This window comes from Psychrobacter cibarius, from assembly GCF_016107535.1.
In the GTDB taxonomy this organism is placed as follows: Bacteria; Pseudomonadota; Gammaproteobacteria; order Pseudomonadales; family Moraxellaceae; genus Psychrobacter; species Psychrobacter cibarius.
Map to the genome: position 1 here is coordinate 1 of NZ_JABASQ010000010.1, position 57,671 is coordinate 57,671.

Here is a 57,671-nt window from a genome sequence, read left to right on the forward strand (position 1 = left end):
AGGCATTGCTGCCTGACTAAAGTAAACCAGCCTCCGATAAAGTCGGGGCGGTTCAATAAAAGCAACGACAATATTATCTTATTTCTCAGCCGATTAGTGCTTCAAGGTGGAATGGCTAAATGTGTCGATGCATTGATACCTATAATTATCGATAATAATAAAGATAAGTATACGAGAACCATGTCAGCCAAAGCGGTTATGTCTTGCGGAAGTCGAGAACAGAAGAATGCTGTATGGCAAGGTGTCAATAATTCTGATAAAGAGATTCCAAGATGGTTGCTATCAGAGTTAGTTGTTGATGCTGAACCAAATACCGCAACTATTGATTTTATTATTGATGGAATTGCTAAGTTAGCCGAACCGAATGATTTTATGCCAACAGGTTTGACTAGATCTATGTCTAGATTTATTGATCATGCAGATGGTGAAGTTGTTTATTATCTATTAAATAAGTTATATCACTACTTGAATGTAAATGATTTTTTTCAAAAAGAAGAGTGTGAGGTGTCAAAAAAAGATGCTTGGCTGATGAGCGTGTCATTGAAGTGTATAGAAAGATTGGTTTTGACAAGGAATAGATACGCTTTATCAGAGGTATCGTTTTCAATGTTGATTAAGGCAGTCTTATTAGAGTTTCATCAGGGAATATATGTCGATACGTGTAAGAATAATCTGCACAGTATATTACCTCAATGGGTTGAAATGAATGATGCTTTGTACTGGCATAGCGTAGAAGACGCAAGAAAAAAATTTGGTAGGAACGATAAGTCATTTAATCATGACTTACATCTATTCTATAGGCAAAATTACTGGAGGTTTGAAACGTCTGACTTTTCAAGAATGTTAGCGTATATCGGGTCACGAACTCTAGATAATGATAAGCTAGTCGCACTTGGTAATGCTTATCGAATATATCATCAGAGCGACTGTCCCATTAATATGTTGGAAGATTTGCGTAAAGCTGTATCAGGAAATAGTGTACTTGAGGATAAATTAGAAAGATTACTGAATCCTGAAAGTAGTGAAACAATGAAAAAGTATGAAGAAGAATTAAAGATAAGTCGTGAAAAGTTTAAGAAAATACAAGAAGATCGAGAAAAAAATGACAAAGAATGGATAACACATTTAAGCAATAATCCATCGGAGATTAGTAGCCCTCCAGAAGGGAAAAACAATATTACAGATCATCATTTATGGCTATTAAGAGAGCTAGAAAAAGATAGCCCGAATATTACTCGTCAGCATTATAGTGACTGGAGAAGTCTTACTCCCAAGTTTGGTAAAGAGGTTGCTCTAGCATACAAAGACTTTTGTATGAATTATTGGCGAAGTCATAGACCCCCATTAAAATCAGAACAGAATTTTGATAATTCAATTCCTGCCGCTTTATTAATTGCTTTATCTGGTCTAGAAATTGAAGCCAATGAAATCAGTGGTTTCCCCAACTATTTAGACACTAACGACCTTAATACAGCATTGCGTTACATTACTTGGGATATTAACGGTTTTCCCAGTTGGTTTGAAAGAGTGCATAGAGCGTTTCCAAAAGCCACAGAAGATGCTATATGGAAAGAGCTACTTTGGGAGTTAAAAACCTGTAGTTCTGAGGGTTCTTTGAGTCATATTTTGCAGGACTTGATTCGTCATGCTCCTTGGCTTCATGAATTGATGGCTGGCAGAGTATTAAAATATTTGATGAGTCGTACCAGTCCACTTATTATTCGTAAAGAATACTGTGTAAAGATATTGATTGAGGGCGGTGTTGAATCTGGAAAGCTAGCCATACTAGCTGATAAATATATAGCACTTAATGCGGATAACTATAAAGAAGTGGCTTGGTGGTTTGCACTATTGGTTGATAATGATGCAAATAGTGGTATCTCAAGGCTGAAGAGCTGGCTACTACTGCTGAACGAAGAAGATGCTCAGCAAGTTGCTGCGATATTTATCACAGCATTATTAGGTGGAACTTATACTCAGAAAACAGTGTATTACGCAGGAAAATTTAAGACAGCCCCTCATTTGAAAACTCTTTATATGCTGATGCATAAATATATTAAGCCAAGCGATGATATACAGAGAGCTGGCAAAGGCGTATATTCGCCGACCATTCGTGATGATGCTCAAGATGCTAGAGATAAATTATTACACTATTTGGTAGAGATACCAAGCAAAGCGAATTATTATGCTTTAAAGCAAATTTCTGAAGAATATAAAGATGGATCTCAAAAGCTGTTAGTTCAAAGACGAGCTTACGAAATGGCGGAGAGATATGGAAACTTAATACCGTGGTCTGCCGAGCAGTTTAAAGAATTTCATAAATCCAAAGTATTACCTCCTCGAACACATAGACAGCTTTTCGAGTTGGCTGTACAACAGTTAAATGCGCTTAAAGGTTGGATAGAGAATGGTAATGACAGTCCGTGGCGAACTTGGCAAAAAGCGGCAGAAGAGAATGAAGTCAGAACCCTCATAGCGGGCTACCTAAATCAGAACAGTAAGAATCACTATACCATTGCTGAAGAGCCTGAATTGGCTAATGACCAGCGAATGGATATCAGGCTTGCTAATCCAAATGTCCAATCCCCAGTGCCTATTGAGTTAAAGTTACTTGATAAAAACTGGAGCGGTAGAAAGTTATGTGAGCGACTAAGAAACCAGCTGGCTGGCGACTATTTAAGAGAAGAATCAGCAGGATGCGGTATATTTCTTTTGATTTCCTTAAATACTGAAAAAAACTGGATGGTTGAAGGTAAAAAAGTCAGTATTGAAGGTCTAGCACCAGCCCTAAAGGAATATTGGAAAGATATTTCCCATGGATATACCGGTGTCGAAGAAATAGAGGTGATAGTTATTAATATGAATAAACGAGCACTGGTTTCTAATACGTAAGCGGTCAGATATCAAACCGTGATTTTTGCATTCTTCAATATGCTAAATAATTAACTAGAGCTTTTAAAGTATAAAAAAAGCCGAGATAAACTCGGCTTTTTTATTGGTGCTTAGTTTGCTTTATGATTAATCATTCTCTAAGAACGAACGCAGATGCTCAGAGCGTGACGGATGACGCAATTTACGCAGTGCTTTTGCCTCAATCTGACGAATACGCTCACGTGTTACGTCAAACTGCTTACCCACTTCTTCCAAGGTATGGTCGGTTGGCATGTCGATACCGAAGCGCATTTTTAGCACGCGTGCTTCACGCTCAGTCAGATTGCCCAATACATCACGAGTCGCTTCACGCAGACCAGCTGCGGTCGCATCATCAACAGGGCTTGAGATCGTACCATCTTCGATGAAATCACCTAGATGCGAGTCTTCATCATCACCGATTGGTGTCTCCATAGAGATAGGTTCTTTGGCGATTTTCAGTACTTTACGGACTTTAACTTCGTCCATCTCTAAGCGTTCACCTAACTCCTCAGGCGTTGGCTCGCGTCCCATTTCTTGTAGCAATTGACGTGAGACACGGTTTATTTTATTAATCGTCTCAATCATATGCACAGGGATACGGATGGTACGTGCTTGGTCAGCGATAGAGCGGGTAATTGCCTGACGAATCCACCATGTCGCATAGGTCGAGAACTTATAACCACGGCGGTATTCAAATTTATCGACGGCTTTCATCAGACCGATGTTACCTTCTTGGATTAAATCCAAGAATTGTAGACCGCGGTTGGTATATTTCTTCGCGATAGAAATAACCAGACGCAGGTTAGCTTCGACCATTTCTTTTTTGGCGCGGCGAGCTTTTGCTTCACCGACTGCCATACGGCGCGCGACATCTTTCATATCGTGGATTTTCATGTCGAGCTGTTGCTCGTAGTCACGAATGCGACGTTGCAATAAAATAACATCATCAGTGACTTTTTCTAGCGTACCAGCAAACGCAGGCTTACCTTTGATGCGCTCAATCAACCAATCAACGTTGGTTTCGTTGCTAGGGAAAGTCTTACGGAACTCTTCACGTGGCATACGTCCACGGCGAATGACCAAACGCATGATTTGACGTTCTTGCTTACGCACATCATCATAGACATCATGCATGATAGCCATGACTTGGTCTGACAAGCGATTGTTCAACTTTAGCATCATAAAGCGTTCGGCAAGTAAGGCATAAGCAGTATCTGCTTCTGTGCTACCACGGCCATAATCTAGCAAGGCTTGCTTGGCTTTAATAAATAAGTGTTCGATTTCTTCTAGACGCAGACGTACTTCTTCAGGATCGATACCGCTGGTTTCTTCTTCAGCTTCCTCTTCAACGTCGTCTTCATCCTCGTCCTCATCATCAAGCGCCGCTGCTTTGGCTTTTGCTTTGATCACAGGCGGATTTTCTTTCTCTTCTTTTATGCGTTCACGTTCTTCTTTTGCTGCCTCTTTTGCTTCTTGGGCAGCGATTTTGTCTGCTTCGGTCTCAGGATCTAAAAAGCCAGTAATGACGTCAGAAAGCTTTTTTTCGCCATCTTGTACTTTTTGATACTCATCAAGGACGAACTGTACGGTGCCCGGCCAGTAAGACATCGCATGCTGTACGTCACGAATGCCTTCTTCGATACGCTTGGCAATGGCGATCTCACCTTCACGGGTCAATAGATCAACCGTACCCATTTCACGCATATACATACGCACAGGGTCAGTGGTGCGACCCGGCTCAGTCTCAACAGAGGCCAATACCGCCGCTGCCTCATCCGCTGCCATGTCATCATCGCTTGAATCGTCGTTCATCAAGATGTCATCGGCATCAGGCGCAGATTCAAAGATTTTGATACCAACGTCGGTCAGCATTTGCACAATATCTTCGATCTGATCGCTTTCGGTAATAGAGTCGGGCAGTTGGTCATTCACCTCAGCATAGGTGAGATACCCTTGCTCTTTACCCATTTGGATTAAGGTGGCCAGTTGAGATGTGGACTTAGAAACTGACTTATCGTTCATAAATACTCGCTTACTTGCATCGGACATTTTTATATTGTGACGCGCTATCGGTCGCTCAGTGCGTTGATATAATCAATCGATTCATCAAAATATGGCGTAGAGGTTGTCAATAATATCAAAAATGAGTTGATATGAATAAAGGCTCAAAATACTACAATTACAATGCTAAAAAACTGCTAGAAATTAGTAACGCTAAAAACTCTTCAAGATAACATTATCTAAATAATATATAAAAATAACGGTACCTAAAAACGGATACTTCAAAATAATATCTAAAATTTGTGCTTAATGAGGCGGATTTATCGTCATCTATTAAATCGGGCTATAAATAGTTAGCGACACAGTTTAACACACACCAGCGTAATCAAGCACGAGGTAGTGATATCTACCGACCATTTTTTACCGATTATTTTATATCAGCCAAATGATTAAATGGCAATACATGCTATTGGGCATAATCATTAGTAGTGGGGGCAGCCGCTATACTTTTAAAGGGTTAGAGATTTTTTAGCAAAAATAATGGCAAACGTTAAGATTTCACCGTCGCCATCTGCGCTGACTGCTCAGCTTGCTGCGCGCGTAGCCAATCATTTAATAATTGCGACTGCTTACGGACAATCGCCAGCTTGATATGATCAGGATTTTTGATAAGCTCTTGCGTCTTTTTTTGCAGATGTAACTTGAGCAACTGCATCACCAAGTTTTCGATCAACTCATCCAAGCTCAAAATATTTCTGCCAATTAATGTCTTATAAAATCCGCCCCAGCTACGGCTAAGTGTGTCTTGGGTGATTGGTTTGACATTAGACAATATAAAGTGTGCGGCGGCGTTGGCATCTTTGGGTAAATGATTCAGGCAGCGTTTGATGGTGCTAACGATATCCAGCAGGTCGGTATCTTGCAGATCTTCCCAAGCAAGCGGACGCAAGATGTCAGGCGCGGCTTTTTGCTTGATGTGTGCTGGCAGCTGTAAATCATTAATACCTGCCTGCTGCCAAATGGCTTCGATAGGGTCTTCAATTAAGGCACGTGGCTGAAACAAAAAACAAAGTTGCAATTGCTGACTGATGGTCATGTCACCATCAAAATCTAGCAGCGCATCTTTGGCTTCGATATTTTGGCTACGTTTACCACCCAGCTTCTGATAGACGTCATTGTTCAGCAAATAGCGAAAGCTACTGCCTTTAGGTAATGCAGTGGTCAAGGCACGTACTTGCGACATGAGCTTGGCTTTGCCTTCTGCCAAGGTTAAATCGTAACGCTCGCTTAAATAGGCAAAAATATACTGTGACAATGGCATGGCATTCGCGATTTGCTCACGCATGGCATCGCCGCCCTGACTCTTAATAAACGTATCAGGATCATGATTATTTGGTAGGGTCAAAAACCGCAGTTCTTTATCATCGGCCAGTACTGGCAAAGCCACTTCAAGGGTACGCCAAGCCGCTTTTTGTCCTGCGCTATCGCCATCAAAGCTTAAAATTAGCGTTGGATTGAGTGTCAATAGCCGCGAGATTTGGCTTTCATTGATCGCCGTACCCATCGAAGCGATAGCACCATAAATACCCGCTTGATAGAGGGCAATCACATCCATATAGCCTTCGACCACTAGCCAGCTGTCGGCACGTTGTTGGCGTGATTCGTAATAGCCATACAGCACATGCTGTTTATGAAAAACGGGCGAGTCAGATGAGTTGATATATTTAGGTTTGACTTCATCATCGAGCGCCCGCCCACCAAAACCAATGGTGCGTCCTTGATTGTCTCGAATCGGGAAAATGACCCGATCACGGAGTAGATCATAATCGCGCCCTGACTCTGATTGGCGCACCAAACCAAGCGCCTTTAAGCCTTCAATATCTTGTGGAAACTGATGCTCAAGATGCTGCCACCCAAAGGGCGCATAGCCTAAGCCAAAGGTCTCAAAGATGTCTTCTGTAATACCACGCGATAAAAAATAGTGCTTAGCATGCGGATGAATGGTGAGATTATGCTGATAAAACTGCTGGATTTGCTCTAACAGCTCATACAGATTACCGTCTTTATCGGAAACGCTATGATCATCGTACAATGCCGCAGCGTCAGTATCGCCACCTGTCAACCATGCTGGTGGATAGCTATTATCATCTTGGTAGTCTGTGCCATAAGAATCTTCTGGATAAGACGCTGAGTCGTAAGCATCTAGCGGTGGATACTCATCGTAGCCGTTGCTACTATCGTGATAAACGGGTTGATCGGTATCGCCGTACTGGTTTTGTTGCTGAATAGCCGAAGTAGCGTTAATAGAAGGTACATCAATTGTTTGAGCAGGACTTTTAGCGTCGATAGTCGGACTAGGTATTGACGGTGGTGCAATCGGTTTTGGTGCACGGCGCTGGTAGCTGACGTTTTGTTGCTCTTCTTTTGGGACTTCGATGCCCGTCTGCTTTGATAGCTCATTGACCGCTTCAATGAACGTTAAATTTTCATAATCGCGTAAAAAACTGATGGCATTACCGCCGACGCTACAGCCAAAGCAGTGATAGATGTTTTTTTGTGGATTGACATAAAAAGAGGGCGACTTTTCACCATGAAATGGACAGCAGCCTTTAAACTCACTACCAGCACGTTTAAGCGTCGTATGACGCCCAATGATACTGATTAAGTCAGCTTGGCTATTTAATTGGTCGAGAATGTGATTTGGAATACTCATGCAAAAAACAGTTTACCATAGGTGTATTATCTTAAGCATAGGCAATATTGGGCGCAAACAATATTGGGCATAGATAATGAAACAGAAACAGAAAAAATAAGGCCAACTCTGTCGTTGACCTTATTTTTTTCATGATGTGCGTTGATGTACTAAAAAGAAGAGACGTTCTCTTAATTAAAAGAGAGAGGTTGCCTCAAATCTAGCGTATTTATTCATCATTCATATCGACATCTGCTGGCAGGATATCAATCCCTTGAACAGGCAATGTCGTACGGCGTACAGGATTGGTGTTTTGCGGATCGACATTGGCTTCTCTTGCCGTAGAGCCAGTGCTCGATTGGCTAGTAATGCGCTCAGCGGAGGCTTCAGGCAGACCCAAGCCGACATTGATGCCAGTATTGGCGCGCACAGGTGAAGTACCTTGCGCTGCACTGGCTGCTGCTGCATTATCGCTTGGCAGTCTCAATTGACTGGCGTTACGAATAACCTGAGTTTTGGTCGCGCCGTTATAGTCGCCTGTCGCAACTGATGAAGTATCTTTGTTAAAACGACTTAACTGTCCAAAAGTCAATTTGTTGATGAAAGAACGCTCACGTTTGGTGTCGAGTTTAACGCGTCCATCAGCACTTAACATGTTGGGATAATTAATCTGCAATAGAGTTTTGTATTCTGCTGCCAAATCAGACATACCCAATTTGTCATAGCTATAAGCTAAGACCGCGATTGCGTCAGGGATGGATTCACTAAGTGGATAGTATTGAAACACCCATTTGGCACGGTTAACAGCAGCGACATAAGCTTCGCGCTCGATATACCAGTTGGCTGCACTCATCTCACTTTCAGCAAACTGATTATAAATGAAAGTCATGCGCTGAGCGGCATCTGGCGCGTAAGGGCTGTTAGGGTACTTGTTAATAAGCTCTTGAAAGTTAGCGAAGGCAATACGTAAATAGGCGGTATCACGCTCAGCTTGATTGAGCTTAAACAGTTTCAGACCTTCTGATGAGCCTTGCATATTGGCGACGCCGCGCACATAGTAAGCGTAGCTGACTTGCGGATTAGAAGGATATAGGTTAATAAATTGCTCAGCGCTGGCGGCTGCCATTTCATACTTACCACTGGAATATTGTGCGTACATCATGTCGAGTAATGCTTGCTCAGCGTATTGTCCAGTAGGATAAAAAGTGCGCAGATTGGTCAAATCTTCGATGGCTTGTGTATAGCGGCCTTTATCAATCTGGGTAATGGCGTCGTTATAATAATTCTGCTCTGATTTTTCGGCAGTTTCTACTGCATCGACGTCTTTACCGCCAGTCAGGTTTTTGAAAGTCTGACAGCCCACTAAGTTTACGCTTAGCGCAAGTAGGGTTATTGAGGACAGTTTGATAAACGTATTGCCAACAGCTTGCATACTTCTTCTCCGACACAAGACGTATAATAGCAGCGACGCTATCATACTAGATATTAGGTTAATGATAAAAAACGATGCGTAGGCATCAATAGTGGTCTGTCATCTACTATGTCAATCATCGGACATACCAGTTATCGTTATTAAAAAACGCTTGATGGCATAGGGTTTATATCAAACCAAATGCTTTTAATAAAAATTCGATAAGCATACAGTGGCATAGCATACAGCAAAATATGGCTATACTTTATAGAATAACGTTTGCTTCGTCTATTTTTTCGCCATCTATATTGTACTTAATCCAATCGTGCTCATCGAATTTGAGTCAGTATCGTACAGTTATTAGTCTACTGCAACGCATATACGATATGCTGCTGCTCGCAATGAGCTGTACACCAGCGCATGTCAGTTTGGCATTTTAACATGAGCTGCTGTCACGAGCGATATCGAATGTCGCTGACACTGACAAATATACAGTAAATTACAGCAATGTCATATTTTAGAGAGTTAAGTACGGCGCTGACGCTCGCTGCGGTATAATCAAAAAATGACAGATAACACACAGCTTCTATAGGGCTTAGGCGCTTGGCGTGATACACTAGCACGGTATTGCCTCCGCTTTTTTCGACGACGATCGCTTTTATGATAAGTGATTGATAGCGAATGGCCTTTTGTTTTTTATAGCGTTACGCTTAACACTTTATTAGAAATTTTCTCAAAAGCTACCTTTCAAAACCATGTTAGGCGCTTTGCCATATATAAATCTGCTATGAATAATAATGCTATGACTACCCATTTACCACCGAATCAATCACGACAGACTGATTCATCAGCACAAGAGTCACCGATGCCAAATGACATTTTAAATAATAGTGAATTACCTGACAATAATCAGTCGATGCTTGATGAGCAAAGCCATAGCGATCATGTTTTAGAAGAAGCTATGCTAAAAGATAGTGATGTGCTTGACGACGATATGATAGATAGCAGCGATGAAGATGCTGACGACATTGATGATAGCGACGATGATGAAGCGTCAGCCGCCGGTCAAGTGGTGCCAGTAATTATTAATATGACGCATACGGTTATAGAAGACGAAGCAGGTTTACGTATTGATAAATTGGCTTCAAAAATATTTACCGATTTCTCACGTGTTCAATTACAAGGTTGGATCAGTGATGGCAGCCTACTGTATAACGGTGGCGTGCAAAAACCGAAAATTCGTGTCAGAGCGGGTGATGTGATGCAGTTAACGACCACATTAGAGCAGCATAGTGAAGATCAACCAGAAAATATAGACATCGATGTGGTCTATGAAGATGATGACGTATTGGTCATCAATAAACCTGTTGGCATGGTAGTGCATCCTGGTGCGGGCAACCAAACCGGCACCTTGGTTAATGCACTGCTGTATCACTATCCGCAGCAGCACCATTTGCCGCGTGCAGGTCTGGTGCACCGTATTGATAAAGATACCTCAGGGTTATTGTTGATTGGTAAAACCAAGCCAGCACAGCTTGCGCTGATGGAGCAACTAAAGGACAAATCGGTCTATCGTCATTATCAATGTGTGGTAGCAGGGGACGCAGCGAGTCTATCGCGCCATCGCCGTATTGACGCCCCAATCGGTCGTCACCGTAATCAGCGTACTAAAATGACGGTAATGACGGCAGGACGCGAAGCTGTGACACATTTACTGAATGTGACCGCGCTTAATGGCAATTATTGCCTGTTGGATGTAGGTCTTGAAACGGGACGCACTCACCAAATTCGTGTGCATTTAAGTCATGTTACTTATCCGATAGTGGGTGATCGTGTCTATGGTGGTCGTCGTCAATTGCGGGCAGGACTGACAGAAGCACAACGTCAAGCGATTAATAATTTTCCACGTCAAGCCTTGCATGCCTACACACTGGGTTTCGTACATCCAACGACAGGTGAAGATATTGAAGTTACCACACCACTGCCTGAAGATATGCAGCAGTTAATGGCTGTGCTAAGTGATGGCTATGATGACGAGTAGACCGCTCCTTGTAGGCGAGAGCGTAAAGTCGCTTGTAAAAAACAGAGCCTAGTAGTAAATAGCGATCCGTGACATAAAAATGACTCATTAAGACGGTAAATTAGCCATGACTCATCAGTTTCCTATGACATTGCTTGCACAGATTGATGATGTGGCTGTTTTTCAAACAGCTGCCTTTTCAAGCGATGACGTTGACGCACAAGACCAGCCCACAGAACAGCTAGTACGACAGCAACGTCAAGCGAATTATGGTGAACTAAATTTAGGTTTGCATGTCAATGACGATGCTGCAAAAGTACTGAGCAATCGCATGCGTTTATTATCTGCCATCAATGAGCAGCTTGTACCCTCATCGTCGACATGCCAACAGGTACCCATCAAACGCTTACACTGGGTTAACCAAGTTCATGGTAAGCAAATTCATGATATTGATGGCACAGCGCTAGGTATGATGCCAATGTCTGCTGACGCGATGGTCAGTCGGCAACAAGGGCTTGGGCTGGCAATAATGACGGCTGACTGCGTACCGATAGTCTTATATCAGCCAGCCAGTGGTCAAATGGCAGCGATTCACGCGGGTTGGCAAGGTCTGGCTTGCGGGGTTATTCAAGCGACTGTGCACTGTTTTACGCAATCGGGACAAATCGAAGCTTGGATTGGTGTTTGTATCAGTCAAGACAGCTATGAAGTTGGCGCTCAAGTTCGCAATCAATTATTGAAAGGTTGCACAGAAAATAAGTTATTGAACACAGCCAGTATTGAACATTTTGATTCGTTATATGTCATAGATTCTGTGGCTACTATTAAAGGCGATAGCAATACTCAACATGTACAGGATACGGTTGATAAGCTGTCAAGCTGTGACAAAGTTGACGCAATGAAAATCAAGCTAAACTTACCAAAGTTGGCAGCGGATCAGCTTAGTGCGGCGGGCGTTATAGTAGATGACACATTATCTAGCAGCTGTAGTTATGCTGATGACCACTATTACTCTTATCGGCGTCAAACGCATTTGCAGCAGCCTGCTACAGGTCGAATGGCGCTGGTCATTGTACGTGGCGCTGCTTAGGATTACGCTATTTGCTGTTGCGCGCGATTAACTGTTGAACTTATATTGTTTTTATTTAACCATTTATAGCTATTATTAGAGTTTGTATGAATACACCTGCCAAACCGTCCATTACTGATAGCATACCGACTGTAGCTATTGCTGTTATTTATCATAGCAACTACGGTCATACCAAGCGCGTCGCTGAAGCGATCGTCGAAGGGGCGCGCCAGCAATTGCCAGCAGCACAGGCCAAAGCCGTTGATGTCCACAAGGTTGACTGGGATTATTTGGATCAGGCGGATTTGCTGGTTTTCGGTAGTGCCGTATATATGGGTAGTGTCACTGCTGAATTTAAGACTTTTATGGATGAAACCTCAAAGCGCTGGTATCATCGTAAATGGGAAGGCAAGTGGGCAGCCGCTTTTGCCAACTCTGGTGGGCTGAGCGGTGATAAGCTGGCGGTATTGCAGCAGATTTCTTTGTATGCGATGCAGCATGGCATGAACTGGATTGGATTACCGCTGATGCCGACAGGTCATGAGGCTCATGATTTAAACCGTTTATCTAGCTTTTTGGGCTTGATGACCCAGTCGCTTGATGGTCCCCCTGAGGAAACGCCAGGACGTGGAGATATTGATACGGCTATTTGGTTCGGCGATCATTTGGCCAAGACAATTATCAAGCATCAGCCGGCGGCACGCCCTTGAAATGAATGGCTATTGGATCATTCAAGGTAATTTATTAAACATTAAAGGCAGATATCAAACCGATATCTGCCTTTTTTCTGCTTATTTTATGAGTGTGATGGCACTATTTTTGATTTTTTGTACTGGTATTATTTTGAACTTGCACAGTGGTGGCAGGCGTATTTTTGACCAAGATGCTATTGGTAGGGGTGGTATTCACAGGGATAGGGCTGTCGACAAACTGAAATGATTGGCAGCCTGTCATTAACAGGGCTGATGTAAGTATATAAGCAAGGATTGGTAACTTCATAGTGGTGTCTCAGGCGGCGATCGGCAATGTGGAAATAGCGCCTATCATAAACAAAATATGGTGCGGTGCAATAGTTTGTTTCGTAGCATTATAAAAATCTGACTGGTAAAAAAAGCGAGTGCTAACTTAAGTCTATGTATCTATTATGTACAACTAAAATCGATGATGACAAAAAATGAAGCGCATATATGACAATTATCTATAATGATAGGTTTTTTATAAAAGATATGCACCCAAAAAATAGAACTTTAGTTACTGATTTTAAAGGTATTATTTAAATGACCTATTATTACAATATAAAAAAATATATTACGTTATCAAAAACTGATAATGACAATGCGGTTCTTTACGTTTTGTAAAAATTTGAGACCAATACGTTACTCATTAAGTAATAGTAGCGAAATAGTCTTACATTAGTAGAGTGAGTAGACATCATTTAGTAACTACGCTTATGAAATTACTTTTGTCACGCTATTTTACTGGATGATTTGCTACCTCACTTAATGGACTATCAATTGAGTATAACAAGTCGTCACTCATTAAGGCTTGCTCAATATAAAATGTTTCATCTCAATCATTCATCCTAATAATAATTACAACACCCTAGGTGCCCGCTATATGAGGATATTATGAAGCCACTTTCTGTGATGTTATCGATGCTCGTCATTGGTATGACCTCCAGCGCTGCGATGGCTGAAGGCGCAAGCGTCGTCAATACCAGCCTAGCCAATGCTAGCTTGCCTAATGCCAGTTTACCTAATATTAGTCCAGCCAATAGCGAGCTTGTCAATCGCGGTGCTTACATTGCCCGTGCGGCCGATTGCATGGCATGTCATGGCGAAGATTATACTGGCGGTAAAGCGATCGAAACGCCGATGGGAGATATCTACTCAACCAATATTACCCCGTCTAAACGTTATGGTATCGGCGATTATACCGAAAAGGATTTAAAGGCTGCGTTGCAAAAAGGTCGTACGCCAAGCCATATGCTTTACCCTGCCATGCCATATCCTTCTTATAGTGGCATGAAAGAAGAAGATATCAGTGCGTTGTTTGCTTATCTGCAAACCGTACCTGCTGTCGATGAAGCACCGAAATATAAAACTGACCTGCCATTTCCCTTTAACATTCGCAGCTTAATGATTGGCTGGAATTTTCTCAATGTCCCGTCTACTGAAAACCGTGATGGTCTCACCGAGACGCAGCAACGTGGTGAATATATTGTCAATAACTTAGAGCACTGCGGCACTTGCCATACCCCGCGTAATAGCACTATGGGTTTCAATAAAAAAATGTATCTATCAGGTGCTCAGCTTGGTCATTGGCATGCACCAAATATCACGTCTGACGAGTCGAGCGGTATCGGTAGTTGGAGTGAACAAGATATCGTCACTTATCTGCGTACTGGTGAGCTTGACCAGCGTGCCTATGCGGGTGGTCCTATGGGCGAGGCGGTTGCACATAGTACGCGCTACTTAAAAAATGAAGATTTGAATGCCATTGCTTCTTATCTAAAAGCGGTGCCTGCTATCCAAACAGATGATAAGGTCGCAGCCGTTGATGTCTCGCGTTTACCAACACCCATTAGCGAATCTATCACTCATGATTTACTGGCGCAAAAAGATTATTTAGCCCAAGCCAAAGTACAGGTGAGTAATGGCAGCAATTCACCAGAATCGCTATATTTGGCAGCTTGTGGTAGCTGTCACGGCGTTGACGGTTATGGTCAGCCTGATGCGCGTTACGCTCCTATCGTTGGACTCAGCAGTATTCGCCGTGAGAAACCTGATGCGCTGGTCAATATGATCCTTCATGGGGTAGAAGGCGCGACTAACACATCACCTATCATGCCAGGGTTCTCAGATGAGCTAAATAGCGAGCAAATCGCTGGTATTACCAATTATGTGCGTGTGAATTTTGGTGGTCTCAACAGTAGTGAGGTGAGTGCTAGTGATGTTGACCGTATCGCAACGACAGGTACTGACAAGCCCTTCTTAATCAAATATGCGGGCTTACTGGCAGTAATCGGTATCATCGTGGCTATTATTATCATTGTGTTTATTATACGAGCCATCTTGCGGTCTAGGCGCCGTCGTTAACTCATTGATTTTATAAAGACGATTTACATATTTATTATAGGACAAGATCTACAGGCAATATGGTAAGGCACAACAGCTCGAAAAACAGACGTAGAACTAATCCGAGCTGATTAATAATACATATGCCTACCATCTTGCAGGAACGTCTACTTTAAGGACACTATTATGAAAGACATGCTTCAATCACCAACGCGGCGCCAACTGCTCTCGATGATTGGTAAAACAGCGGGCGCGACTGCGATGTATCAGGCGATGACGACATTAGGATTCGCGTCAGAGTCGAGTTTTAAAGAGACCATGGATCTTAAAGGTGCACCTCCTGGCGCTAGTATCGTCATTCTTGGTGCGGGTCTTGGCGGGCTGACTGCAGCTTATGAGTTACGTAAAGCGGGTTACGATGTCAAAGTGCTCGAATATCAAAATCGTGGCGGCGGTCGTAGCTGGACATTGAACAGCGGTGATAAATATACCGAGCTTGGCGGCGAAGAAGTCACCTGTGATTTTGAAGAGGGCAATTATTTTAATGGTGGACCGTGGCGTCTGCCAAGCCATCATTATGCCGTCTTCCATTATTGCAAACAGTTTGGCGTTGAAATGCAGCCCTTTATTCAAACCAATGATCGTGCTTATTTGCATCGCAGTACTCATTTCGACGGTGTGCCGCAGCGCTTGGGTGATGTGAAAAACGACATCCAAGGTCATGTTGCAGAGCTGCTATCGAAATCAGTTAATGTCGGTGGTCTTGATCGCTCGGTCAATACTGAGGACAAAGAAAAGCTATTAGAAGGCTTAAAAGGCTGGGGGGTGCTAGATAAAGATTATCGTTACCGCGCCAGTAATGAAACCAGTAAACATCGAGGCTTTAGTGTGTTTCCGGGTGGTGGCTTGATGCCTGATGCGACGCCATCAAAACCTTTGCCGATTAGTGAGATACTAGATTCAGGTATGTGGGCAGATATTTATGGCAACCATATGACTTATGGTCATCAACCGACGATGTTTCAGCCAGTAGGTGGTATGGGGAAAATTGGTGATGCGTTCACCCGTGAATGCCGCGATATGATTGAGTTTAATGCAAAAGTTACTAAAATTCATCAAGATGACAGTGGCGTCACTGTCGATTATGTAGACAGCAACAGCCCAGATGGTGCCACCAAGACCATTCGTGCAGATTGGTGCGTGTGCAATATTCCATTAACTGTATTAACGCAGATGGATATCAATGTCTCAAAACCAATGAAGCAGGCGATGGCCGCCGTGCCTTATGAAACCTCTTATAAAGTTGGTCTAGAGTTCAACCGCCGCTTTTGGGAAGAAGATGAATGGATATTTGGTGGTCTGACTTATACCGACATGCCCATTGCGCAAATTGCTTATCCTTCACAAAATATGTTTAAAGATGGTACGGGCGTGCTACTCGGTGCGTATGGTTATGGTCCGACGTCTTATAAGTTTAATACCTTAACGCCGCAAGAACGTATTAATGTTGCCCTTGCTTATGGTAAATACATCCATCCTCAGTATCCAAAAGAATTCCGCGCAGGGACATCAGTTGTCTGGCACCGCATCCCATGGACGCTCGGCTGTTACGGTATTTGGAATGAGTCGACCCGTCGTCAGCATTACGATACCTTGTGCAGTATTGATAATCGTATTGTGCTGGCGGGCGAACATTGCTCACATATTCCGGCATGGCAAGAAGGCGCTATTTTATCTGGTATGGATGCCGCAAAGCGCCTACATAAAAAAGCAAAAATGCTGGTTTAATAACGCTTGGGTTATATAAATAACTATAAGATTCAGAGGCTATCATGGACAATGCAATCGTGAAGAAGGCAATCGCGGAGAAAGCAATCTTGAAGAAAAGAGTCATGAAAAACATGACACTCAAACTGCTGACGGTGATGCTGCTGAGTGGGATCAGCAGTGCAGCACTGTTGGGCTGTAGTCAACGGTCAGATGATGAAGTGACGGTTTCCAGTGTGCAAGATCAGAATTCATTAACAACCAATGACTATCAAGCAAGCCGAAATACGGGTGCGTGGGGCGGCGTTTATATGAGCCGTGAGGAGCTTACTGCACCTGCTATCAATATTGTCGACGACAGCTCATTGCCCAATATGGAAGACGACCCAAGTATTACTGAATGGGACGCAAAGTTTGAAGGCACAAATGGCTTTGTGACGACAGATGGCAAAAAGCTGTATCACGACTCTTGTGCGGCTTGTCACATGCACAAAGGCGAGGGTGCTTACGGTGCAGGCTATTATCCGCCACTGGCGAATAACAGTAAGATGCAATCAAAGTATTACATCATCGATATCTTGATTAATGGCTTTCGTGGCATGCCCTCATTCCATGGAATGATGAACGATGCACAGATGGCGGCGGTTACTCAATATGTGGTCAGTGACCTAAATGGTTTTACCGATACCGTGACTGCTGAAGATGTGGCAAAACTGCGGCATCCAAATCCATCAGCGGGTGATCCGAGTGATGATTAATGGTGTTTACTAATTTAGTCAATAATTGTCCAATACATGCTAGTAGCGAAATGATTTAACCGTACCTTGCTCATAAAAAAGCGCCTAATAAATAATTAGGCGCTTTTTTATGAGCAAGGCTTTATGGATTAAGAAAGATAATGAGAGAGAGGGTTTATTTAGGACTAGATGACCAGACTGGTGAGCGAATCGTGCCTTGACCAGACTTACCAAACGACTCGCCACCATTCAATGATTTGATGGTTAATACGCCTTTGCCACCTTGCTTTGAAGCGTAAACGACACGCTTACCATTAGGCGAAAAGCTTGGCGCTTCATCGATACCCGTATTGCCCAAGTTAGTAGTGACCGCGCCGCCGCTATTCATGATCGCCGCTGAGCGACCACTTAAAAAGGCAATTTGTGAGCCATCGTTACTAAATTGCGGGCTGGTGGCATAGCCGCTACTTGATACCTTAGTAGTACGTCCTGAACCAAACTCATAACGATAAATCTGTGGTTTGTTAAATCCAGTTTTGTCTGATACAAAAACAAAGGATTTGCCATCAGGCGCATAACTTGGTTGCACTTCGCTGCTTGGCCAATTGATAAGCCTTCTAGGTTGACCACCACTGGCACTCATCTCATAAATATCGGCACTGCCTTCAAAGCTACTAGAGAATAATATCTTGCTGCCATCAGGAGAGAATGATGGACTGAGATTGCTGCCAGGGAAGGGGGTTAACGGAGTTGCACCGCCACCGCTCACACTTTGTACATAAATAACGGGATAAGATTTATCACGTTGTACGGAATAAGCAATACGATTGCCATCTGGTGACCATGTTGGTGAAAAGATAGAACCAGTTACTTCAGTAATGGTTTTGGCATTTTCGCCATCGGCATCCATCACTTTTAAACGTGAGACTTTTTCTTTACCAGTACCAGTCTCTTCAATATAAGCAATACGCCCTGAAAAGTCACCTGGCGTACCAGTAATTAGCTCATATACTTTATCAGCGATGACGTGACCAGCATAGCGCATACTTTCTTTGTTATTGTCAGCCGTTAAACTTTGTTTGCCTTCGATTACTCTACCAGATTTAACGTCAATCACTTCGTAATCGGTTACTATTTTACCGCGATTGCTGCGGGTGCTGCCGACCACTAGATAAGGAATCCCCATGCTTTGCCATACCGGCAATGTGCCTGCCAGCTCGCTGCTACTGCGCGGCTGCTGTGGTAGATCTTTGCTAGTCACTTTTAGCTCTGTTTTGCTTAAATCATTTAGAATAATCGGCGATAATACAGAATCACCAGCAAATGGCACAAAGGCGACTTGATTTTGTTGTCTTGGCGCGGTGACAGTCATATCGAGCACCATTGATTCAGCGGCATAAGCAGGCACTGATAACAAGGGAGTGATTAACAACAGGCTTGAAGTGGCACGAAGGATAGAATGTGTAGATAGCTTCATGAAGTAATATCCTAAAATAGAAATAATTGGTTCATCATACAGGCTTAATTATTATTTATAGTGAGATTAACTGTACAACGTTAGGTGTTTTTTATTGAACGTTAATTTTAATTATCAAGTCTTTAAAGCTTTCAGGTTTATTTAAGCCAATGGGTAATGGACTAGCAGATAGAGCAGCTTTTTCCACTGCCTGATTTACAGCAGGATTTGCACCTTGAGCCTTAACAGATAACACATTACCTTTTTCATCCAACTTAAAGTATAAAGTAGTTGTTGATTCTGGGGTAGCAGTGGGTAGAGTAATATTACGTTTAATTTTTTCTAATATAGCTGTTGTTACATGACTCTCATTACTTAAATCATTTTTTCTAGTAGTAATAGCGGCAAACAAGGCTTTTTGATCCATAAACTCATTTTGGACATTATGGCTTTCTGGTAATGTGCCAGCGACAGAGTAGCTAGGTAGTATAGAGAAAGATAGCAATAGCAGCAAAGTTGAGGTATTACGTAATATATGACACTTGCTTAAACTCATAAACCAGAACCTTAAGATAGTAGAAAATCATTAATGATATAGAATTAGAGGCTATGCAAAATCAATTAATAGTAACGTTGATTGTCAAATTTGCAAAACTTTCAGGATTGTCTAAATCAATTGGCAATGGGCTAGCAGCGCGTGCAGCTTGTTCAACTGCTTGGTTGACGACAGCATTTGGACCACTAGCCTTTGCAGATTTCACGTTGCCTCTGGTATCTAATTTGAGCGACAATGACGTGGTTAGACCCTGTGTTTCGATTGGGGTATCAAGTTTGCTTTGTATTTTACTTAATATAGCACTTTTGAACTCACCAGTAGAACGAGAGGTACTGCTACTACCACCATTAGATGTTGTTGAGTTGCCGTCTGCTTGTAGATCATATCTCTGACCTGCGCTACCAGAATCACCTGTATTAATCTTTAAATTTTTATCAGTCGCAATCGGGCGTGGAATATGAGGCGGATTGTTTTGTTTAATACGGAGATCTTTAAGCTGATTTTGTTCTTCTATTAGCTGTTCTTTTTTGTTTTGCTCCACCTGACCATGCTCTTCTGTCACCGACTCATCTAATTGTGCTGCCCACTCTGCCATTCGACGTTCGTAGTCTTGGTTTTGCTCGAACAAGCGTTGATGCTGCTCTTCACTCATCAGCATTGGTTGACTGGCAGGATCGTTAGAGCGCGTAAAGACAGGTACACGCTGCGAGTTTGGCTGACTGGCGCTATCGCTAAAACTTTCTGACGATGAGGTGCTCGACGCACTGCTTGTACTAGTTTCAGCTTGCATCGCGCTAGCTGCCGCTGCACGATTGGCAAGGATTTGACCTTGCATTTCAGCCAATTGCTCAGGGGAGACCATGACCGTCTCAATACTTTCCACAGTGTCGGTTTTAGTGTGTTGATAAGTATAAACGAGTATCCCAATCACGAGACCATGTGCCAGCACGCTAAGTAGCGTAGGCAATGTTAGCCCATTGCCTTCAGGTTGGGTCGGTACATAAACGACAGGAGCATTATGCATGGTAAAGATACTCAAGGACGAGGTTCATCAAATTATCTACTTTATTATAGCAAGCTGAGCGAGGAATAGGATTTATTACAATGATGGTGTGGGCAAGGGTGCGCCTGTTAATAATCCCACCTTTTGAATGCCTGCTTGTTGTAAGGTGGCCATGAGTGTCATGATAGCGCCATATTGATTGTTTTGATCGGCATTAATCATCACTTGTACGGGCTGCGCCCCAGCGCCGTTACTTTGATTTTGTAAGTTAGATAGAGTATCAATCAGCTCTGGTTCACTAATCGGCAGGTCGACATTGTCTTCATAACTGATAAAAATATCGCCACTATCGGTCAAGGACACAATGACGGGTAGTTGGCTTTGGCTCATGGTATTGGTTTGCTCTTTTGGCAAGTCAACATCGACGCCCGTAATCAGCATGGGCGCTGTGACCATAAATATGACAAGCAGCACCAACATCACGTCGATATAAGGAACGACATTCATCTCCGCATTTAGCGCTTTTTTTTCACGGCGATAGGGACTCTGTTTCATGATTTCATAGTCCTTGTGCCTGATTGGCCGTAGATGTCGTTTCTCTCGTAGCGATATTGTCTCTACCAACAGTGCTTTCTGCACTGGTCTCGCGCTGGAGCATGCCCGTCATTTCATCACAAAATAAAGCACGTGAATCGTACAAGCGACTAGATTTGGCGGTAAAGTGGTTATACGCCAGTACGGCAGGAATCGCTGCAAACAAGCCCATAGCGGTTGCGATTAGTGCTTCGGCAATACCAGGTGCGACAGAGGCGAGGGTCGCTTGTTCCGTTTGTGACAACCCTAAAAAGGCGTTCATGATGCCCCAAACTGTACCGAACAATCCAACATAAGGCGCGACTGAGCCAATGCTCGCTAGCGTGGTCAGTCCTGATTCTAATAATTGCTGTTGACGTCCTAAACCGACTCGTAGCTTGCGCTCAACACCATCGATGATGTCATCTTTGGGTTGGCGCTTTTTATGCATTCTTAAGTATTCAGAAAATCCCACATAAAATATTTGCTCAAGTCCTTGGCGTTCAGGAGAACCTTGCACGCCTTGGTAAAGCTTGGCTAAGTCTTCACCTGACCAAAACCAAGTTTCAAACTGTTGATCGAAATTTTTGGCCGTACCAAGCCGCGCGCTCATACGAAAGATAATTACCCAGCTGAGTAAAGACGCCAATAACAATAATGCCATCACAATCTGCACCAAGAGACTGGCTTGGGTAATAAGGTCGATAATATTTAATGATTCAGGCATGTATGGGACTCATGGGTAATTAATAATAGCTGGTATGGCGCGACACGCAGACCAGATAGGATCTTTAATAACGAAAATATAATATGACAGTCATGATGCATATTGCTATCAGCCGCCTAGTGTACTGCTAAATGTCGAAAAGGTCATTTGTTAAAGTGTTAAATACCAAATAATTAACAGCTGTTTGTACAATTCATAGTATAAGGTTAATTTATATGTGGATGTCTGAAATATTGTCTGGCTGTTATGTCTTAATTGACTGAAAAGGTGGGTTTGTACCCATAAGGCACTGGTAATGATTGAATTTGTACCGCAACTTCTCTAAAATGTTGCACCTTGTTACCGCTGTCTTTTGATAATGACGTCGCCATCCATTGGCTGACGTCATATTTATTTTAGGCATCAATAAATTTGTTCTTTCACTAGCAAGCTGGGCGCGACACTTATGAATGCAATTGAACGCTATTTTGGGATTAATGGTGAAAACACCACAGTCAAAACGGAAATCCTTGCCGGTATAACCACCTTTTTGACCATGGCTTATATCATCTTTGTCAACCCCAACGTATTGGCGGAAGCTGGTATGGATAAAGGGGCGGTATTTGTTGCCACCTGTTTAGCAGCGGCAATAGGCTGCTTTATTATGGGTATCTATGCCAGACTGCCGGTGGCACTCGCACCAGGTATGGGTTTGAACGCCTTTTTTACCTACGGCGTTGTATTGGGTATGGGCTACGCTTGGCAAACTGCGCTAGGTGCTGTTTTCTTATCGGGTTGCTTGTTTATCATTTTGAGTTTATTTAAGATTCGCGAATGGGTTATCAACGCCATTCCAAACAGTCTTAAGCAAGGTATTGTGGCAGGTATTGGTGCTTTCTTAGCATTTATTGCGCTACAGAGCTCAGGTATCATTGTCGGTCGTGATGCGACATTGGTGATGCTAGGTGACATGACCTCATTTGCGCCTATGATGGCTGCTTTGGGTTTCTTTATTATTATTGGTTTGGTCTATAAAAAAGTCCCAGGTGCCGTGACGATTGGTATCTTGGTTATCACCGTGATTAGCTTGTTGACAGGTCATACACAGTTTGCTGGCATCATGTCTGCGCCGCCATCTATCACACCAACATTGATGGAGCTTGATATTGCGGGTGCGTTTGACGTTGGTATGATCAGCGTTATTTTTGCCTTCTTATTCGTCGATTTATTTGATACGACAGGTAGTTTGGTTGGTATTGCCAATAAAGCGGGTTTGATTGATAAAGATGGTAATATTCCTAATATGGACAAAGCGCTACTGGCGGATTCTACTGCTACGGTCGCTGGTGCAATGTTGGGTACGTCATCGACCACCAGTTATATTGAGAGTGCTTCTGGAGTAGCATCAGGTGGTCGTACAGGTCTGATGGCAGTGACGGTTGGCGTATTGTTTGTACTGAGTATTTTCTTTGCACCATTGGCTGGTATGATTCCTGCTTACGCTACAGCTGGCGCGATTTTCTATGTGTCGGTACTGATGTTATTTACCCTAAAAGAAATCAACTGGGAAGATTTGACAGAGGCGGCTCCTGTAGCGGTTGTTCTGTTATTGACCCCGCTGACGTACTCTATCGCTGATGGTATTGCGCTTGGTTTTATCACCTTTACCGCGGTAAAACTGATGACCGGTAAATTCTCTGAAATTACGATCCCAGTTTGGGTATTGACCGTTATTTTGCTGACCAAGTTGGTGGTTTTATAAGTTTTACTAGGATGCGGTGAGCGTTCGATACTACTTTACTGCTTTCGATATTACTTTACTGCTTTTGAGTTTTGTTACGTTAAATTCCTCTTTATTCGGAAACGATAAAGGGGTTTTTTTTGATTTAAAATGGCTCAAATTTCCCTAAATTTATTCAAGTGTTTGATTTAATAAAACAATTAATCGCCAATAGTAAATAGAAAAGTATAACCAGTGCGTCATAAGGGATAAAGTGCTGGTAACTAATTGTTTTTTAGAAATATATTAATTTGTGAAAATAAGCAATATCGTTAGTTTGAAATTTTTTTTCATGATATTATAGCCGAGTTAAGCGCATCACCTCAATCAACGCCGTAGAGGTTTTTCTTACAGTGAATTAGCAGCACCCCAGATGGCAGATTTTTTTGCTAAAGCGATTTTTTCGTTTTAATGTAGCGATATCTGATCATCACACTCCTTTCACTACAAACAAGAAGAAGGCACTAATGCCGCTTAGCTGTTCGTTGTTGCCTTTGTATTGTTAACGTAGCCCGTTTAACAGTCGAACGACCTACTTAACCGCTTCCAGCCTACGCTGGATTTTCTCGTTTTGTGATGGCGCCGTTTGGACTTTTGATTATTGTTATAAGTATCTATCGATAGCTATCATCTAAATGAATGATGGTGATGGCTAGTTATACCAGACGATCAGACTTCCTAAAGCACTATTTATGATGGTTTTTAAACGATAGTTATGGAGTTGTTATGAACCCAGTAGACCAGTTTACCCCGCAAGAGCCGATTTTGTTTAATCCTGTCGATTTGCTATCGCCAGACTACATTACCCAGTCGGCAGAAACTCTGCACGCCCGTATTTCGCCGTTGTATAGCGTCGATGAAGAGCGCTGGTTGTCCAAATTATTGCCACTGGCTGAACCCAGCACAGAAGAACGTGACGCCGCTGCTGAGCAAACGCGCCAGCTGGTTGAGCATGTACGTAATGATGGCAAAGCGGTCAAGATGGTCGACTCATTACTGCTTGAGTATAGTCTTGATACCCAAGAAGGTATCTTGCTGATGAGCTTAGCAGAAGCCTTGATTCGAGTGCCAGACAATTATACTGCTGATGCCTTGATTCATGACAAAATGAGTGTGGCTGATTGGAAAAAGCACATCAAAAATGACAACGGTTTTATGGTCAATGCCTCGACATGGGGCATGATGATGACAGGTCGTGTCGTCAGTATTGATAGTAGCACCACAGCATCAGGCTTTTTGGATCGCATGACTAAAAAGATGGGTGAGCCTGTTATTCGTAGTGCCATGCAAAAAGCCATGCGGATCATGGGTCATCAGTTTGTATTGGGCGAGACCATCGAGGACGCCAATAAAAATAGCCAGCCTTATCGTAATAAAGGCTATACCTATTCGTTTGATATGCTCGGTGAAGCGGCTATTGCGCATAAAGATGCTGAAAAATACTTCAATGACTACCTGCATGCGATCAGAGCCACTGCCAGTATCAAAGTCAAAGAAGGCATGCCTAAGCCATCAGTATCTATTAAGCTGTCAGCATTGCACCCTCGCTATGAAGCCACGCAAGAAGCCCAAGTCATGGGTTTATTGCGTCAACGCTGCTTACTGCTCATCGAAGCGGCACGTGAAGTCAATGTGGATCTTAGTATCGATGCCGAAGAAGCCGACCGCCTTGAAATTTCTTTAAAACTGTTTGAGTCTTTGTACCGTGACAATTTGACGGCTGACTGGGATGGTCTTGGCTTGGTCGTGCAAGGTTACTCTAAGCGCGCCATCGCTATTTTGGTGTGGCTGGCTCGTCTATCGACTGAGGTGGGAGATCGTATTCCAGTACGTCTGGTAAAGGGTGCCTACTGGGATACCGAGATCAAGCTTGCCCAGCAAAAAGGTCTGTCAGGCTATCCTGTTTGGACACGCAAAGAAGGCACGGATACTGCTTACCTTGCCTGTGCGCGTTTCTTATTATCAGATCATCTGCGCGGCTTGATTTGGCCACAGTTTGCGACACACAATGCGCACACCCTAGCGTCAATTATGACCATGAGTAAGCATAGAGACTTTGAGTTTCAGCGTCTACATGGTATGGGCGATGCGCTTTATGATCATATCTTACAAGCGTATAAAATTCCGGTACGTATCTATGCCCCAGTTGGCGCGCATAAAGACTTGCTGCCGTATTTGGTACGTCGCTTGCTCGAAAACGGTGCCAACAGCTCGTTTGTCCATCAGCTGCTAGACAAGTCTTATCCGATTGAAAAGCTGACAGTACATCCCTATGACAAGCTACTGGCCAATGCGACGTTACACAATCCAGAGATTCCGTTGCCGTTAGAGATTTATGGTGCGCGCCGTGCCAGTTTTGGCCCTAATATATTCGTAGAGTCACAATGGTTGCCCTTTAAATCTGCTATCGATAGCCATTTGCATAAAACTTGGTCAGCGACGTCCATCGTCAATGGCAAAGCAATTGATGAATATGAAGTAGAGGGCGTAACGCATAAGCTTGAGACTCAAACCGTACGTGCACCTTGGAACCACGAAGTAAGTGCTGGTAAAGTCACTTATGCCAATGCTGAAATAGCTGGTCAAGCGATCGATGCGGCAGTGGCAGGGCAAAGTGTCTGGCAAGCAGTATCAGCTGCTAAGCGTGCTGAAATATTGCGTAAGATAGCGGATCTCTATGAAGAAAACTACGCTGAGCTAATGGCGCTATGCCAAATCGAAGCGGGCAAAACCCTTCAAGACGGTATTGATGAAATCAAAGAAGCGGTTGATTTCTGCCGTTTTTATGCCGATGAAGCAGAGCGTTTAGACGACGTCGTGCATGAATTCACTGATTTGGCTGGCAAGCAATCTCGTCAAGTTTATAAAGCACGTGGTACCTTTGTCTGTATTAGCCCATGGAACTTCCCATTGGCTATCTATACCGGTCAAATCGTAGCGGCGCTAGCAGCAGGTAATACGGTGGTGGCGAAACCTGCCGAACAAACCAGCTTGATTGCCCATTTTGGTGCTCAGCTAATGTACCAAGCAGGCGTACCAACACAAGCCTTACAGTTAGTGATCGGTGCTGGCGATGTTGGTGGTGCATTGACAGCGGCTGACAATATAGCAGGTGTGATATTTACGGGTTCAACCCAAACGGCTCAACGTATTAACCAAAGCCTAAATGATCATGCCCAAGCCAGTGGTGAGCTACCTGTTTTTATCGCCGAAACTGGTGGTCAGAATGCTATGATTGTCGATTCAACGGCATTGCCAGAACAAGTGGTTAGAGACGCTGTCTTATCTGCATTTGGTTCAGCAGGTCAGCGTTGCTCAGCTTGTCGTATATTGTGCGTGCAAGAAGAAATGGCCGATAATTTAATTGAGCTATTACAAGGTAATATGGCTGAGCTATCGGTCGGCAATCCTTTATATGCTGCTACAGATGTGGGTCCAGTGATTGATGCGGATGCCAAACGTAGTCTTGAAGCACATATCGAGCGTATGGACGCTGAGCCAACGGCGACTATCTTGGCACAGACGCCAATGAGCTCAAGCTCAGTTGTCAGTCAAGAACAGTCTACCTTTGTATTGCCAACAGCGATCGAAGTGAAAAGTATCGACGTGATAGGTGGCGAGCATTTTGGTCCAATTTTGCACGTACTGCGCTATCAAGCACGTGATCTGAATAAGCTGATTGATGCCATCAACGCGACAGGCTTTGGTTTGACCCTAGGTATTCATAGTCGTATCGAAAATACCGTTGAGCACATCGAGCGCCGTGCGTTTGTTGGTAATACTTATATCAACCGCAACCAAATCGGTGCCGTCGTAAACGTACAACCATTCGGTGGTTGTGGTCTGTCTGGCACGGGTCCTAAAGCTGGTGGCCCGCATTATGTCGCACGTTTGATGCAGCTTAGCTTAGAGTCAAATAGCGGCAACCAGACAACTGCTAATACCACCACTCAAACAGAACTCGCATAAGGAGTAGCAACATGGCGACTGAATTCAAAAAAAATCATGCCCAGGTTTGTGAATCTTGGCGATTACTTGGCGCAGTGAATCGCGCAACATATCTGCAAGCGGCTATTCCGAAGTTGGCGCTGCTGACTGGTGATGCCAATAAAGCAAAGCGTTTGTTCAATCATCTATTGAGCGCCGCGCCTAGCTTGGATGAGGTGCATCGCATGACTGGTGCAACTGGTGAATCCAACGATCTATATGTCACTGGTCGTGGTAAGACCATGGTTATTGGTGGTGAATCTGCTAGAGCCATGGCGGTATTAGGACAGCTCATAGCGGCACTATTGACAGGTAATGAAGTCATTCTGCATTGCCCAAGCCAAGATGAGATGTGCAATGAAGCTGCCAAGATACTATACGATACAGGTATCAGCGAAGATGTGTTGAGTGTGGCGAATGACTCGCAAACCGTCACGCTTTTATATATCGATCGTCTGGCACAGGTGGCAGTCTCTGGCAATCGAAGCGAAGTGCAGACTATCAGTCAAGAGCTTGCCAATACAGACGGTATCTTAACGCAAGTCATTAGCGTCACCGATATGGAAGGCTTATCAGAGATGCTAACGCCTGATTATTTGCATCGTTTTGTCACTGAGCGTGTCAAAACAATCAATACCACAGCGATCGGTGGTAATGCTAGCTTGCTTGAACTTGGTACAGAATAACCGTATTAATTACAAACCCGCTTGGCTCTTATATCCGTTTTGATAAGTGCTAAGCAGTGTTTGGTATAGCTATAAATACCGAATACGATTTATAAGAAAAAACCGCTATCTGAGTAATTGTCGGATAGCGGTTTTTTTATTTGCGTTATTTGATTAATGTCTGATTAATAGATATTATTCAGCAATATCAATCCACACCCAGCCGTTCTCTAGCCATTCGCTCAAATCATCTGCATCAACATCGGTGACATCTTGACTATTTAGGTGTTCGCCATTAGCCAAACGCACCAATACCGCTACTGCTGTATCATCAAGGCCGTCAATGCGCTGACCATTGGCATATAGCACAATGCCATCATTAGTCTGGCTATAGAGCAAACGATTGCTATAATCCGCTTGCAAGGTGGCACCTTCTGCTAGAGCTTGCATGAGCTCATCCGTATCTAGTGTATCCTCTGGCATCAGCGCATCATACTGGCGTTTGCTGACGACTTCAGAAACTGCTTGACGAATGATATCATCACCACGCTCAGACTGTAGCATTTGTAATAGCTGATCTTTGATCGCATTAATGCTGCTCGCTTGCAATTCACCTGACGCTTGCAGCGCTTGTGGCAACAGCATTGGGATAAATAAATCGCTATCGTTGGTAGCGATATCAGCTAAGTTGTCGATGATTTGCATCAAGTTAGGACGACGGCAGCCAAATGAAAAGGTTAAGCAATCGTCTTGTGCCACACCAAAATGCGACAGCTTCGGCGGTACGTAAAGTACGTCACCGGCTTCTAATATTTCATCAAAAATAATTTCACCCATGTCATCAAAGAGGCGAATCGGCTCATCGGCGACAAACTCGGTATTTTTATCACAGAATTTGCCCAGTTGCCAACGTCTAGTGCCGTAGCCTTGTGCTAAAAACACATCATAATCGTCATAGTGTTTGCCGACTGAGCCACCTTTTGGCGCATAAGAAACCATGATGTCATCACGTTGCCATTGTGGAATAAAGTCAAAGGCTTGCCACAATTGACCAAGCTCAGGCGACCACTGTTCCATATTCTGCACCAATACCGTCCATTGCTCAGGTAAGTTATCGAAATCAGTTTCAGTCAATGGGTTTTTCTTGAGTTGCCACTGCGCCTGACCTTCTTTTTTACTTGCTGCTTGAGTCAGCAGGCGCGCTGCGGCATCTTCTTCTAGTGCTAGACCAAGCATGTCGTCAGGTTCAAACATGCCAATTAGCTGTGGTAAGCCTTGTTTAATTAAGAGTGGCTTTTTTTGCCAGTATTCGCTTAAAAATTGCTCAGGCGTGATAGAGTCGGGTAAACAAAGCGGTATAGAAGTCATGGGTAGATCCGTGTGTTTAAGTAGAAAGGATATCAAGGTAGACAGAATATAAAACTAGAACAGTGCTTTATAGCTGACGTGTATTGGTTTATGATTAGCGTCTAGCTGATGGTCAAATTATAGCCATCAGTGCCTCTCATTATCCGTAGGAAATTTATGAAAAAATTACAGTTTATCGTCATTATCGCCAGTATGTTTATGCTGCAAGCTTGTGTGCATAAAATCGTCACTGTACCTGTAAAAGTCGCCTACAAAACCACTAAAGGTGTCGTCAAAGGTACTGTTGCTGTTACCAAAGCGATCATACCGGGTGATAGCAGTGATAAAAAAGATGAAGACGATAAAGAATAAAACCTCACCCATTAACTATGTATTTAACAAATCATAGTGTTTAGAGTAAGGTTTTTTTAAAAAGATATAAATGAATGCTCGTTTATATCTTTTTTACATTTTATAAAGATAAGATTGTTACCAGTTAAATCTTAGCAATCCACTCTTTAATGGTACGTGCTTGCTCCGCCGCATTACCGATATAAGTGGCTGGCGTCATCTCACGTAGTCGCGCTTTATCCGCATCGCTCACCGCAGATAGCTCATCACTTTCAACGAATGTCAGCATGGCTTCGCGAGTCATGGCATTGCCACGAGTCAGAGCTTTAAGCTTCTCATATGGGTTCTCAACACGATAGCGACGCATGACGGTTTGAATCGGCTCTGCCAATACTTCTTGTGCATTATCCAAATCGTCATTTAAGCGCTGGGCATTCAATTCAAGTTTGCTGACACCTTTTAAACAAGCATCATAAGCAATCATGCTTTGTGCCAGACCAACACCGATATTACGAAGTACGGTAGAGTCTGATAAATCACGCTGCATACGCGAAATTGGCAGTTTTTCACCCAAATGAGCCAGCATGGCGTTCGCAACGCCCAAGTTGCCTTCAGAGTTTTCAAAATCAATCGGGTTGACTTTATGCGGCATGGTAGAAGAACCAACTTCACCATCTTTTAGGCGCTGTTTAAAATAGCCTAAGCTAATATATTGCCAAATATCACGGTTAAAATCGATTAAGATAGTATTAAAACGTTTGACAGCATCAAATAGCTCAGCGATATAATCATGCGGCTCAATTTGCGTGGTATAAGGGTTAAAAGTCAGCTCAAGACTTTCATCAATGAAGCGTTCTGCATGTGCTTGCCAATCGACGTCAGGGTATGAGGCGTAATGAGCGTTATAGTTACCAACCGCGCCATTAATTTTGCCCAATAGTTCAACTTGACCGACTTGTTTGATTTGACGGGCTAGGCGATAAGCGACGTTTGCCATTTCTTTGCCTAGCGTCGTTGGGCTGGCGGTTTGACCATGGGTGCGTGATAGCATCGGTTGGTCGGCATGAGCAATCGCCAAATCAACGATGCTATCAGTCAATTGCTGCATTTTCGCAACCACAATCTTGCGGCTGTCTTTTAGCATTAACGCATAAGACAAGTTGTTAATATCTTCACTAGTACACGCAAAATGAATAAATTCTAATGAATCTTCAAGTGCTGCCTGACCACGGAACTTGTCTTTGATAAAGTACTCAACGGCTTTTACATCATGATTGGTCGTCGCTTCGATGTCTTTGATGGCTTGGGCATCTGCTTCACTAAAGTCATCAACGATACTGTTTAAAAAGGCATTGGTATCGGTATCAAATGCTGCCAATTCACCAATCGCGTTGTTATCAGCCAATGACTGTAACCAGCGAATCTCGACAGTGACGCGGGCTTTAATGAGACCAAATTCAGATAAATAAGGACGCAAGCTGTCAGCTTTGGAGGCGTAACGACCATCGATTGGGGAGAGTGCGGTAAGTAAGTTCATAATAATGCCTTTAAATTAAAAAAGTAAAAGTGATGAAAACTGTGAAATCCCACAAATGAACACATCATATAAGACTGTGGTCAAAAAAATACGGGTAGTGTAGCAAATGTAGCCGTTGATAAAATCAAAATATGCATATAACGCTATTATTAAGGGGTATCGGGTGTATTAGAGTGTGTCGAGCCATACTTAGTATTAAAGTAAAAACTACGTTTTGTCCTTGGATCTAAAATTGAGGTTACCGTTTTAACAGTACCGTTATTGCCGATAGCGACACTGTCTGCGGCATATTCGCTTGTTTGATGGATTGGATTCGCAAGTTTTGACGTCACTATCGCGCCATTCACATTTTTTTCTTGCAAGACGTCTTGTAGAACAAAATTATTGATACTAAGGTTGGCTCGATTGGTCGCAGTAATTTTGTAGGCAATACATTGTCCTGGAGTTACTTCAGATAGGGAGGCTTTACTATAGGCAAGCTTGTTTTCTAGATTTGGTAACAATGAGGCAGTTTTGCAATCGTTAAGTGCTTGTTCTTTTTCAAGGACTAAAGCTGCATTTTTATCAATCACTCTGCCAAAGTTATTATTTTCATAGTTATACTGGTTAGTAGTCAAGGAAATAACCGTTTTTTCATTAGTAGTACGAATGGGATAAGTGCTACCACTATTTTCTTCAATCAGGCAGACAGTAATTTTGCCAGTTAGAGAAGCGATAGGTATTTTAATCTCATATTTACCGACAATATTAGTAGGAATATTGATAGTTTCAAGAGGAGCATTGGTTGTACAGTCAACCAGCTTGACTGTGCTACCTGCAATACCACTTTCAGCAGAGTCAAAAGTACCACTGAAGAAGTTGGTATTGTTATATATACCGCTGCCTATCGTAGCGTTATCTTTTTTGACATTGATGTCGCTATCGTTTATACCGCCATTATCATTGAATACAGTGCCTGAAAAGACGTAATTCAATGGTTCACTTTCTACCCCAAAGCTGATCCATTCGTTATAGGTTTCACCGATTACGTTACGCGCAATGCCGATATTACCATTCATAATCCCTTCATAAGTCAAAGTCACAGCGTTCGCATTTCTTACCGCGACAACGTAATTGCTTTGACTATTTTCAATGCCATAACTGACATAAGTACCACCATTGGAAATAGCCGTATTAGATGAGAGTGCAGAATACGTGCTGCCATTATTGATACTTTTAATAATATTTTCGAAAGTTGGCGTCGGTGGTAAAACCCCGTTATTTGAGCTAAGGGCTACTAGGTTGTTAGTTAAAGTAGGGCTATATGGATTTTGGCTACCAGTAGCACCCGCTAGATTAGTAATATTATAATAATATAAACCACTACCATTCACATTTGAGCTATCGGTACGCAGCTGCGGGTTGAACACAGCATTTTGTGAATTCAATTGAGTCGCATTAAGTTTGGTCCCCATAAAATAATCACCCATTGCATTATAGTAATAGGGGACATCTGGGTTGTTTTTGATAGTGGCTTGCGCAGGTATACTAATTTGACTATTTTGGGTAAAATTTAATGTTTGACGTGCAATTTCTGAGTTACCACCCATTGAATAGCTGGCTTGACCAATCTTTATGGTATGTATAGAGGCGTTATCGTTAGGCGTAATAGTAAAAGTGTACTTGAACTTATCTCTATCAATACTAGTATTAGAATCATTCCTGATCTCAATACCGTTGGTGCGCGTACCACTAGATGGTGTTATCTCAGCATTACTGTTATAACCAATATTTTCATTGCGAACCAAAGTAAAATGACCAGTAGCACCAGAACCTGCTGCGATATAGGTGCCAGAAGCACTACCAGTCGAAGCATTAGAGCTGGTAACCGTAATACTACCCATCTTTGTTGATGCTGACTGTGCACTAAATGACGCAGCAATAAGCGTAAGCGTAAGACCTCGCTTCAGCCATATCGAACAAGAAAATGAGATATTCAGCAAGGCGAAAAGGCGAGCGGTCATTCAGTATCCTAAAAAAAGACAAATCATTGTATTAATTAACGTTAAATGAGATGTCAAATCCCGCAAGGCGCGTCAATAGAGGCAATGACACCGCCGCCCAAACAAACCTCATCGATATAAAATACTGCTGATTGACCTGGCGTCACTGCCCGTTGCGGCGCATCAAATATCACTCGTACTTCTAAACCTTTATCATCAACAGCAAACACTCGGCACGCTTGGTCTGGCTGACGGTAGCGCGATTTTGCCATACAACGTAAGCCGTCTTCGCTAAATATATCTGCAGGCGGTAAACCATCGACCCAATCGAGCTTATAAGCTTGTAGCTCATTACTCAGCATCATGGGATGCTCATGACCTTGTCCAACGATCAAACGGTTATTGTCCAAGTCTTTTGCCAATACAAACCAAGGCTCTTCTGGGCGATCTTTGACACCGCCAATACCAATACCACCACGCTGACCTAACGTATAATACATTAAACCATCATGTTGACCGATAATATGACCATCGTCAGTCACGATATCGCCTTTTTGAGCGGGCAAGTACTGTTGTAAAAAGTCTTTAAAGCGGCGCTCACCAATAAAGCAAATGCCCGTTGAATCTTTTTTATTGGCAGTAATAAGATCATGTTCTTCAGCGATTTGACGAACCACTGGTTTTTCAAGCTCACCCACTGGGAACAGCGTCTTAGCGATTTTATCGCCGCCAACCGCATGTAAAAAGTAACTTTGGTCTTTATTGTTATCAAGCCCGCGTAATAGCTGCGCAACCTCAGTGCCATTAGCATTCGTATAGTTCATACTACGGCGCGTGTAGTGACCGGTGGCGATATAATCTGCGCCCAACGTCAAAGCATAGTCTAAAAACGCTTTAAACTTGATTTCTTTGTTGCACAAAATATCTGGATTGGGCGTACGACCCGCTTTGTATTCTGCTAAAAAATGCTCAAAAACCCGATCCCAATATTCCATGGCAAAATTGGCCGTATGTAGCTTCATACCGATTTTGTCACATACCGCTTGTGCGTCCGCCAGATCGTCCATTGCCGTACAGTATTCGGTGCCGTCATCTTCTTCCCAGTTCTTCATAAACAGACCTTCGACTTTAAAGCCTGCTTGTTGAAGTAAAACGGCTGATACAGAAGAATCAACGCCACCTGACATACCGACAATCACGTGCTTGGCGCTAGGATTTTCGATATCGGCAAGTGTTAATGGACGATGAATCGTAAAAGACTCAGAAACGGCTATGCTTGAGGTATCTTGTATGGCTGACATAAAGCGGCTCAACTATTTGTACGTTCTCCAAAATAGATATTGACGCCAAAAATTATGCCATTGCTACAATAGGTAGTCTCAGCAGAACGACGTCAGCTTATCTTTTGGATCTGGTATTATGATAAAATAAACGTCATATTATACCAGTTAATTGAAACTGGTGGCGACCGATGGTGTCTAGGCATTGGTAAAATCGCTTTAGAAATTTAGATAGTGGTTTTGAATTATTTTAATCACGTTTCACTCATCTTGGAATAATAATGATAAAAATTGGTCAAGGTATCGATGTTCACGCTTTTCATAATAATGGTCAGCAGCAGCAATATGTGGTGCTAGCAGGTGTGCCTATTGAACACACGCACAGCTTGCTTGCACACTCTGATGGAGATGTGGTGCTGCATGCGCTTGCTGATGCACTGCTTGGCGCATTGGCGCTTGGCGATATCGGTCAACATTTTCCTGATACAGATGCCGCCCATGCAGGGTTGGACTCGCGGGTGCTGCTACGTTATGTCTACAGTAAAGTGCAAGAGGCTGGCTATAGTCTAGGCAACGCTGATATCACTGTGATGTGTGAGCGTCCAAAGTTGGCACCGCACAGTCAAGCCATGCGTGATAATATTGCCAGTGATTTGCAGACGGCGGTCAATAATATTAGCATTAAAGCCACCACCACTGAAAAGTTAGGCTTTACCGGTCGGCAAGAGGGCATTATGGCCAATGCCGTGGTATTATTAGTCCCTAATGTTGTCGAATCTAGATAGCTTGGATCGGGTGTCATCGCTGCTTGAGCACTCCGAGTCATATTGACTTGGTGAGTTGAGCGTAGATTTTATATATAGAGTCTATAGAGTTGTACTTGTAATACCGTGGCGCTTGCCCCATGTATCAGCCATCTCTTTTTTCAATCATTTTGTAATATCAATCACTGTTTTCAATGAACCGCTTTATCAATAGGAGCTTTTATGAGTGAACAAACCCCAAATACTGCTGCAAACGACGTTGAACAATTGATCCGTGATCAAATCCGTGACAATAAAGTTATTATTTACATGAAAGGAACGCCGCAATTCCCGCAGTGTGGCTTTTCTGCTAAATCGATTGAAGTTCTTACTCAAATTGGTCGCCCATTTGCGTTTGTAAATATTTTAGAAAACCCAGAAATCCGTGCGACGTTACCTAAAGTGGCTAATTGGCCGACTTTTCCACAGTTGTGGATTGACGGCGAATTGATGGGCGGATCAGACATTATTTTGCAAATGTATCAATCAGGCGAGTTAAAGCCATTGGTTGAAGCAAACAGCCCTGCTGCATAATGCTGAAAGCACTTATCTAAGCTTTTTTATTATCAAGCTGATAAGTTTTAACAATAAAAGCTCGAGCCAGTCCTTAGATGGGCGCTCGGGCTTTTATTGTTTTTGTTAGTATTGACCCCATATATGGCTCAACAGCAAGCATTATAAAAACATAAATAATGAGAGAGTATTATGAGCAATCAACCAATAGAACAACAAACACCTGAACCGGTATCTGCTGAGCAAGCGACCATAGAGAAACGCCGTGAGCATTTAAAAAATGAATCCACGCGCATCATTGAAATTGCTGGCAATGAGCCACATTCAGCCCTGAAATGTATTCATCAGCTTAGCGTGGCAGGCGGCGCAACAGAAGCCACTTATATTGCGATTGAGCAGCGTATCGTTGCGGATCAAGATTCTGCGGGCGCTTATCATTTGGCATTATTGGCACAGAATACGCCAGATTTACCCATCGATGCGCGTCAACTTATCGAGATGGTCGTTAATAAAGGCGATAACCACCAGCGTTTGGCATTGCTAAAAAACTTGCTGCTACCGCCAGTGAACATGATTAAAGAGCAAATTCTGGCCAGTAATGATGGCGATGCTATTGGCTTGATGAATGCTTATTTGCAGATCAATCCAGAAGGTTATGGCAGTCAGCATATGCTGAGCAGTGGTCAATCAGATCAAATCGTACCGCTGAGCCCTGGTAACTAGGCGCTAGTTATTAAGTTACTAAGTTTAAAAACGATGCTTAACACTTAATGTAAATAGTTTCTACTGCGGCGTTTTTTAAGCATCAAAAAATTGTTATAATGATGGGTTAACAATCCAATATCTAGCGGCTTTTCCAAGTCGTTAACTTTTTAAATCCGACTGACGTTTATTTGCTGATGACCATGCTATTTAGCCATAACATTCTGGTGATAATAGTTTTTGGCTAAAAGCGGCGTTATGAGTCAAGTGAGGCGTATATGCAATACCCAAAAAATTACGACGTGGTAGTGATCGGTGGCGGTCATGCTGGCACAGAAGCTGCTTTGGCAGCCGCACGTATGGGTGCGCAGACCTTGCTATTGACACATAATATTGAGACGCTTGGGCAAATGAGCTGTAATCCAGCAATTGGTGGTATCGGTAAATCACATCTGGTGCGTGAGATTGATGCACTTGGTGGGGCGATGGCGCTAGCGACGGACAAGGCAGGTATTCAGTTTCGCGTACTAAATAGCCGTAAAGGTGCGGCAGTTCGAGCTACGCGTGCGCAAGCAGATCGTATTTTATATAAAGCAGCCATTCGCCATACGCTTGAGAATCAGCCAAATCTTGATATATTTCAACAAGCGGCTGATGATATCTTAGTTGAAAATGGTCGTGCGACGGCAGTGGTTACTGCAACGGGTATTATCTTTAATACGCAAACGGTGGTACTGACCTCAGGAACCTTCTTGGGCGGTGTGATTCATATTGGTCTCGAGAGCTCAAAAGGTGGTCGCGCAGGCGATCAGCCATCTATCAAGCTTGCTGATCGTTTGCGTGAGCTTAAGCTGCCAGTCGGGCGTTTGAAAACAGGTACGCCCGCGCGTATTGATGCGCGTAGCGTTGATTTTAGTGTGATGACCGTACAGCCGGGCGACACGCCGCTACCAGTGATGAGTTATATGGGTGATGTGTCTATGCATCCAGAGCAGGTCAATTGCTACATCACGCACACCAATGCGCGCACCCATGACATCATCCGTGAGAATTTAGACCGTTCGCCGATGTTCTCTGGAAAAATCGAAGGCGTGGGTCCACGTTATTGTCCATCGATTGAAGATAAGATTCATCGTTTTGCGGATAAAGACAGTCATCAAATCTTTATCGAGCCAGAAGGTCTGACGACACATGAGCTATATCCAAATGGCATCTCAACGAGTTTGCCGTTTGATGTGCAGTTAGAGTTTATTCATAGTATGAAAGGCTTAGAAAACGCGCACATTACTCGTCCCGGTTATGCGATTGAGTATGATTATTTTGATCCGCAAAACCTAAAGCCAACGCTCGAAACTAAGTCCATCGATCGCTTATATTTTGCTGGTCAGATCAATGGTACGACTGGCTACGAAGAAGCTGGCGTACAGGGTTTGCTAGCAGGTACTAATGCGGCATTGGTTACGACTAATAATAGTGAGTTTGACGTGTGGACACCGCGGCGCGATGAAGCTTATCTTGGCGTGCTCGTTGATGATTTGATTACCCATGGTACGACTGAGCCATATCGTATGTTTACGAGCCGCGCAGAATATCGTCTATTATTACGTGAAGACAATGCCGATCAACGCCTAACTGAGACGGGTCGCAAGCTTGGTCTAGTAGATGATGTGCGCTGGCAGGCTTACCAACAAAAAATGGAAGCCATTGCCACAGAGACCTCACGTCTCAAAGATATGTGGGCAACCCCTGCCAATACGTTAGGCAAAAAAGTCACAGAGCAAACGGGCGAGGTGCTGTCAAAAGAATCGACTGCTTTTGATTTGCTCAAGCGTCCGCAGATTCATTTTGCTGATATCGCTGTCATCACTGATTCGCAAGTCGATGCCCAAGTAGGCGAGCAGATAGAAATCTCTGTGAAGTACGCAGGCTATATTGATCGTCAGCAAGAAGACATTGATCAGATGAAGCGTCTAGAAAATACAGCGCTGCCACTGGACTTTGATTATAGTGTGGTATCAGGCTTATCAAATGAGATTGTACAGAAATTGACGCAAATACGTCCTGCGACGCTTGCTCAAGCAGGACGCGTGAGCGGTGTGACGCCTGCCGCCGTTCAATTGCTAGCCATGACAGTGAAGAAACATAAAAAAGCGAAGGCCGCGCTAGATTCGTAATAGTAGTATAACTAGTATAACAAAAGCCCATAACGGTATATCGTTATGGGCTTTTGTGTATTAATAATACAATTGCTGTTAAAAGAAAATAGAGCAGGTGCTTGTCTTACTTGCTATTTTGTCTCTATACTAGGCTAGAAAATTTAATGATTACTTGTTAATTTATCTCGCTGATGTCCATATCATGATGGGCTTGTCAACGAACTGAGCCTATTTATGATTGATGCTATTGTCTTTGCTATTACCATTGTCTTGCCCAACCTTGCCTTAATGTGGTTGGGTTTTTTTATGCAGAGACGCGGTGAGGCGAGCCAGACTTTTATTGACCAAGCATCGAGCTTTGTCTTTAATTACTGTTTACCCTGTTTGCTTTTTTTTAGCGTCGTTGATAGTGATGTCGATTACAGCAAACAAATCACGCTGATAGTGGCTGGTATTCTGGTGACATTCATGTTGTTTATAGGTGCAGAGATTTACGCCAAATATTTTGTGAGCAAACCGGCTGATCAAGGGGTGTTTGTACAAGGGATATTTCGAAGTAATATGGCTATTATTGGACTGGCAACGGTTGCTAATGCCTACGGAGAACGTGGCTTAAGTATCGGCGCTGTCTATATGGGTGTGGTGACGATACTGTTTAATATCTTAGCGGTTATCACTCTCAGCCGTGTGTCCAAAAGTGTGGATGATACTTGGCTCAGTCGCAGTACCATGATTATCAAAAAACTATTTACCAACCCACTGATTATCGCATTGGTAGCAGCCTTTGCTTATAAGGCGTCACCGCTGCCGCCTATTACAGGTGTGATTCATACGACTGGCGATTTACTGGCCGCTGTGGCATTGCCCTTAGCATTGATTTGCGCCGGTGCCAGTATTGATTTGAAGTCGATGTTGCACCCTTCAGGGCTGTCCATGCAGGCGAGTATCGGACGTATTATTGTTGCGCCATTGATTGCCATCGCTATTGGATTGGGATTTGGTCTATCAGGTGTGCATATGGGTGTGTTGTTTTTGATGGCAGCTTCACCAACAGCCGCCGCCAGCTATGTAATGGCAAAGGCCATGGGTGGCAATGATGTGTTAGCTGCTAATATTTTGGCTTTTACCACCGTCGTAGGTATGTTTGGAATGGCGATTGGTGCGGCAATATTACGCGGGTTAGGATTAATGTAGTAGCCGTTTGGCGTGATAAAACATGTTCTAATAATAAATCTATAAATAGGAGTACTTAAATTGCAATTACTAAACCAAGCAATCGTGACCGAACATCTCAATATGCAATCTGCCATTGGGGCGATAGAAGCATTGTTACATCAACAGGCAGCGCATCCCAATTGGATCAAAGCGCCTGAACGTTTGGTCATTGAAACTTTTAGTGAAGATGACACTCATCGCTCAGGTTCGCATTTATCCATGCCTGCGACGATTTATGATGGTAAGAACGAGTATACCGCCGTAAAATTGGTCACCATTTGTCCTGATAATCCGAGCCGAAATTTACCAACCACAACGGCGATTATTACCGTGTCAAACAATGATACTGGTGAAATATTGGCAATTATGGATGGGATTTATATTACTCAAGTACGTACGGCGGCATTGTCAGGCATTGCGACCAAATATATGGCAAGCGCTGACTGTCAAAGTGTGGCGGTGGTCGGTTGTGGTGGCATGGCTTATGAGCAATTACATGCGGTAATAACAGTACGTCCTGAGATTAAAACAGTATATCTATGGAATAGAAGCAGGGAAGGCGCTGAGATTTTCAAAGTGAAATTTACTCGTGATTATCCACAATGGGACGTTACCATAACGGTTTGCGAAAATATCAATGATGCTATCCGTGATGCAGATGTTATCAATGTCGCAACCCGCGCAACAGAAGGTTTGTTTGATCTCAACCATATTAAATCTGATGCACACATCAACGCAGTCGGTGCTTATCAGCCTTCAATGAAAGAGATAAGCAATGATGTCATTGCAAATAGTCGCATGGTCGTTGTCGATGATTTGGTTGGCAGTCGTCATGAAGCGGGCGATTTAATCCAAGCTCACGATAGTGTCGATTGTGCATGGACATGGGACGACCTCAGTGGTGACTTACAAGCGCTAGTCACAGGGGCGCTACAAGAAAAAACCGCTAAGTCTAATAATGGTGTTACGTTATTTAAATCGGTTGGTGCAGCCAGTTTTGATGCAGCAGTCGCTCTATATGTCGCACAACAAGCCGCACAAAAAAATCTTGGCTCGTCAGTTGAATGGTAATGCCATCTAAGTGAAAGTACGTAAAGATTGCTGTATTTTTCTTATGTAGCAAGCCAAAAAAAGCCCTCTTTCTAAATAAGAAAAGAGGGCTTTTTACATTGCTTTAAACGTTAAATTAATACGTCCCTAGCATATTTTCAGAGCGGTTATTAATTTGAATTGTTTTTATTACGTTGGTCTTCGCGCCGCTGCTTACGTTTTGGGCTGGTGCGATAGGTCAAATAACCACCGACAGCCATCACCGCCAGAAAGGCAACAATGTACATAAATATTGATGAGCCAATAAGTAGTGAGGCACCGATAATAGGAGTTGCATCCATGTCAAACATCCAGCTAAGGTTTATCAATAATTATGCAAGTGTCTGATTTCATTGTAAAGTAAATAAATTTAACTCAGGTGTAAGTTCCAGTGAACGCATGCGCGCTGCCTGATCGTAAACGTTAGCCGTCACAATTAGTTCGTCTGGCTGATACTGGGCAAGGAATGCTGCCAGTCTCGGCTTGACAGTTTCCACAGAACCGATGAATGACACTGACAATGCGCTATCCACCATCATTTTTTCAGCAGGGCTCCAGATACTATCCATATCGTGAGTAGGTTTCGGCATTTGACCTGTTTCACCACGGCGCAAGCGTACGAAACTTTGCTGCGCAGAGGTAAAATGATACTGTGCAGTAGCATCGTCATCGGCGAGTAATAAATTGGCGGCCAGCATGACATAAGGCTTGTCCAAATAGGCTGATGGTCTGAACTGTTCACGATAAGCTGTAATCGCTTGCCCAAGCATTTGCGGTGCAAAGTGTGAGGCAAACACATAAGGAAGTCCCAAATGCGCCGCTAACGTAGCCCCAAAAAGAGAAGAGCCTAATATCCAGATAGGAACGTTTGACTTTGCCCCAGGAAATGCCTGTACTGGGCTATTATCTGTACCGTTCCCTAAAAAGTACATCAATTCTTGGACGTCTTGCGGAAAGCGATCAGCATCTTGCATCTGACGGCGTAGTGCCTGAAAGGTTGCGCCATCAGTACCCGGCGCCCGACCCAGCCCTAAATCTACGCGATCACCATATAATGCCTGCAAAGTGCCGAATTGCTCAGCGATGACGAGAGGTGCATGGTTCGGAAGCATCACACCACCAGCACCAATACGTATATGCTTGGTTTGGCTGCCGATATGCGCTAGTAGTACTGACGTCGCTGCACTGGCGATGCCCGGCATATTGTGATGCTCTGCCATCCAATAACGGTTTAAGCCGACTTTTTCTGCTTGCTGTGCTGTCTCAACCGTTTGGGCAATGCCTTCAGCGATGGTTTTACCTTCAGGCACGGGTGCTAGGTCTAAAAAGGATAAGGGAATAGCGTTACTCATAAATCACCTGTTTTTATGATGCCGCCTTTCAACGACATGGTTATATGGTTATATTGGTATTTGATTCTAGTTATAAAAGAGACTAGCGACAGCAATGATAAAACAGCACCTCAAGAATCTAGTGCTAATTCAATATTGCTGTAACTAGTCGTTCAATAGTTCATATAATGGGGCGGTTCTAGTGAATATAAAGGTTATAAGTTAAGACGATAACAAATCTTAATAATGGGGTAGCGTTATAAGAATCACATGCGCGGCAGTCGATTTTGAGTAGAAATGAGAAGAGAAAATGGTATCATTATCTGTTGATAACGATGCCATTGACGTTTAGTGAAAATATGAATGAATGGTTCTTTACTGGCTAAATTGTTTTTGACACAGTTCCATAAATGCTCGACCATACTGACGAATTTCTGCATCATCACGTACCGCCATCCAACTGGTAAAGCGCCCAAAGTGATCCACAGGTATCGCAGTTAAATTTTGATAGTGACTCGGTTCAAATGCCATCTCTGCGATAATGCCGATACCCAAGCCCAGACCTACGTAAGTACTGATTACATCAGCATCGAGTGCTGCTAGCACGATATCTGGTTCCAATCCTGCTTCTTCAAAAGTTTTGTCAATCGCACCGCGCCCCGTAAAGCCACCGTGATAGGTCACAATCGGATAGCTGGCGAGGGTCGGCAAATCCACAGACTCGTGATTGGCCAGTTCGTGATCGCTTGGCACAATGACGCGATGCGTCCAGTCATAATAGCGATAGCAGCGTAAATAATTGTTATGAAGTAAAGACTCGGTTGCAATACCAATGTCTGCCTGTCCGCGAATGACCATCTGTGCGATGGTCTCTGGATCCGCTTGTTGTAATATTAGGTTGACTTTGGGGAAACGCTCTTTAAACTCTTTGACGACTTGCGGCAATACATATCGCGCTTGCGTGTGAGTGGTGGCAATCGTCAGCGTGCCAATATTCGGATTATTAAAATCGAGACTTAGGTTTTCAATCGTACGAATTTCGGCGAAGATAGATTCGATATGCGGCATTAGTGCTGTGCCCATGGTCGTAAGACCCGTTAGGCGTTTGCCTTGACGGACGAATACTTCCGTTTTGAGCTGATTTTCAAGTGCCGCAATATGTTTTGATAGGCTAGATTGGCTGGTGTGCAGTACGGTCGCCGCCTGACTTAAGTTATAGCCATTAATCACCGTATGCCATACTGTCTCCAACTGCTTGAGCTGAATCTGTAAATGCCGCTGATTGACCACTACGTCGATTGCCATAACTAAATCCTATTGTATAAATATACAAACCCTGTCTGTATACAAAAGTGAAAATGTACAAATATGCAGTAAGAAGGTAGTGTAAAACAAAGTGTTTATTCTTGTATATACTTAATGGTTATCTATTTATATTTATTTGGAATATAGGATAAGTCGTTTGTCCGTTGCTAGAAGTAAACCATTACAATAAAAAAGCCCTCGATTAAAGAGGGCTTTTTTAAGATAAAGGCGTATCTATTTCAGTGGGTTTTAGCGAAAACGATCCGCATTCATCACTTTATTCCAAGCATTTACAAAGTCATGAACGAATTTTTCTAGGTTATCGTCTTGTGCGTAAAGCTCAGCGTAAGCGCGTAGTATGGAGTTTGAGCCAAACACTAGGTCTACGCGGCTGGCTTGCCATTTTACATTGCCAGTAGCACGCTCACGTACTTCATAGAGAGCAGGGGCGTCATTATTGTCTGTCTTAACGGGATGCCAAGAATAGCTCATGTCTGTCAAGTTCACAAAGAAGTCATTGCTAAGTGTCCCAGCACGCTCAGTAAAGATCCCTTGTTGGCTCTGAGCGTAGTTGGTATCCAAGACACGCATACCACCGATTAAAACGACCATTTCGGGTGCAGTCAAGCCCATCAGCTGAGTACGATCTAATAGCATCTCTTCAGGTGATATGGCATAGCTGCCTTTGATCCAGTTACGGTAGCCATCATGTCGTGGCTCTAAATCAGAGAAGCTTTCTGTGTCAGTCATCTCATCGCTCGCATCGCCACGACCCGCATCGAATGGCACTTCAATTTGAATGCCTGCATTAGCTGCTGCTTTTTCAATGGCGGTGCTACCAGCGAGTACCACTAAATCCGCGATGCTGACGTCTTTATCAAAGTTCGTCTGGATGGCAGTGAGCGCCTCAAGTACGCGAGCCAATTGCTCAGGCTCATTACCTAGCCAGTCTTTTTGCGGGGCTAAACGAATGCGTGCACCATTGGCGCCGCCGCGATAGTCTGAGGCGCGGAATGTACGAGCGCTATCCCAAGCGGTAATAATAAATTCGCGATGGTCGATACCACTGCCTAGTATCTGTGCTTTTAAGATCGCAATATCATCAGCGCTCAGATCAACATTGCCTTGTGGAATTGGATCCTGCCAAGTGAAGTCCTCGCTTGGCACATCCGCTCCTAAATAGCGAGATTTTGGCCCCAAATCACGATGGGTAAGCTTAAACCAAGCTTTTGCAAATACCTCATCGAAATATTCTGGATTTTGATGAAAGTTCTCTGAAATTTTACGGTAAGCAGGGTCTTTAATCATTGCCATATCAGCGTCGGTCATGATAGGGTTGCGGCGTACACTTGGATCATGTGCATCTAAAGGACGATCCTCTTCCTTGATATCGATAGGTTCCCATTGCCAAGCACCAGCAGGACTCTTAGTCAGTGCCCACTCATGATTTAGCAATAACTCAAAATATTCATAATCCCATTGGGTTGGATGCGTGGTCCATGCGCCCTCGATACCACTTGAGACGGTGTCGCCAGCATTGCCTGTGCCTTTAGGGTTGCGCCAACCTAGACCTTGCTCTTTGATATCAGCAGCTTCTGGCTCATCTTCTAATAAGGTAGCGTCACCATTACCATGACATTTACCAACCGTGTGACCGCCAGCAGTCAAGGCGACCGTTTCTTCATCATTCATTGACATACGCGCAAAAGTGGTACGAATATCTTGTGCCGTTTTAATAGGATCGGGGTTGCCGTCGACGCCTTCAGGGTTGACATAAATCAAGCCCATCTGTACCGCTGCTAAAGGGTTTTCTAGTGATTCACGCTGATTATCATTTTCATAACGATTTTTGGTAGCCGCCAGCCATTCACGCTCAGAACCCCAATAGATATCCTTTTCTGGATGCCAAATATCGGTACGTCCACCAGCGAAACCTAACGTCTTAAAGCCCATAGATTCATAAGCCATATTGCCCGCTAGTATCATCAAATCTGCCCAAGAAAGTTTGTTACCATATTTTTTCTTGATTGGCCATAATAGACGACGTGCTTTGTCCAAGTTGACATTGTCCGGCCAACTGTTTAATGGCGCAAAGCGTTGATTACCAGTGTTAGAACCACCGCGGCCGTCGGAGCGTCGATAAGTACCGGCAGAATGCCAAGCCATACGAATCATCAACCCACCATAATGACCCCAATCTGCTGGCCACCATGCTTGTGACTCAGTCATTAGATCTTTTAAATCTTGCTTGACGGCTTCTAAATCTAATTGCTTAAAGGCTTCTGCATAATCAAAGTCAGGATCCATTGGATTGGTTTTGTGATCCTGCTGATGCAAGATATCTAAGTTTAAGCTATTCGGCCACCAATCGGTTGCTGCCGAGGCGTTCGTAGTATGTGCTTGGTGCATGACAGGACAGCCACCCATGCTTGGACGTTGTGGCTCGTGCGAAGTATCTATATTTTCACTATGAATGGTTGGTCCATGTCCATCTCCATCTCCTTTATCATAAGTGGTGTTACTTGCAGCATCTGATGTTGAGTTTGAGTTAGTCATCATGTGGCTCCTAGGCAGTAATCAGATAAATGGCAATCGAGTGTGTTATCTACTATTGTTCGCAAAAATTATTTGTCATCCCTAGCATATAGAATAATGATTGATTTAGGGAAGCAATTTATACAAACGCGTTGTTTTATAAAATAAATGGTATGTCAAATAACATTTTAATTTATAAATATATAAAAGTAAGAATGTAGCAAGAATTTCTGGTTATTAAAGCATTAATTATTAATAACTTATCAGGATGATGATTGGCTAATCACAAGAGAAAGGGGTTTATATAAAACGGTTATGATGCAAAATACGATATTTTCCTTATTTTTATAGCTATTCTTAATATGAAAGTAAACCCTAGTCTATCAGCTAGGTTTTATTAACCAGTGGAAAGAAAGGTTAATGCAAAAATATCGTTAGAATGTCTAGTCAAGGTCAGCGTTCTCAAGTACCATAATTCAATTTTGTTGTAATGGCTGTATTTGTGCAACGTTAAGCAATTTTTATCGATCCCGTTTATCAGTGCTATTTATCAGTGTCAATTACCGATAGATGATGCTAATGATTGATAAAAATTGTGCGCGGTTGTGTTTTTTTTCTTAAGTGCTAGTGAGCGATTATGTCTGCTGTCAAATCTGTGCCACCCAATCAACCAGCTGTCAAAAAATCATGGGGAGAGGCTGCAAAGGCTTATTTAGACCCTCGTGTCATTATCATGTTGTTTTTGGGCTTTTCAGCGGGTATTCCTATACTGCTTATTTTTTCAAGTTTATCACTTTGGCTTAGAGAGGCAGGCATTGATCGTAGTGTTGTGACCATGTTTAGTTGGGCGGCACTGGGTTATTCGTTTAAGTTTATTTGGGCGCCATTAATAGATGCGCTTCCTGTGCCATTTTTGACCAAATGGTTGGGTCGTCGTCGCAGTTGGATGGTGGTATCACAGATGCTTATCATATTGGCTATCTTTTTGATGGCAAATGTTAATCCAGTTAGTGAAGACGTTTTAGTCTACATGGCAGGCGCTGCGGTTTTGCTTGGCTTTTCTTCTGCCACCCAAGATATCGTGATTGATGCTTACCGCATCGAGCTTGCGCCGCCATCGATGCAATCTATTCTATCCTCTATTTATGTGTCGGGTTATCGTATCGGCATGATCGTTGCGGGGGCAGGCGCGTTATATTTGGCAGATTTTTTTGGCTCGAATGAGACTTTTTATAGTTATGAGGCATGGCGAAATACTTACTACATTATGGCAGGTGTCATGACCTTAGGAGTATTAACCACGTTTGCCAGCTATGAGCCAACGGCTGAAACGTTGCAAAGTAAAAAGCAAAAGGGCAATTTAAAAGTATTTCTTATTTATTCTGCTTTACTACTTATCCCAGGTCTGATTTTTGGCATTATTTATCTGATCAATATTTTGATTAATACAGTGTTCGATAGCACATTGGCGATGATACCGTTAATGGTCATGCCAGCGATTAAGTTTTACTTTTTGGCGCTGGTCGCTTGTGCTCCTTTACTGCTGTTGTACTTCATTATCAATCAACCAAAAATTATCAATAAAGCGCCATTGGTTGCGGAAACTCGCGAAGACTACGTGAGATTAGTAGCATTGTTTGTGTTTTCAGTGATCGCATTTATCGCTGCTTATATATTGATGGGACCAGTACTGCCAGAGTTTGAAGGCGCGTTTTCTAGCTTCTTTGTAGAAACATTACATCTGCTGATAAGCTTGGGTGTGGCGATGGCTGCAGGTTATGCACTCGTACAAGTAGGTTTGGTCAAAAAAGAAGTGGCAATGTCCACTTGGGTTGAGCCAATTTTAGATTTCTTTAGACGCTATGGTAAAAAGGCATTTTTATTACTGGCACTCATTGGCCTGTATCGTATTTCAGACATTGTGGCAGGCGTGATCTCCAACGTCTTTTATCAGGATATGGGCTTTAGTAAAACAGATATCGCCAATGCAGTGAAACTCGTCGGCGTGATTATGGCGATTGCGGGTGGGTTTTTAGGTGGGCTATTGGCACAGCGTTTCCGTATGATGCATGCCATGATGATCGGCGCAATTCTTGCGTGTGCTACTAACTTGCTATTTGTGCTACTAACTTACAACCCAGGCAGTTTGCCGTTTATGTATGTTGCGGTCATATTTGATAACTTAGCAGCAGGGCTGGCCAGTGCGGTATTTATTGCTTTTTTATCAGCGTTGACCTCCATTCGTTTTACGGCAGTACAGTACGCTATTTTCTCATCACTCATGACGTTGATTCCTAAAGTAATGGGCGGATATTCAGGCGCTATCGTCGATAATATGGGCTATCCATTTTTCTTCATTTTTACCTTTGCGATTGGTATTCCGATTCTAGCGCTGATTTACTATGTCGATAAGCATATCGTCATTGGTGACAACGACGACATTTATGGTGATGATGACAACAGTGATGGAAACAGTAGTAATGGTATGGGGGATAAGTTATCCAAGTCTAATCCAAACTTAAGTGATACCAAAGAGCGGCCACGTGTTTCAGAGCGGTGGTTGTATCTGGTTTTTATCTTATTATTCGCTATGTACGTTATTTTTAAGAACTATATATGACCGCATCAAATATTCGTCAGATAAAGCAGCACATCCAGCAATGGATGAATGAGGCTGAGAACAGCAAGCTACCGTCATTTTGGCTAACGGACTGGCTGTTGTATGTCGTTGATAAGCCTGCGATAGCGTTGATGACAGATGAAGGTTATCAGCTAACAGACAGCGAATTTGAGCAATTCAATGCAGGTGTAACGAAGATGCAGCAAGGAATGCCACTTGCGTATTTGACGGGTCAGCAAGAGTTCTGGTCGCTGATATTTACTGTCAATGAGCACACTTTAATTCCGCGACCTGATACTGAGATACTGATTGAGCAAGTATTAACTTGGATAAAATCTCAGCCAAACAGTGTCAGCAGCCCAAAACGGTTACTGGATTTAGGGACAGGTTCAGGCTGTATTGCGATTAGTCTCGCTCACGAGTTAAATACGCAGCGTTCAGACAGTGAGGCAGAAAGCTGGCAAGTCGTTGCGGTGGATATGTCGCCAGCAGCGCTCAAGGTTGCTCAGCACAATGCAGCTATCAATGATGTTGCTGATATTGAGTTTATACAAAGCAGTTGGTATGACGAGCTGCCCAGTCATGACGAGCTATTATTTGATGTGATTGTATCCAACCCTCCTTATATCGATGAGGAAGATGAGCATTTAGCACGCCTTGTAGCCGAACCTATTAGTGCCTTAAGTGCCCCCAATCATGGGCTTGCCGATATAGAGCATATCGTAGGACAGGCACCGAAATACTTGCGTGTCGGTGGGCTACTGGCTATCGAACATGGTTTTGACCAAGGTGATGCCGTTCGCAAGTTGTTTGTAGATAGTGACTTTGAATCTGTGCGTACCGTACAAGATTATGGTGGTAATGATCGTGTTACGCTAGGTCAAATTAAGTCATCAGATTTTTGTTAGTAGACTTCTTTAATAATAGGTTATTGGTAATAAATATGGCGCACACATCAGATGAAGGGCAGTTGTTGGATGAAGAGCTGCTGCGTTATGCAAGGCAAATATTATTAGACGGTTGGGATATTGACGCTCAATTACGCTTAAAGTCAGCTCGTGTGGTCATGATAGGGGCAGGCGGGCTTGGTTGTCCTGCTTCTGAGACGCTGGTGCGTGCAGGACTTGGGCAAATTCATCTGATAGATGATGACGTCATTGAAGCCAGCAACTTGCAGCGCCAAACGCTGTTTTTACCTGAGGATATCGGTAAACCTAAGGCGCTAACAGCTGCGCAAATGTTAGAGCGTATTAATCCTTTAATTACCGCTCGCGGTACAGTGGCAAGATTAAGCGAAGACAATGCTTATGAATTGCTCGATATGGCGACAGGCAAGCCTGACTTGCTTTTAGATTGCACTGACAATTTTGCGACGCGTGATGTCATCAATCGTATTAGCGTGCGCTATAAAATCCCGCTATTATCTGCCTCAGCAATTGCGATGCAAGGTCAGTTGGCGCTGTTTGAGCCGCAACTAAACACTGGTTGTTATCACTGCGTGTTTGGTTCGGTAGTACTTGATGCAGCGGCTGATGAGCGTACGTGTGCTAACTCAGGTGTGCTAGCGAGTACCACTGCTATCATGGGTAATTTGCAAGCGAATGCTGCCTTGCAGTATTTGGGATTAACCAAAAATCCACTGACAAATAAACTATTAATATGGGATGGTAGCCAGATGCAGCAACGGCTGATGGGCTATCGCCAAGATGCGCAGTGTCCTGTCTGTAGTAGTCATTAGTGATTGTTCATTAGTAGCTGTGTAACTTGTCATTATTTATAATCGCCTATTCTCAAAAACCTTTCTTATGGCCATAGTTGTTTTTTATGAAAATTCATCGTCCGCATTTATTAAAGCATACCTTCAATGTCATGAACCGTGTTCGCCAAACAGCCAGCGTGGCAGGTTTATCTGCGCTGAGAGTGGCAAAAGGTGAAAAGCCTGATGCCACATTATTAAAAGAAACGTTTGAGCAGTTGGGCACGACTTATATCAAGATTGGTCAGTTTATCGCCAGTACGCCGTCACTGTTTCCACGCGAATATGTAAAAGCTTTCCAGAGCTGTTTGGATCAGACCACGCCACTGTCTTATGCTTATATCGAGCAGGTATTGAAAGAAGAGTTGGCGGTTGATGGCATGACGCTCGCTGATAAGTTCGCCCATATCGACTCAAAGCCACTAGCATCAGCCTCTATTGCGCAAGTGCATGCGGCACGGTTGCATAATGGCGATGAAGTCGTATTAAAGGTACAAAAGCCTGACGTCGAGACCATTATGCAAACCGATTTGGGCGTATTGCATGGGGTGACTAAATTACTTGAGATTCTGATGCCGTCGATGAAGTTTGCCAGTATTGCGCCGATTATCGATGAGATTCGCCTGCGCATGCTTGCCGAGACGGACTTTATCGCTGAGGCACAAAACATCCGCGATTTTCAGCAGTTCTTAGCCGTATCAGGCAATACGCGCGTGGTAGCACCCAAAGTATATGAAGAGCTGACGACCAAGCGTGTATTAACCATGAGCCGCTTGTACGGCGTATCTATGGTCGATGAGTCGCTCATGCGTCAGTATTGTGCTGATCCTGCGCAAGTCATGGCGGATACCTTGAATACGTGGTTTGCCAGTCTCATGCTGTGCAACAGTTTCCATGCTGACCTGCATGCGGGCAATTTGATGCTATTAACCGATGGTCGTATCGGCTTCTTGGATTTTGGTATTGTCGGTAAGCTAAAAGCTGAGAGTTGGCGTGCGTGCATGGGTATGATGCAAGCCATGCAGGACAGTGACTATCAAGCGATGGCGCGCCATATGATTGATATGGAAATGACCCATGGTGGCAATAAAGTCGATGTAGTGGCGTTGGGTAATGATTTGCAGCGTATGATGAAGACTATTATGGCGGAGGACAAGTCCTTTACCAGTGGTGTGCCTTTTAATAGTAAAGAGCAAGCCGATGAGTTAAATAAAATGATGCTTGAGATTGTAGAAGTCGGTAAGCGCCATGGTATTCATTTCCCACGTGACTTTGCTTTATTGACCAAGCAGATGCTCTATTTTGATCGCTTTATGCGTACGCTGGCACCTGATATGGATATGTTTAGTGATCAACGCGTACAAATGCTAGGACACACAGAAACAGATGTGACCATGCCACCAACAGTAAACGTATCGTAGTTTTCGCTTGTATGTTTGATTATTAATCCGCTGCTGCTCTTGAATGCTCTAACACAAAGGATTGTGTGCTAATGGCCGCAAAAATGGCTCTGTCATGATGACTGCTTTCAAAAGCCGTGCTTTTCCTCATATTACCAATGAAGCTGCCATTGCCTGTATCGGTATGTACTGCATGGCAGTCGTCATGGGCTATGGACGCTTCCTCTTTACTGCCACCTTGCCCGATATTATGGTGCAACTGTCGATTTCAACGACGATTGCAGGCTGGCTTGCCTCTATCAATTACATCGGTTATTTTATCGGTGCCCTCATTGCCATGTTTGTGCCTCAGCGTTCGACGTGGCAAACGCTGACACTGTGGGCAATTATAAGTGTCGTCACAACGATGCTACTTGTCGTACCTGATATGTCATTAACTCTATGGTATCTCATTCGTCTAATCGCAGGTATTGCAAGCGGTGTAGCGATGATTTTGAGCTCATCGTTTGTGATTCAAAGCTTAAGTCCTGAACGCCGCTCTGTACTGTCGGCAGTACACTACGCAGGTATTGGTGTGGGCATCAGTGCCTCTGCCATACTGACGTGGTGGTTGTTAATATTGGGCTATCATTTTGATGTCATTTGGTTGGTAGCAGGCTTTACAAGCTTACCTCTGGTATGGCTACTCTATGCGGTAAAACCAAGACAAGCACAGGGTTCCGACTCGCTGCTGACTGATCCTACACAGCACGTGTCAGTGCATCAAACCTATTTGAGCTTTAAGCGCGCTTTGTATGAGGCCATTGCTGGTCATCGTAAGGCTATTGCTTTGCTGTCAGCGAGCTATGTACTGGCAGGCTTTGGTTATATTACCTCTGCGACTTTTTTGCCAGTCATGGCAGCACAGCGCCTCACGACGCAGACGTATGCTGGATTGCTCATTTGGCTAGTCGTTGGTGTGTTTGCGATGTTATCAAATCCACTGTGGGGCGCACTTGCCAAGCGAATTGGTGAAATTAAAACGTTAATAGGCTTAACGATATTACAAGCATTTGGGATGTGCCTGCCCATATGGTTCGACGGCGCTATTGGTTTGTACGGCAATGCTGCTATTTTAGGTTTGACCTTTGTGGGTATGGTTTCGATGACGCTCACTTTGATTAAAAACATCAATCCTGCTTACTCAAATTTGCTGATAGGATTGGCAACTTTGGCTTATGCATTGGGTCAATTCTTGGGACCATTGGTGACGGTAGCATTGGCAGGGCAGGACGACAATTTCAATGCAGGGTTACTCGTTGCCGCCGCTGGATTGATGGTTGGATTGGTGCTGTTGCTATTGTTTCGTCGACAGCCACCGACTACCATTTAAACCACACTACGATTAAATATTTCTCGCAGCTCAAAACTGGTATGCACTTGAGCGACACCTTCGATACGATTGAGCCTATGTAATAAAAACTCCTCATAATGTGCCATATCGCGTACCCTTACCTTGATAAGGTAGTCTTCTGTACGACCCGTGACAATGCTACAGCTAATGACTTCATCAAAGCTCTGAATCTTACGCTCAAATTGCTCAAAGCGCTCAGCCGTATGGCGATCCATACTAATCGCAATAAAGACAGCGAGCGGGTAGCCAAGTTTTTGCGCGTCCGTTTTGGTGTGATAACCTGTGATAATACCAGCATCTTCTAAGCGTTTAATACGGCGTGCACAAGGCGTGGCTGACAGGTTGACGCGTTCGGCAAGCTCGGTGATACTCATACGTGCCTGAGTTTGCAATACGCGCAAGAGCTGTCGATCGATCTCATCAATATCGGCTAAATGTGGACTATCCAGATGACTGTTTGGCATGATCTGTTGCTTTATTAGTGAATTCATCTAATTATACTGAGTAAATTGCACTTTTTCACTAAAATAGTGTCATATATTATCAAAGAAAGCTGATTTCTATTGCATAAACTCTGATATTATTATGGTATAAACATTGGTTATCTCGTATGATAAACATTGATCTAATCACCAGCCGTCCAGCTAAAAACATAAATTCCCATATCATCTAAGGATTGATTATGTCTGACCAAGCCAAACGCACTGTAGCCTCAACGACTGCAAAGATTACACCTAAAAATGCCGCTTTTGATTATAAAAAGTATCGTTCATTTGCTTTTGCGCCATCGCTGTCAGATCGTACTTGGCCGAGCAAAACGATTGAAAAGTCACCAATCTGGGCAAGTGTGGATCTGCGTGATGGCAACCAAGCACTGATTGACCCGATGACGATCGAACAAAAAATGCGTTTTTTTAAAACGTTGGTTGAGGTTGGTTTTAAAGAAATTGAAATTGGCTTTCCATCAGCGGCGCAGGTTGAGTTTGATTTTGCTCGTAAACTTATCGAAGAAAATCACGTCCCAGACGATGTGACTTTGCAGGTATTGGTACAGGCTCGTGAGCACTTGATCGCCCGTACGTTTGAGTCATTGAAAGGCGCGAAGCGTGCGATTGTCCATGTTTATAATTCAACGTGCCGTGTACAACGTGAAAAGGTTTACGGTAAAGACAAAGCTGAAATCAAAGAAATTGCTGTTACTGGTGCCAAGCTATTACAGCAGTATGCGGCTAAATACCCAGAAACAGAGTGGGTATTCCAGTATTCACCAGAGAGCTTTAGTCAAACGGAAACTGAATATGCTGTAGAAGTCTGTGATGCGGTTTGTGAAGTATGGCAACCACAACAAGGGCAGGAAGTAATTTTAAACTTGCCAGCGACGGTTGAAGCGTCTATGCCCAATGTTTTTGCCGACCAAGTCGAATATTTCTGCCGTCATCTTGCCCAGCGTGAGCATGTCGTTATTAGCTTGCATACGCATAATGACCGTGGCTGTGCGGTTGCAGCAGCAGAGCTTGGGGTATTAGCGGGCGCCGATCGTATCGAAGGTACGCTATTGGGTAACGGTGAGCGTACGGGTAATATGGATATCATGGTCATGGCGATGAACTTGTTTAGTCAAGGTATCGATCCAGAGCTTGATTTTAGTAACATGAGCGAAATTGTACAAGTGGTCAGCGAATGTAACAATTTGCCTTTACATCCGCGTCATCCATACGTCGGCGAATTGGTCTTTACGGCCTTTAGCGGCTCACATCAGGATGCCATCAAAAAATCTCTCGATTATAACGAAAAGCATCAAAACGAGACGGATAACGTTTGGGATGTGGCTTACTTGCCAATTGATCCGGCGCATATCGGTCGTAGTTATCAGGATGTGGTACGTATCAATAGCCAGTCTGGTAAAGGCGGTGTGGCTTATATCTTGCAGCGCAACTATGGCTTTAATTTGCCGCGCTGGATGCAAATTGACTTCAGCGGCGTGGTACAGAAGCAAGCTGAATCAGCTGCTCGTGAATTGCAGAATGATGAAATCTTACAAACCTTTGAAGACACGTATCTACAGCAAGGCAGTTTTGAGTTGTTAGATTATACGGTCAATAATAAAGGCGGTGAAGTCTACTTTACTGGTCAAGTACAAATGAATGGGGACATCATTAATATTGATGGCACTGGTAATGGTCCATTATCATCGTTTATAGACGGCCTTGCCCAGCACACTGGTAAATCGATACATGTCATCAACTACGCTGAGCATGCGATTAATCCGCAGCACAATAGCAGTGATGGCATCGATGATGATACCAATAATGACAACAAAACTAATGCAAATGCGGCGGCTTATATCCAACTAAATGTAGATGGTGAAGTTTATTCTGGCATTGGCACTTGTAGCAGTACTGTATCAGCGATGCTTAAAGGCGCATTATCAGCGTTTGCTCAAGCAGTTAGTACTGCCACTGCTTAATGTTTTTATGATCGTCTTAATAACTTGTAGCTATAACGCTGTCGCTTCTTGTCTTTGGCAAGTAAAGCGATGGCGTTATTTTTTGCATGAAAAACGACAGTCTATATGCAGAAAGTAGACATTTATAACTATCGCCTATCTTGCAGTTGGCTAAAGCATCGCGACTAATAGCATAATGTTACTTGTGTTTTTGATGTCTAAGACTTACGCTAATGTACATAACTCATACTATTATATTATTATAAACAAAAGGTTAATTATGGAACCTATCTCACTTGCTTCATTTTCATTGGCTGCTATTTTGGCGTCATTGCCAGTAAATGGCGAAGTGGTCACTAAACCGACTATTACCACTCATATCAGCCCAGCTATCGCAGGACAATGGGAAATCGACTTAGACAGTAGTATCACGATGACTAAAGAAGCCAAAGCCAGACAAGCTGTAGCAAAAGAGCTGAACCAGACAAAAAGTGATGAGCCAGAAGTAACTGCTGGCACAGAAGGCGGTGTCCTTGTGCAGAGTGAAAATCGCGTCCTTAATATTAAGCCAAATACCAACAACCAGTTAAAGGTCTCTGCTAAAAAAGCAAACCAGTGCCGCGAGCTATATAATTTTGCGGCCGATAATGAGATGTGGGCAGTGAGTGGCAAAGAGTGGACATATGGTCGTTACCTAATCACGCACCGCGAAGAAGGGCTGCCCATTATTGCGCTAAAAACAGTCTATGACAATAATGAGGTAGATTGTTCAGGTAACCAAATCGACCAAACTGACGAAGCATTGATTGCGTTTTTAAACCACGATGGCAACCAAATGCAGTGGTGTGCGGATCCTGATGGTAATGAATGCTTTATGAATTTTAATAGAGTATTACCGTAGCATTTTCTTTATTTATAAAACTTAAAACCATTTTTTCTACAATGAAAGCATAAAAAACCGCTATCTAAATAGGTAGCGGTTTTTTTATGTTTAACAAGAAATCAAAGTAGGTTATACATCCGCGTTCTTTTTATTGCCAGTTAGAAGCTCTCTTTCAAGGTAATGAATATTTTGTGCTTCGTGAATAAAATTCTCATCTGCCAAAATGACATCGCGATGCAGCGGGATATTGGTTTTCATACCCTCAATCACCAATTCATCGAGTGCATGCAGCGTCTTAGAGACAGCTTGCTGGCGCGTTTGACCATGGCAGATAAGCTTGCCAATCAATGAGTCATAATAGCTTGGAATCTCGTAGCCCGGGTAGAGGTGCGAGTCAAAGCGTACACCAGCACCACTGGGGGCAAATAACTGAGTGACTGTGCCAGGACAAGGCATAAAGGTCGCAGGGTCTTCAGCATTGATGCGACATTCAATGGCATGGCCTTGAATCTCAATCTCGCTTTGACGATAAGACAAACCGTAGCCGGCTGCGATTTTTAGCTGCTCGACGACCACGTCGATGCCAGTAATCATCTCAGTTACCGGATGCTCAA

Annotated in this window: 43 protein-coding genes (1 of these 43 running past the window's edge); 24 read left to right on the forward strand and 19 right to left on the reverse strand. The window is 43.4% G+C overall.

Going from position 1 to position 57,671, the window contains the following annotated elements; all coding sequences use genetic code 11:
- Positions 1 to 180: 180 nt before the first annotated feature.
- Positions 181 to 2,892: a hypothetical protein gene (locus JFC08_RS07640; protein WP_198330304.1), complete on the forward strand. Its 2,712-nt coding sequence runs from the start codon at positions 181 to 183 to the stop codon at positions 2,890 to 2,892.
- A 126-nt stretch (positions 2,893 to 3,018) separates the two neighbouring features.
- Here the strand turns inward: JFC08_RS07640 and rpoD are convergent, their stop codons facing one another.
- From rpoD to JFC08_RS07655, 3 genes are all read right to left on the reverse strand, one after another.
- Entirely contained in the window at positions 3,019 to 4,935 is a 1,917-nt protein-coding gene (gene rpoD / locus JFC08_RS07645) for an RNA polymerase sigma factor RpoD (protein ID WP_045452235.1), read from the reverse strand.
- A 529-nt stretch (positions 4,936 to 5,464) separates the two neighbouring features.
- Positions 5,465 to 7,627, reverse strand: coding sequence for a DNA primase (locus JFC08_RS07650; protein ID WP_198330305.1), 2,163 nt, complete (start codon positions 7,625 to 7,627; stop codon positions 5,465 to 5,467).
- A 208-nt stretch (positions 7,628 to 7,835) separates the two neighbouring features.
- Entirely contained in the window at positions 7,836 to 9,038 is a 1,203-nt protein-coding gene (locus JFC08_RS07655; protein WP_193009194.1) for an outer membrane protein assembly factor BamD, read from the reverse strand.
- Between the two features lie 781 nt (positions 9,039 to 9,819).
- On the opposite strand from JFC08_RS07655, the gene JFC08_RS07660 reads away from it, so the two are divergent.
- From JFC08_RS07660 to JFC08_RS07670, 3 genes are all read left to right on the forward strand, one after another.
- The gene (locus JFC08_RS07660) at positions 9,820 to 11,058 is read left to right on the forward strand and encodes an RluA family pseudouridine synthase (protein WP_193009193.1); all 1,239 of its coding nucleotides are present in this window, start codon (positions 9,820 to 9,822) and stop codon (positions 11,056 to 11,058) included.
- Positions 11,059 to 11,164: 106 nt separating this feature from the next.
- Positions 11,165 to 12,127: a purine nucleoside phosphorylase YfiH/LACC1 family protein gene (locus JFC08_RS07665; RefSeq protein WP_198330306.1), complete on the forward strand. Its 963-nt coding sequence runs from the start codon at positions 11,165 to 11,167 to the stop codon at positions 12,125 to 12,127.
- Positions 12,128 to 12,213: 86 nt separating this feature from the next.
- A complete protein-coding gene (locus JFC08_RS07670; RefSeq protein WP_193009191.1) occupies positions 12,214 to 12,816 on the forward strand; it encodes a flavodoxin family protein in 603 nt (200 codons plus the stop codon).
- A gap of 103 nt (positions 12,817 to 12,919) precedes the next feature.
- Here the strand turns inward: JFC08_RS07670 and JFC08_RS07675 are convergent, their stop codons facing one another.
- Positions 12,920 to 13,105, reverse strand: a complete 186-nt coding sequence (locus JFC08_RS07675; RefSeq protein ID WP_193009190.1) for a hypothetical protein — start codon at positions 13,103 to 13,105, stop codon at positions 12,920 to 12,922.
- 629 nt (positions 13,106 to 13,734) lie between these two features.
- On the opposite strand from JFC08_RS07675, the gene JFC08_RS07680 reads away from it, so the two are divergent.
- From JFC08_RS07680 to JFC08_RS07690, 3 genes are all read left to right on the forward strand, one after another.
- Complete coding sequence (locus tag JFC08_RS07680) at positions 13,735 to 15,204, forward strand: cytochrome c (protein WP_198330307.1); 1,470 nt, start codon at positions 13,735 to 13,737, stop codon at positions 15,202 to 15,204.
- 165 nt (positions 15,205 to 15,369) lie between these two features.
- Positions 15,370 to 16,971 carry a flavin monoamine oxidase family protein gene (locus JFC08_RS07685; protein ID WP_045452247.1) on the forward strand — a complete coding sequence of 534 codons (1,602 nt, stop codon included), beginning with the start codon at positions 15,370 to 15,372 and terminating at the stop codon, positions 16,969 to 16,971.
- A 104-nt stretch (positions 16,972 to 17,075) separates the two neighbouring features.
- The gene (locus JFC08_RS07690) at positions 17,076 to 17,708 is read left to right on the forward strand and encodes a c-type cytochrome (protein WP_045446189.1); all 633 of its coding nucleotides are present in this window, start codon (positions 17,076 to 17,078) and stop codon (positions 17,706 to 17,708) included.
- Positions 17,709 to 17,862: 154 nt separating this feature from the next.
- On the opposite strand, the gene JFC08_RS07695 is transcribed toward JFC08_RS07690, so the two are convergent.
- The 5 genes from JFC08_RS07695 to tolQ all read right to left on the reverse strand — a co-directional run bounded on the left by JFC08_RS07695 (position 17,863) and on the right by tolQ (position 22,002).
- The gene (locus JFC08_RS07695; protein WP_109591351.1) at positions 17,863 to 19,164 is read right to left on the reverse strand and encodes a PD40 domain-containing protein; all 1,302 of its coding nucleotides are present in this window, start codon (positions 19,162 to 19,164) and stop codon (positions 17,863 to 17,865) included.
- Positions 19,165 to 19,255: 91 nt separating this feature from the next.
- Entirely contained in the window at positions 19,256 to 19,699 is a 444-nt protein-coding gene (locus tag JFC08_RS07700; protein ID WP_193009188.1) for a cell envelope integrity TolA family protein, read from the reverse strand.
- Between the two features lie 61 nt (positions 19,700 to 19,760).
- On the reverse strand, positions 19,761 to 20,738 hold the full coding sequence (locus tag JFC08_RS07705) for a cell envelope integrity TolA family protein (RefSeq protein WP_227697698.1): 978 nt from the start codon (positions 20,736 to 20,738) through the stop codon (positions 19,761 to 19,763).
- Between the two features lie 60 nt (positions 20,739 to 20,798).
- Positions 20,799 to 21,257, reverse strand: coding sequence for a protein TolR (gene tolR / locus JFC08_RS07710; protein ID WP_193009187.1), 459 nt, complete (start codon positions 21,255 to 21,257; stop codon positions 20,799 to 20,801).
- Positions 21,258 to 21,261: 4 nt separating this feature from the next.
- Positions 21,262 to 22,002, reverse strand: coding sequence for a protein TolQ (tolQ, locus tag JFC08_RS07715; RefSeq protein WP_045446198.1), 741 nt, complete (start codon positions 22,000 to 22,002; stop codon positions 21,262 to 21,264).
- Positions 22,003 to 22,447: 445 nt separating this feature from the next.
- Between tolQ and JFC08_RS07720 the strand changes: the two genes are divergently transcribed.
- From JFC08_RS07720 to JFC08_RS07730, 3 genes are all read left to right on the forward strand, one after another.
- On the forward strand, positions 22,448 to 23,743 hold the full coding sequence (locus JFC08_RS07720; protein ID WP_055124161.1) for an NCS2 family permease: 1,296 nt from the start codon (positions 22,448 to 22,450) through the stop codon (positions 23,741 to 23,743).
- Between the two features lie 744 nt (positions 23,744 to 24,487).
- The gene (gene putA, locus JFC08_RS07725; protein WP_198330308.1) at positions 24,488 to 27,730 is read left to right on the forward strand and encodes a bifunctional proline dehydrogenase/L-glutamate gamma-semialdehyde dehydrogenase PutA; all 3,243 of its coding nucleotides are present in this window, start codon (positions 24,488 to 24,490) and stop codon (positions 27,728 to 27,730) included.
- A gap of 11 nt (positions 27,731 to 27,741) precedes the next feature.
- The gene (locus tag JFC08_RS07730; RefSeq protein ID WP_193009185.1) at positions 27,742 to 28,434 is read left to right on the forward strand and encodes a 1-pyrroline-5-carboxylate dehydrogenase; all 693 of its coding nucleotides are present in this window, start codon (positions 27,742 to 27,744) and stop codon (positions 28,432 to 28,434) included.
- Between the two features lie 174 nt (positions 28,435 to 28,608).
- On the opposite strand, the gene JFC08_RS07735 is transcribed toward JFC08_RS07730, so the two are convergent.
- A complete protein-coding gene (locus JFC08_RS07735) occupies positions 28,609 to 29,781 on the reverse strand; it encodes a cupin domain-containing protein (protein ID WP_193009184.1) in 1,173 nt (390 codons plus the stop codon).
- Between the two features lie 156 nt (positions 29,782 to 29,937).
- Here JFC08_RS07735 and JFC08_RS07740 point away from each other — a divergent pair, with 156 nt between their 5' ends.
- Positions 29,938 to 30,132 (forward strand): NF038104 family lipoprotein, encoded by a 195-nt coding sequence (locus tag JFC08_RS07740; protein WP_109591335.1) that lies wholly within the window; start codon positions 29,938 to 29,940, stop codon positions 30,130 to 30,132.
- Positions 30,133 to 30,256: 124 nt separating this feature from the next.
- Here JFC08_RS07740 and purB read toward each other — a convergent pair whose 3' ends face one another.
- From purB to mnmA, 3 genes are all read right to left on the reverse strand, one after another.
- Positions 30,257 to 31,648 (reverse strand): adenylosuccinate lyase, encoded by a 1,392-nt coding sequence (gene purB / locus JFC08_RS07745; protein WP_193009183.1) that lies wholly within the window; start codon positions 31,646 to 31,648, stop codon positions 30,257 to 30,259.
- 149 nt (positions 31,649 to 31,797) lie between these two features.
- Positions 31,798 to 33,651: a hypothetical protein gene (locus tag JFC08_RS07750; RefSeq protein ID WP_198330309.1), complete on the reverse strand. Its 1,854-nt coding sequence runs from the start codon at positions 33,649 to 33,651 to the stop codon at positions 31,798 to 31,800.
- 53 nt (positions 33,652 to 33,704) lie between these two features.
- Positions 33,705 to 34,931 (reverse strand): tRNA 2-thiouridine(34) synthase MnmA, encoded by a 1,227-nt coding sequence (mnmA, locus tag JFC08_RS07755; RefSeq protein ID WP_198330310.1) that lies wholly within the window; start codon positions 34,929 to 34,931, stop codon positions 33,705 to 33,707.
- 260 nt (positions 34,932 to 35,191) lie between these two features.
- On the opposite strand from mnmA, the gene ispF reads away from it, so the two are divergent.
- The 6 genes from ispF (at position 35,192) to JFC08_RS07785 (ending at position 41,370) form a co-directional block, all read left to right on the forward strand.
- Entirely contained in the window at positions 35,192 to 35,695 is a 504-nt protein-coding gene (gene ispF, locus JFC08_RS07760; protein WP_198330311.1) for a 2-C-methyl-D-erythritol 2,4-cyclodiphosphate synthase, read from the forward strand.
- Between the two features lie 201 nt (positions 35,696 to 35,896).
- Positions 35,897 to 36,247, forward strand: coding sequence for a Grx4 family monothiol glutaredoxin (gene grxD, locus JFC08_RS07765; RefSeq protein ID WP_045446215.1), 351 nt, complete (start codon positions 35,897 to 35,899; stop codon positions 36,245 to 36,247).
- A 171-nt stretch (positions 36,248 to 36,418) separates the two neighbouring features.
- Entirely contained in the window at positions 36,419 to 36,949 is a 531-nt protein-coding gene (locus JFC08_RS07770) for a hypothetical protein (protein ID WP_198330312.1), read from the forward strand.
- A gap of 257 nt (positions 36,950 to 37,206) precedes the next feature.
- Positions 37,207 to 39,102 (forward strand): tRNA uridine-5-carboxymethylaminomethyl(34) synthesis enzyme MnmG, encoded by a 1,896-nt coding sequence (gene mnmG, locus JFC08_RS07775; protein WP_198330313.1) that lies wholly within the window; start codon positions 37,207 to 37,209, stop codon positions 39,100 to 39,102.
- A 216-nt stretch (positions 39,103 to 39,318) separates the two neighbouring features.
- Positions 39,319 to 40,278, forward strand: a complete 960-nt coding sequence (locus tag JFC08_RS07780) for an AEC family transporter (RefSeq protein WP_193009178.1) — start codon at positions 39,319 to 39,321, stop codon at positions 40,276 to 40,278.
- A 60-nt stretch (positions 40,279 to 40,338) separates the two neighbouring features.
- The gene (locus JFC08_RS07785; protein WP_198330314.1) at positions 40,339 to 41,370 is read left to right on the forward strand and encodes an ornithine cyclodeaminase family protein; all 1,032 of its coding nucleotides are present in this window, start codon (positions 40,339 to 40,341) and stop codon (positions 41,368 to 41,370) included.
- A gap of 149 nt (positions 41,371 to 41,519) precedes the next feature.
- On the opposite strand, the gene JFC08_RS07790 is transcribed toward JFC08_RS07785, so the two are convergent.
- The 4 genes from JFC08_RS07790 to katG form a co-directional block, all read right to left on the reverse strand.
- A complete protein-coding gene (locus JFC08_RS07790; protein ID WP_198330315.1) occupies positions 41,520 to 41,690 on the reverse strand; it encodes a hypothetical protein in 171 nt (56 codons plus the stop codon).
- 48 nt (positions 41,691 to 41,738) lie between these two features.
- Complete coding sequence (locus JFC08_RS07795) at positions 41,739 to 42,740, reverse strand: LLM class flavin-dependent oxidoreductase (protein WP_198330316.1); 1,002 nt, start codon at positions 42,738 to 42,740, stop codon at positions 41,739 to 41,741.
- 354 nt (positions 42,741 to 43,094) lie between these two features.
- Positions 43,095 to 44,024: a LysR substrate-binding domain-containing protein gene (locus tag JFC08_RS07800; RefSeq protein WP_045446223.1), complete on the reverse strand. Its 930-nt coding sequence runs from the start codon at positions 44,022 to 44,024 to the stop codon at positions 43,095 to 43,097.
- Between the two features lie 249 nt (positions 44,025 to 44,273).
- Positions 44,274 to 46,451 (reverse strand): catalase/peroxidase HPI, encoded by a 2,178-nt coding sequence (gene katG, locus JFC08_RS07805; RefSeq protein ID WP_198330332.1) that lies wholly within the window; start codon positions 46,449 to 46,451, stop codon positions 44,274 to 44,276.
- Between the two features lie 745 nt (positions 46,452 to 47,196).
- On the opposite strand from katG, the gene JFC08_RS07810 reads away from it, so the two are divergent.
- From JFC08_RS07810 to JFC08_RS07830, 5 genes are all read left to right on the forward strand, one after another.
- On the forward strand, positions 47,197 to 49,179 hold the full coding sequence (locus JFC08_RS07810) for an AmpG family muropeptide MFS transporter (RefSeq protein WP_193009173.1): 1,983 nt from the start codon (positions 47,197 to 47,199) through the stop codon (positions 49,177 to 49,179).
- Positions 49,176 to 50,087 (forward strand): peptide chain release factor N(5)-glutamine methyltransferase, encoded by a 912-nt coding sequence (gene prmC / locus JFC08_RS07815; protein ID WP_193009172.1) that lies wholly within the window; start codon positions 49,176 to 49,178, stop codon positions 50,085 to 50,087. Before JFC08_RS07810 ends, prmC begins: the two co-directional genes overlap by 4 nt.
- A gap of 35 nt (positions 50,088 to 50,122) precedes the next feature.
- The gene (locus JFC08_RS07820) at positions 50,123 to 50,917 is read left to right on the forward strand and encodes a HesA/MoeB/ThiF family protein (protein ID WP_193009171.1); all 795 of its coding nucleotides are present in this window, start codon (positions 50,123 to 50,125) and stop codon (positions 50,915 to 50,917) included.
- 86 nt (positions 50,918 to 51,003) lie between these two features.
- Positions 51,004 to 52,356, forward strand: coding sequence for an ABC1 kinase family protein (locus JFC08_RS07825; RefSeq protein ID WP_109591308.1), 1,353 nt, complete (start codon positions 51,004 to 51,006; stop codon positions 52,354 to 52,356).
- Positions 52,357 to 52,450: 94 nt separating this feature from the next.
- Positions 52,451 to 53,707, forward strand: coding sequence for a YbfB/YjiJ family MFS transporter (locus tag JFC08_RS07830; protein WP_198330317.1), 1,257 nt, complete (start codon positions 52,451 to 52,453; stop codon positions 53,705 to 53,707).
- Here JFC08_RS07830 and JFC08_RS07835 read toward each other — a convergent pair.
- Positions 53,704 to 54,192 (reverse strand): Lrp/AsnC family transcriptional regulator, encoded by a 489-nt coding sequence (locus JFC08_RS07835; RefSeq protein ID WP_045447764.1) that lies wholly within the window; start codon positions 54,190 to 54,192, stop codon positions 53,704 to 53,706. The two genes, JFC08_RS07830 and JFC08_RS07835, sit on opposite strands and share 4 nt — an antisense overlap.
- 218 nt (positions 54,193 to 54,410) lie before the next feature.
- Between JFC08_RS07835 and leuA the strand changes: the two genes are divergently transcribed.
- On the forward strand, positions 54,411 to 56,195 hold the full coding sequence (leuA, locus tag JFC08_RS07840; RefSeq protein ID WP_198330318.1) for a 2-isopropylmalate synthase: 1,785 nt from the start codon (positions 54,411 to 54,413) through the stop codon (positions 56,193 to 56,195).
- 259 nt (positions 56,196 to 56,454) lie between these two features.
- Positions 56,455 to 57,075 (forward strand): hypothetical protein, encoded by a 621-nt coding sequence (locus JFC08_RS07845; RefSeq protein ID WP_198330319.1) that lies wholly within the window; start codon positions 56,455 to 56,457, stop codon positions 57,073 to 57,075.
- A 111-nt stretch (positions 57,076 to 57,186) separates the two neighbouring features.
- Here the strand turns inward: JFC08_RS07845 and accC are convergent, their stop codons facing one another.
- Positions 57,187 to 57,671: the end of an acetyl-CoA carboxylase biotin carboxylase subunit gene (gene accC / locus JFC08_RS07850; protein ID WP_198330320.1), read on the reverse strand. Its footprint extends 877 nt past the window's final position; 485 of the gene's 1,362 nt are visible here — the last part of the coding sequence; its start codon lies beyond the right edge, outside the window — the gene reads right to left on this strand; it ends in the stop codon at positions 57,187 to 57,189.

What these genes read in the sequence shown, in the direction of transcription:
- JFC08_RS07640 (WP_198330304.1), top strand. Translation starts at nt 181, where the DNA reads ATGTCAGCCAAAGCGGTTATGTCTTGCGGAAGTCGAGAACAGAAGAAT.
- JFC08_RS07665 (WP_198330306.1), top strand. Translation starts at nt 11,165, where the DNA reads ATGACTCATCAGTTTCCTATGACATTGCTTGCACAGATTGATGATGTG.
- putA (WP_198330308.1), top strand. Translation starts at nt 24,488, where the DNA reads ATGAACCCAGTAGACCAGTTTACCCCGCAAGAGCCGATTTTGTTTAAT.
- tolQ (WP_045446198.1), bottom strand. Translation starts at nt 22,002, where the DNA reads ATGCCTGAATCATTAAATATTATCGACCTTATTACCCAAGCCAGTCTC.
- JFC08_RS07675 (WP_193009190.1), bottom strand. Translation starts at nt 13,105, where the DNA reads ATGAAGTTACCAATCCTTGCTTATATACTTACATCAGCCCTGTTAATG.
- JFC08_RS07680 (WP_198330307.1), top strand. Translation starts at nt 13,735, where the DNA reads ATGAAGCCACTTTCTGTGATGTTATCGATGCTCGTCATTGGTATGACC.
- mnmA (WP_198330310.1), bottom strand. Translation starts at nt 34,931, where the DNA reads ATGTCAGCCATACAAGATACCTCAAGCATAGCCGTTTCTGAGTCTTTT.
- JFC08_RS07650 (WP_198330305.1), bottom strand. Translation starts at nt 7,627, where the DNA reads ATGAGTATTCCAAATCACATTCTCGACCAATTAAATAGCCAAGCTGAC.
- JFC08_RS07770 (WP_198330312.1), top strand. Translation starts at nt 36,419, where the DNA reads ATGAGCAATCAACCAATAGAACAACAAACACCTGAACCGGTATCTGCT.
- JFC08_RS07660 (WP_193009193.1), top strand. Translation starts at nt 9,820, where the DNA reads ATGACTACCCATTTACCACCGAATCAATCACGACAGACTGATTCATCA.
- JFC08_RS07780 (WP_193009178.1), top strand. Translation starts at nt 39,319, where the DNA reads ATGATTGATGCTATTGTCTTTGCTATTACCATTGTCTTGCCCAACCTT.
- JFC08_RS07730 (WP_193009185.1), top strand. Translation starts at nt 27,742, where the DNA reads ATGGCGACTGAATTCAAAAAAAATCATGCCCAGGTTTGTGAATCTTGG.
- JFC08_RS07830 (WP_198330317.1), top strand. Translation starts at nt 52,451, where the DNA reads ATGATGACTGCTTTCAAAAGCCGTGCTTTTCCTCATATTACCAATGAA.
- prmC (WP_193009172.1), top strand. Translation starts at nt 49,176, where the DNA reads ATGACCGCATCAAATATTCGTCAGATAAAGCAGCACATCCAGCAATGG.
- rpoD (WP_045452235.1), bottom strand. Translation starts at nt 4,935, where the DNA reads ATGAACGATAAGTCAGTTTCTAAGTCCACATCTCAACTGGCCACCTTA.
- ispF (WP_198330311.1), top strand. Translation starts at nt 35,192, where the DNA reads ATGATAAAAATTGGTCAAGGTATCGATGTTCACGCTTTTCATAATAAT.
- JFC08_RS07695 (WP_109591351.1), bottom strand. Translation starts at nt 19,164, where the DNA reads ATGAAGCTATCTACACATTCTATCCTTCGTGCCACTTCAAGCCTGTTG.
- JFC08_RS07685 (WP_045452247.1), top strand. Translation starts at nt 15,370, where the DNA reads ATGAAAGACATGCTTCAATCACCAACGCGGCGCCAACTGCTCTCGATG.
- tolR (WP_193009187.1), bottom strand. Translation starts at nt 21,257, where the DNA reads ATGAAACAGAGTCCCTATCGCCGTGAAAAAAAAGCGCTAAATGCGGAG.
- purB (WP_193009183.1), bottom strand. Translation starts at nt 31,648, where the DNA reads ATGAACTTACTTACCGCACTCTCCCCAATCGATGGTCGTTACGCCTCC.
- JFC08_RS07735 (WP_193009184.1), bottom strand. Translation starts at nt 29,781, where the DNA reads ATGACTTCTATACCGCTTTGTTTACCCGACTCTATCACGCCTGAGCAA.
- JFC08_RS07790 (WP_198330315.1), bottom strand. Translation starts at nt 41,690, where the DNA reads ATGGATGCAACTCCTATTATCGGTGCCTCACTACTTATTGGCTCATCA.
- grxD (WP_045446215.1), top strand. Translation starts at nt 35,897, where the DNA reads ATGAGTGAACAAACCCCAAATACTGCTGCAAACGACGTTGAACAATTG.
- JFC08_RS07740 (WP_109591335.1), top strand. Translation starts at nt 29,938, where the DNA reads ATGAAAAAATTACAGTTTATCGTCATTATCGCCAGTATGTTTATGCTG.
- mnmG (WP_198330313.1), top strand. Translation starts at nt 37,207, where the DNA reads ATGCAATACCCAAAAAATTACGACGTGGTAGTGATCGGTGGCGGTCAT.
- JFC08_RS07820 (WP_193009171.1), top strand. Translation starts at nt 50,123, where the DNA reads ATGGCGCACACATCAGATGAAGGGCAGTTGTTGGATGAAGAGCTGCTG.
- JFC08_RS07655 (WP_193009194.1), bottom strand. Translation starts at nt 9,038, where the DNA reads ATGCAAGCTGTTGGCAATACGTTTATCAAACTGTCCTCAATAACCCTA.
- JFC08_RS07700 (WP_193009188.1), bottom strand. Translation starts at nt 19,699, where the DNA reads ATGAGTTTAAGCAAGTGTCATATATTACGTAATACCTCAACTTTGCTG.
- JFC08_RS07810 (WP_193009173.1), top strand. Translation starts at nt 47,197, where the DNA reads ATGTCTGCTGTCAAATCTGTGCCACCCAATCAACCAGCTGTCAAAAAA.
- JFC08_RS07720 (WP_055124161.1), top strand. Translation starts at nt 22,448, where the DNA reads ATGAATGCAATTGAACGCTATTTTGGGATTAATGGTGAAAACACCACA.
- JFC08_RS07800 (WP_045446223.1), bottom strand. Translation starts at nt 44,024, where the DNA reads ATGGCAATCGACGTAGTGGTCAATCAGCGGCATTTACAGATTCAGCTC.
- JFC08_RS07845 (WP_198330319.1), top strand. Translation starts at nt 56,455, where the DNA reads ATGGAACCTATCTCACTTGCTTCATTTTCATTGGCTGCTATTTTGGCG.
- JFC08_RS07690 (WP_045446189.1), top strand. Translation starts at nt 17,076, where the DNA reads ATGAAAAACATGACACTCAAACTGCTGACGGTGATGCTGCTGAGTGGG.
- JFC08_RS07670 (WP_193009191.1), top strand. Translation starts at nt 12,214, where the DNA reads ATGAATACACCTGCCAAACCGTCCATTACTGATAGCATACCGACTGTA.
- JFC08_RS07825 (WP_109591308.1), top strand. Translation starts at nt 51,004, where the DNA reads ATGAAAATTCATCGTCCGCATTTATTAAAGCATACCTTCAATGTCATG.
- JFC08_RS07795 (WP_198330316.1), bottom strand. Translation starts at nt 42,740, where the DNA reads ATGAGTAACGCTATTCCCTTATCCTTTTTAGACCTAGCACCCGTGCCT.
- JFC08_RS07835 (WP_045447764.1), bottom strand. Translation starts at nt 54,192, where the DNA reads ATGCCAAACAGTCATCTGGATAGTCCACATTTAGCCGATATTGATGAG.
- leuA (WP_198330318.1), top strand. Translation starts at nt 54,411, where the DNA reads ATGTCTGACCAAGCCAAACGCACTGTAGCCTCAACGACTGCAAAGATT.
- katG (WP_198330332.1), bottom strand. Translation starts at nt 46,451, where the DNA reads ATGGGTGGCTGTCCTGTCATGCACCAAGCACATACTACGAACGCCTCG.
- JFC08_RS07750 (WP_198330309.1), bottom strand. Translation starts at nt 33,651, where the DNA reads ATGACCGCTCGCCTTTTCGCCTTGCTGAATATCTCATTTTCTTGTTCG.